Here is a 48,212-nt window from a genome sequence, read left to right as displayed (position 1 = left end):
TTCTTTCACAACCCCCCGCATCCCGACCGGCGCTCCCCCCGCACCGCGGCCGGCCCCCCCACCCGCCCCCGCGCTGCGGCCCCCGCCCCGCCGCCCGAGGCCGTGCCGCGTTCGCGACGCGTTGCCCACCGCAGCGCGAGGGTTCACCGGTCCACCCCCGAACCGGTGAACGGAAGACCGTCCTGCCGCACTCCGGGGGCGCGGGGGAGATTTCGGCGGGAAGGCGCGGGTACGCGCTCCTCATGACGCCCACCAAGCCGCCGCTCGCCTCCACCGGGCAGGCTGCGCCCCAGGCCCTGAGCCCACCCGTCCCCGCCGAGGGACCACTGCCCAAGGACCACACCCAGGCGATCCTGGAGACCACCAAACTGGTGGCCGCCCTCCTCAAGCGGTCGGGACCGCCCTTCGCCCTCGCCGGCAGCGTGGCCGCGTTCGCCCACGGTCTGCCGGCCATGTTCCAGCACGACACCGACTTCTGTGTCCGGCCCGAGGACGCCGACGCGGCCATCAAGGCCCTGGAGGAGGGCGGCATCGAGATGCGCCGCGCCCCGGAGGACTGGCTCGTCAAGGGCAGGTCCGGCGGGGAGGAGATCGACCTGATCTTCGAGCTGGAGCGTCGGCCGGTGAGCACGGAGCTCCTGGAGCGGGCCGAACTGAAAGCGGTCGACTCGGTGTGGATGCCCGTCCTCGCGCCCACGGACCTCATGGGCAGCCGGCTCGCCGCGCTCTGCGAGCACTACTGCGACTTCGGCGACCTGCTGCCCATGGCGCGGATGCTGAGGGAGCAGATCGACTGGGGCCGGTTGGAACGTGACCACGGGTCCGAACCACTGCCCGACGCGTTCCTCCACCTGCTGGAGCGACTGAGCGTCATCGAGAGCAGGAACACCCACGGATCCGGCCTGGTCGGGCCGGTACGGGAGGAGAGCACATGACGTCCCACGACATGGTGGAGTACCGCATCGAACACCTGAGGGACCGGCTGGCCCGCGAGGACATCGCGGAGCTGGGCGTGCGGGTCGAGGCACGCGGGTCCCGTGCGGTGATCTCGGGCAGCGTGACCAGCCCGGAGTGCCGGGCGGAGGTGTTGAGGCTCGCCGCGGAGGAACTGGCCGGACTGGACTGGCAGGAGGACCTCATGGTCAGTCGACCGGCGCCGCCCGGCCGGGCGGAGGAACTCTCGTGATCCGAGTGGCGGCCGTCGGGGACATCCACCTGGGCCCCGGCAGCGCCGGATTCCTGCGGCCCGCCTTCGACACCCTGGGCGACTGCGCGGACCTGCTGCTCCTGGCCGGTGACCTGACGCGACACGGCACCAGGGAGGAGGCCAGGGTGGTGGCCGGCGAGGTGGCGGGGCTGGCCGTCCCGGTCGTCGCGGTGCTCGGCAACCACGACTACCAGAGCGACCAGGAGGAAGCCGTCGCCGAGGAACTCACGGCCGCCGGGGTGCACGTCCTGGAGGGCACCGGTGTCGTCCTCGACCTGGCCGGCACGAGGGTCGGCGTGGCCGGGACCAAGGGCTTCGGCGGCGGCTTCGCCGGACGCAGCGGCAGCGACTTCGGGGAACCGGAGATGAAGGCCTTCATCCAGTACACCCGCACCTGCGCGGGAGGACTCGAAAAGGCGCTGCGGGGTCTCCAGGACGCCGGGAGCGACCTGCGCATCGCCCTCACCCACTACGCGCCCGTCCCGGACACCCTCGCCGGGGAACCCCTGGAGATCTACCCCTTCCTGGGCAGCTACCTTCTGGCGGAGGCCATGGACGGCGCCGGCGCCGACCTCGCCGTGCACGGGCACGCCCACTCGGGTACCGAGCACGGCATGACGGCCGGCGGAGTACGGGTGCGCAACGTGGCCATGCCCGTCATCGACCGGGCCTTCGCCGTCTACCACCTGTCGCCCCACGCACTCATGCCGGCCGGGTCCTCGACGCCGCCGTCCGACGGCGCCGAGTCCTGACTGCGCGCCCCTACGTGAGCCCCTGCGGCCCCACCTCGGGCCGCGGGGGCTCATCCGCGTGCTGCCGGGGCCGGTCCCCGTCGTCGGCGGGGAGGGCGGTCCCCTCCTCGCCGGCCGCGTCCCCCTCACCCGAGGGCTGCTCCGTGTCGTCGTCCGCGGCGTAGGCGCGGAGGTGGACTATCACCGTGTTGGCGACGGCCACCAGCGGGACGGCGACGACCGCACCGCCGATCCCGGCGACCAGGCCGCCCGTGGCCACGGCCAGCAGCACCGCCAGCGGGTGCAGGCGCACCGCCCGCCCCAGGATGAACGGTTGCAGGATGTGCCCCTCGATCTGCTGGACGACGAGGACCACCACCAGGGCCATGAGCGCCGTGAACACTCCCTGGGTGACCAGGGCGACGATCACGGCGAGCGCCCCCGAGGCCACGGCGCCGACGAGCGGCACGAACGAGGCCAGGAAGATCACGACGCCGATGGGGACCGCCAGGGGCACACCGAGGAAGTAGATGCCGATGCCGATGAAGAGGGCGTCGATGAGGGCCACGATCATCGTTCCGCGCACGTACGCGGTGAGCGTCCGCCAGGCCCGCGGGCCCGCGTCGGCCACACCGGGGCGGGCGGCGGCCGGGATCAGCTTGAGCGTCCACTGCCATACGCGCGGTCCGTCGTAGAGCAGGCACAGCGTGCAGAACATCGCCAGGAGCATGCCGGTGATGATCTCGACCAGGACCGTCACGCCTTGCAGACCGGTCGAGGTGATCTCGCTGGTACTGGTGCCGATCGCGTCGTTCAGCTTCTGCGCGACGTCGTTGATCTGCTGTTCGGTCACGTGGAGGGGGCTGTCGACGAGCCAACGTTTCAGTTCGGCGATGCCCTCCTGGAGACGGCCGGACAGGGTGTCGAGGTTGTCGAGCACCTGCCATACGACGAACCAGCCGACCAGACCGAGCACGAGGAACCCGCATATCGCGGTGACGGCGGTGGCGAGCCCCTGCGGCAGTCCGCTGCGGTGCAGGCGGGCGACCGTCGGCTGGAGCAGGGCGGTGACCAGCAGCGCGACGACGAAGGCGAGGGCGACCAGCCGCACCGCGCCGATGACCTGCATCACGACCCACAGGGCGGCGGCCAGGACCACGAACCGCCAGGCCGCCTCCGCGGCCACGCGGACGCCCCAGGGCACCGCACCGGCCGGGTCCGGGGCCCGCGTACGGGCCCTGCGGAGCTGGGCCGCGCGCTCGGCCTGTTCCGCGTACTCGGCCTCGTACTCGGCGTTGCGGCGCGCCAGGGCCCGCGCGCGCCGTTCGCCGACCGCGTTGGCACCGTTCTTCACGCGGTCGAGCCATGTGTGGGTTCCGGGCATCCGGACCATCCCTTCTCGTCGCTGGCCTTCTGCCCCCATTTCCCGAGATCAGCCGAACGGATTCCACGGCCGCTCCGGGCGCGGCGGGTGGCCGCCCGGAGCCCGTGGGGAGCCCTCGGCCGGGCACGATCCCCGCCGCACAACACCCCCCGGAACGGCCCCGTTTGGCCTCGGGGCGCCGGGGCAGACGTGCGTCATGTCGGACACCGCAGGGACGATGAACACGGGAACCGTCACCACCAAGGTGCCGGCGCGACTGGACCGGTTGCCCTGGTCCCGATGGCACTGGATGATCGTGATCGGGCTGGGCACCGTCTGGATCCTGGACGGTCTCGAAGTCACCGTCGTGGGCAGCATCGCCAGCCGCCTCTCCGAGGACGGCAGCGGCCTGTCCATCACCGACGCGCAGGTCACGGGTCTTGCCGCCGCCCTCTATGTGGCGGGCGCCTGCGCCGGGGCGCTGTTCTTCGGCCGCCTCACCGACCTGTTCGGCCGCAAGAAGCTCTTCCTGATCACGCTCGCGGTCTACCTGGCCGCGACCGCCCTGACGGCACTCTCCTTCTCGTCCTGGTGGTTCTTCCTCTTCCGGTTCCTGACCGGCTTCGGCATCGGCGGCGAGTACGCGGCCATCAACTCGGCGATCGACGAACTGATCCCCAGCAAGTACCGCGGTCGCGTCGACCTCATCATCAACGGCAGCTTCTGGCTCGGCGCGGTCGCCGGAGCCCTGCTGTCCGTCGTCGCCCTGAACACCGAGATCTTCGCGCCGTCGGTGGGCTGGCGACTGACGTTCGCCCTCGGCGTCGTCCTCGGCCTGGTCATCCTGCTCGTACGACGACACGTTCCGGAGAGCCCGCGCTGGATGTTCATGCACGGCCGGGTGCAGGAGGCCGAGGACCTGGTCGCCGACGTCGAGCGACAGGTGGAAGCGGAGACCGGGAAACCGCTGCCGGAGCCCGGCGAGGCCATCACCGTCACCGTGCGCCGGAGCATCGGCTTCGGCGAGATCGCGAGGACCGTGTTCCGCACGTACCCGCGCCGGGCCGTACTGGGCCTCTCCCTCTTCATCGGGCAGGCCTTCCTCTACAACGCGATCACCTTCGGCTTCGGCTCGATCCTCGTCACCTTCTTCGACGTCCCCAGCTCGGTCACCGGCTACTACTTCGCCGTCATCGCCGTCGGGAACTTCCTCGGGCCGCTGCTGCTGGGCCGGTTGTTCGACACGGTCGGCCGTCGCGTCATGATCTCCGGCACGTACATCCTGTCCGGTCTGCTGCTGTTCGGGACGGCCTGGCTGTTCGGCGCGGGCCACCTCTCCGCGGCGACCATGACCGCGTGCTGGTGCGTCGTGCTCTTCTTCGCCTCGGCCGGCGCGAGTTCGGCGTACCTGACCGTCAGCGAGATCTTCCCGATGGAAACCCGCGCGATGTCGATCGCGTTCTTCTACGCCATCGGTACCGCGGCCGGCGGCATCTCCGGCCCCCTGATCTTCGCCGGACTCACCTCCAGCGGCGTGGTGGCCGACGCCGCGCTCGCCTTCTGCATCGGAGCCGCGCTGATGGTCGCCGCGGGGCTGGTCGCCGTCTTCTACGCGGTCGCCGCGGAGGGCCGCTCCCTGGAGGACATCGCGACCCCCCTGTCGGCCCGGCCCGCGGAACCGGCACCCCGGTCGACCTGACGCGCGGGGGAGGGCTCGCGAGCGGTGCCCACACCCTCCGCGGCACGGTCGCCGTCGCCACGATCCGGCGGCGGCACCCCGCCCGCGGCCGCCACGTCCTCACCTACCCGTCCAGCGGGACCAGGACGCCGAGTTCGACCTCCTCGAAGACCCGTGACCACCGGGCCTCCTCGTCCTCTAACACGCGCGGATCGCTCCGCCGAGCCTGTTCGATCACGTCCTCCACGTAGTCCTGGCGGGCCGACTGGAGCGCTCCGCGCTCCGGTCCCGCCGCACACCGGGAACCCTGGCGGGGACGGCAGCGGTCGTGTGACGCGGGTCACTCCGTCCGGTCGATGAGTTCTTCCCGCGGCCCGGGTCAACCTTGTGACCACACCGACCCGAGACAGGACGAGCAGCCATGACCGACGCAGTGAAGGGCCCCGCCTCCTACTTCCCCTCGATCGAGAAGAAGTACGGCCGCCCGGTCGCCGAGTGGAAGGCGCTCATCGCCGCCTCGCCGCTCACCAAGCACATGGAGCTCGTCTCCTGGCTCAAGACGGAGCACGGCCTGGGCCACGGCCACGCCAACGCCCTCGTCGCGCACACCCTCGCCGAGTCCGCCGCGAAGTGAGGCGGCCCGCCCGGTTCCGCCCCGCCCCCACCGCCGACGGCATTGGAGTGGCCCTGTACCCGCCGGTGGCGTGGCTTCCGCGCATCCCGGTGCGCCTTCCTAGGGTCGGCGGGTGACGGGGGGCCGGGTCGGAACAGGTGGGTGAGTCGTGGAACGCATGACGGCACGAGCACGAGCACGAGCACGGACGCACGGGCGATCCCCGGCCGGCGCCGGCCGAACGACGTGGACGCGCACCAGTCGGCTGGCGGCCGTGACGGGCCTGCTGGCGCTGTGCGCCCTACCGACCGCGCCCGCGGGCGCGACGCAGGCCGTCGACGGCCGCTCGCCGGCCGGTCCACCGCTGTACGTGAGCGACTACGGCAACAACCGGGTCGTGACGCTCCCGGCGGACGGCGGCGACGGGACGACCGTGCCCCTCGAAGGGCTGGTGCGTCCCACCGGCATCGCCTGGGACACCGCCGGCGCCCTGTACGTCTCCGACACGGGCAACAACCGGGTGGTGACGCTGCCCCCGAACGGCGGGGAGCAGGCCACGGTGCCCACCGTCGACCTGTCGCGCCCGCTCGGCCTCGCCGTCGACGCCGCCGGGAGCGTCTACATCGCCGACAGCTTCAACGACCGCGTGGTGAAGGTGCCCGCCGGCGGCGGCCCCCAGACGACCGTCCCCACCACCGGCCTGCTGCACCCCTGGGGGCTTGCGCTGGAGCCCGACGGGGACCTGTACGTGGCGGATTTCGTCAACGACCGCGTCGTCAAGGTCGCCGCGGACGGGAGCGGTCAGACCACCGTGCCCACGGTGGGGCTGTCCCAGCCGACCGGCCTCGCCCTCAACGCGGCGGGTGACCTCTACGTCTCCGACAGCGGCAACAACCGCGTCGTGAAGGTGTCCGCGGCCGGCGGGCAGCAGAGCACGGTCCCTCTCACGGGCCTCAGCGATCCGCTGGGTCTCGCGCTCGACGGCACCGGAAACCTTTACGTCGCCGACGGTTTCAACAACCGGGTGGTGCGCGTACGGGAGACGGGCGGCGGGCAGGTCACCCTCCCGTCCACCGGCCTCAACACGCCGACCGGCCTCGCCTTCCCGCCGGCGAAGGCCCGCCCCGGCCCGGTCGACGCCGTCGACAAGGGCCTCACGAAGCTCCGCTGACCCGTTACCCACCCGGGGGCGGGTCCTGCCGCGTGTCGGGAATCCGAACCGTGACGAGGAGACCGCCGCCGGGGCGGGGGACGAGGTCGAGCGTCCCCTCGTGGGCGCGGACGACGCTCTGCACGATGGCGAGGCCGAGGCCGGCGCCGGCGTGCTCGTCGGTCCGGACGCGTTCCGTGCCCCGCCGGAAGGCCTCGGTGAGGGTCGGTACCAGGTCCGGCGGCACCGGCCGGCCCGTGTTCTCGACCCGCAGTACGCTCCCGCCGTGCCGTGCCTCGGTGTGGACCGTCACGGTGCCACCGGCGGGGAGGTTGTGGACGACGGCGTTCTGGACGAGGTTCGTCACCATCCGCAGCAGCAGCTCCGCCGAGCCACGGGTCCGGGTCGCCCCGCCGGTGACGTCGAGCGTGACCCCGCGCCGTTCGGCGAGGTGGAGCAGCGTTTCGGCGGCCTCCTCGGCGACGAGGGAGAGGTCCACGTCCTCACGGGTGAAGTTCCCCCGGTCGCTGCGGCTGAGCAGCAGGAGGGCCTCGGTCAGGTCGATCGCGCGCGTGTTGACCACCTGAAGGCGTTCGAGGACCGCGTCCCGGTCCCCGGCCGGATCCCTGCGGGCGACATCGAGCAACGTCCGCGAGATGGCCAGCGGGGTGCGCAGTTCGTGCGAGGCGTTCGCCGCGAACCGCTGCTGCTCGGCGACGTGCGACTCCACTTGTTCGAGCATGGTGTCGAACGCGTCGGCGAGCTCACGGAACTCGTCCTGACGGCCGTCCATGCGTACCCGGTGGGACAGCGATCCGCTCCCCGCGGCCCGGGCCGCGGCCGTGATCCGGGTGAGCGGCGCGAGCATCCGACCGGCCAGCACCCACCCCCCGACGAGGCCGAACACGAGCAGGAGGAGCATCGCCCCGGCCGCGGCCGGGGCGAAGGTGCGCACGAGGAGGTAGCGGTTGGGCGAGATCCCCAGGAGGCCCTGGGAGTTGTCGGGGACGTAGCGCAGCAGGAACACCCACACCACCGCCAACAGGAGGGCTCCGGCGACGGTGAGGAAACCGGCGTAGCTGAGGGTGAGCTTCCACCGGGCGCTGAGCCCCGGCCCTCTACGCACGCGCGCCGCCGGGGCGTGCGGTCTCCGGCCCGGGACCGATCCGGTAGCCGACGCCCGGCACCGTGGCGATGACCCAGGGTTCGCCGAGCCGTTTGCGCAGCGCGGAGACGGTGATGCGGACGGCGTTGGTGAAGGGGTCCGCGTGCTCGTCCCAGGCCCGTTCCAGGAGCTCCTCGCTGCTGACGACACCACCCTCGGCGGCCACGAGGACCTCCAGCACGGCGAACTGCTTGCGGGTGAGCGCCACGTGGTGTCCGTCGCGGAAGACCTCCCGGCGGAAGGGGTCCAGTCGCAGGCCCGCGATCTCGCGGACCGGAGGCCGGGCGTGCGCGCGTCTACGGTCGAGCGCCCGCAGCCGCAGCACGAGCTCCCGCAGCTCGAACGGCTTGGTGAGGTAGTCGTCGGCGCCGAGCCCGAAACCGGATGCCTTGTCGTCGATCCGGTCAGCCGCGGTGAGCATGAGGATCGGGATGCCGCTGCCGGAGGCGACGATGCGTCGGGCGACCTCGTCGCCGGAGGGCCCGGGGATGTCGCGGTCGAGGACCGCGAGGTCGTAGGAGTTGACGCCCAGCAGGGCCAGGGCGGAGTCGCCGTCGCCGGCGATGTCGGCGGCGATGGCCTCCAGACGCAGACCGTCGCGGACGGCCTCGGCCAGGTACGGCTCGTCCTCCACGATCAGTACGCGCATTCCCGAAGCCTAGGCGCACCGACCTATCGCCCACGTATGCGACGTGTGCGTCCCGCCCGCCGCCCCCGCGTCAGCCCGCCGGTACCGATGCCGACGATGCCCGCGCGGGGCGGGGCCGCTCCGCCGGCGGCTGTTCCACTGTCCGCCACCAGCGGCGCGAGGCCAACGCGGCCAGCGCGGCGCCGGCCGCGTTGACCAGTACGTCGTCCACGGAGGACACCCGGTCCAACCGCAGGACGTACTGCGCGGTTTCCACCAGCACCGAGCAGACCGCGCCGAGGGCCAGGACCCGCGGCACGGACGCCAGCGCCGCGAACCGCACCGGGGCGAAGAAGCCCAGCGCCGCGAAGACCAACAGGTTGCCCACGATCCCGAGCGGCCCCATCGTCACCAGGTCCAGCAGCGGAACGAGACTCACCCGGCCGGGGACGATCCCGGCCCCGGCGCCCGGCATCAGGATCATCCACACGAACGGCGCCGTCCCGTGGACCATGCCCACCTCGGCCAGCGACCTCCGCCAGGCCCCCGCGACGCCCGCGGCGCGCCGCCGACGAGCCAGGACCCACACCAGCAACAGGGACAGCGGTACCGAGAGCAGCGTCATGAACACGACGCCGTTGAACGTGTCGAAGCAACCGTGCCACCGTCCGGCCAGGCACATCGGGGCGGACATCATGAGCGGCCGCCGCAACAGGAACACGGCGCCCGCCACAGCGAGGACCACCGGACCGAGGAGCACGATCCCGCGCCAACGGCGCCGAGATGCTGTCAGGGATGCGTCATGGTTCATGCCCCCATGGGACACGCGGGACCGTCGCGCTGGCGTATGCGGTTCTCGATACGCCCGCGATACACGGAACGCCCCTCAGTCGCTCCCGGTCGGATCAGTCGCGCCCGGTCAGAACGACCACCGGGTGTGGCTGTAGACCCCGTCGTCCCGGCCGAAGCCGTACGCGGTGTCCGGGGCCACGGCGAACAGCACGGCGTCGCCCTTGCGGAACGCGTCCCCGATGCCGTGGAAGGTCCCCTCGGGGGAGGTGATGTGCTCACCGTACTTCGCCTCGTACGCCGCGATCACCACCTCCATCGCCGCCGGATCCGAAACCCGTACCGCCGTGCCCTCCACCACCAGGTCGAGCCCCTCGGTCAGGGAGTTGCCCCCGGTGGTCACCGCACAGTGACCGTCGTGGGCGAGGTTCCTGGCCTTCTGTTCCCCCGGGCCGGTCGAGAAGTACAGCGCTCCGTCGTGCCAGGCGGCGATGACCGGGGTGACGTGGAGCCGGCCGTCCGGCCGTACCGTGGAGAGCCAGAAGATCTCGGCGGCGGCAAGCAGCCGCAACGCCTGCGACCACTCGGCCGCGGTGACGTCCTCGGCACCGGGGCGGGGGTGGAGCGCCGAGCTGTAGCGGGCGTCCAGCTCGGTCGTGGGTTGGTCGGTGGGTCCTTGATCCGGCATGGCAGATCTCCTTCCTCCGCCCATCGTCGACCGGCCGGCCGCCGGCGGGCCGGTCGACACGCCCGCGCCCACCTCACCGACCGCCCACCTCGCCGACCGCCCGTCGCACCGGTCCGACGGCCGGTGCCGACCGACCCGCCGGTAGATTGGCCGCGTGATCGATTTTCTGCGGGACGCCCCGGTCGAAGGCAGCCTCGACGTCGTCTGGCACGCGGGTTGGCCGTCCCCCAAGCACGACCCCGCCCCGGAGATCCAGGTCCACGCGTACACCGAGCACACGGTGATCCTGCGCCAGAACAAGTCCGTCCACTACGAAGCGCCGTTCGTGTTCCTCCTCTTCGGCAACGACCGCGCCCTGCTGCTCGACACCGGCGCGTCCGCCGACCCCGCCCACTTCCCCCTGCGGGAAACCGTCGACGCGCTCGTGGCGGACTGGCTGACACGTCACCCGCGACCGGAGTACGCCCTGCTGGTCGCCCACACCCACGGGCACGGCGACCACACCGCGGCGGACGTCCGGTTCGCCGACCGGCCGCACACCACGGTCGTGGGGGCGGGCCTGGACGAGGTCACGACGTACTTCGGGCTCCGGGACTGGCCGCACCGACAGGGCGAGCTCGACCTGGGCGGTCGGATCCTCGACCTGATCCCCGGGCCCGGACACCAGGAGGCCGGGCTGGTCCTCCACGACCGGCACACCGGGCTGCTGCTGACCGGCGACACCGTCTACCCCGGTCGGCTGTACATCGAGGACCCGGCCGCCTACTCGGAAACCGTCGACCGGCTGCTGGACTTCTGCGCGACCCGCACCGTCCGCCACGTACTCGGCTGCCACATCGAGATGACGACCACGCCTGGCGAGGACTACCCGCGCGGCACCACCCACCAACCGGACGAGCCCCCGCTCCAGCTCACCACCGACCACCTGCACGCGCTGCGCCGGGCCCTCGACGAGACGGAGCAACGCCGAGGCACCCACCCGTACGACGCGTTCGTCCTGGTCTACCGGGACTGACCGGGACTGACGGGGCCCACCGGGATCGACGGGACCTACGGCGACTGACCGGACCGGCCGCCCGACCCGGCCGCTACGCGGTCCGCGTCCGGCCGGGGCTCGTCCGGCTCGTCCCCGCCCGTCCCGTCGGCCGGGTCCGCCGCGCCCGGGCCCTCGTAGGCGGTGGGGCGTTCCTCCCAGAACGTTCCGGACACCGCACGCCGGGCCAGCATCACCACGATGCCGACGAGACTCAGTCCGAGGGCGATGACCAGGGGCGGGCCGAGGCCGAACCAGGACGTCCCGCCCGCCGAGTTCGCGGGGTCCGCCATGTCGGCGACGGCCTCCACGAGCAACCAGACCAGCATGCCCGCGCCGATGACCGGCCCGGCGCCGATGAACAGGAACTCGCGGACCCCCGCGGTGAGTCGGCGCCGGTGGTACACCGCGCAGGCGATGCCGGTGAGGGCGTAGTAGAACGCGATCAGCAGGGAGAGGGCCGTCAGGGAGTCGGCGAGGGCGTTCTCGCTGATCCGGTGGATGACCAGGTACCAGACGGTGGCCGTACCGGCGACCCACCAGGTGCTGACCGCGGGGGTGCGGAACCGGCCGTGGATCCGACCGAACCGGCTGGGGAGGGCGTGCCTGCGCGCCATTGACAGCGCGGTCCGCGAGGCCGGGATGATCGTCGTCTGGGTCGAGGCGAGCGCCGACGTCGCCACGGCGAGGAGCACGATCCAGTCCCAGCCGCCGAGCACCTCGTGGGCCAAGGAGGCGAACACGGCCTCCTCGTCGTCCGCGTGCGCGCTGAGGTAGCCGGTGCCCGCGAAGGCGACGACGGCGAAGGCCACCGAGACGTACGTGGCCAACAGGACGACCGTGGACCAGATGCCGGCCCTGCCCGGGGTGGAGGAGGGGTCCGTCGTCTCCTCGGAGAGGTTGACGGCCGACTCCCAGCCCCAGTAGACGAACACGCCGAGCAGCAGCCCGCCGGTCAACGCCGTACCGCCGGCCCCGAACGGGTTGAGCCAACCGGCGGCGGGACGCACCGCGTCGAGGGAGCCGGTTCCGGAGAGGACCTTGTGGAGGGCCACGGCCGCGAAGACGAACAGGCAGACGGTCTGGAGCAGGACGAGGACGTTCTGCAGCCGGGCCGCCGCCTGGGTGTCGCGTACGCACAGCGCGGCCATCGCCACGATCAGCAGCACGGTCAGCGACTGGCGTACCAAGGTGTTCCCGGCCCAGCCGTCGAGGCCCACGGCCAGCAGGCCGAAGTTGACGGCCACGTCGGCCAGCGAGCCCACCACCAGGACGCCGGTCATCGTGATCGCCCACCCGCCGAGCCAACCGGCCGTGGGTCCCAGCGCCCGCGTCACCCAGGAGAAGGTCGTGCCGCAGTCGGGATCCGCCCGGTTCAGGTAGTAGAAAGCGGAAGCGATGAGCACCATCGGAACGAACGAAGCGAGCATCACCCCGGGGGCGTGGACGCCGACCAGGGCCACGATCGGCCCGATCACGGCGGCCAGGGAGTACGCCGGCGAGGTGGCGTTGAGCCCGATGGCGAGGGCGTCGACGAAACCGATCGCGTTCGGTCTGAGCGTGGCGGCCGGCGTCCGCGGGGTGTCTTCGACCATGGTCCCTCACTGGTGCGGTGTGAACGGGGCGTGAATGCGAAGAGGAAACCCGTGCGCCGTACGAAGGGTCAATGGTGTTGGCATAAGCGGCCCCCCGGCTCGGCCGGGCCGGCCCGCGGTCCACGCCCGCGGTCCACGCGTTCCGTGCCCCGCGCCCGGCCCGGGATCGTGCGGGCGGGCCGGTCAGCCGGACAGGCCGGCCAGTTCGCGTTCGGCACTGTCCAGCAGCATCTCCAGCGCGACCGGGTAGGCGCTGTGCGGCATCCGGGCGGCCAACAGCCCGACGGTGGCCGCGATGTTCGGGTACTCGTCCGCGGGCAGTCGGGCGTACGTCGACTCCCACCGCTCCTCGTCCGCCTCGCGGTCCTTCGCCGCCAGCGCCAACGGGCCCGCGTCGAGCGCGGCGAAGGCCAGGCACTGGTCGATGTAGGCGTGGTAGATCCGCACGGCGTCCCCGTCGGGGAACCCGGCGCCGCGCAGGCTGCCGAGGATCGCCTCGTCCGCGGCGATCTCCCGCGGTCGGCCGCTCACGCGGCTCGCGGTCAGCAACGCGGCCTGAGGATGGGCGAGGTACGCGCCGTGGATGCGGAGCCCGAGGGAGCGCAGGTCGTCGCGCCACCGCCCGGTCGGGAGCCAGCCGGCGAGCGCCCGGCCGATCAGCTCCTCGCCCATGGCCAGGGTGAGCCCGTCCATGCCGTCGAAGTACCGGTACAGGGTGCTGGGGTCCGCGCCCAGGGCGGCGCCGAGCCGCCGGGCGGAGAGCCCCGCACTGCCGTGCTCGCGCACCATCCGCAGCGCCGTCTCGACGATCAACCGCTCGGAGAGCACCGTGCCCTGCCGGGTCGGACGCCGCCGCCTGCGCGCGTCCTCCGGGACCACGTCCTTCGCCATCGCCCGCCCTCTCCTTCGAACCCGCCGGGTTCCGCGTGCCCGCGCCGGTTGCCCGGCACCGGGCCGAGCCTTATGCCAACACCATTGACCTTAGCTCGGCGCGGCGGGTTCCATCAGCCCCTGAGGCGCTCGCCTCACAGAGAAAGGACCTCGCCATGCGTGTACTGCTCGTGGGTGCCGGCGGCGTCGGCAGCGCGATCACCCGGATCGCCGCCCGCCGCGACTTCTTCGACCACTTCGTCGTCGCCGACTACGACCTGGGCCGCGCGCAGGCGGCGGTGGCGGCCCTGGGGGACGAGGAGCGGCGCTTCAGCGCCTGCCGCGTCGACGCCTCCGACGAGGCGGCGGTCGCCCGGCTCCTCTCGGAGCACGGGTGCGACGTCCTGATGAACGCGACCGACCCGCGCTTCGTGATGCCCCTGTTCAACGCCTCGCTGACGGCGGGCAGCCACTACCTCGACATGGCCATGTCCCTGTCCCGCCCGCACCCCGAACACCCGCACAGCGAGTGCGGGGTGAAACTCGGCGACGAGCAGTTCGAACGGGCCGAGGAGTGGGAGAAGTCGGGCCGGCTGGCGCTCGTCGGCATGGGTGTCGAGCCCGGACTCTCCGACGTGTTCGCCCGCTACGCGGCCGACGAACTCTTCGACGAGATCGAGGAGATCGGCATCCGCGACGGGGCCAACCTGGCCGTCGAGGGCTACGACTTCGCCCCGTCCTTCAACATCTGGACGACGATCGAGGAGTGCCTGAACCCGCCCGTGGTGTACGAGCGCGAACGCGGCTGGTTCACCACCGAGCCGTTCAGCGAGCCGGAGGTCTTCGACTTCCCCGAGGGCATCGGTCCCGTCGAGTGCGTCAACGTCGAGCACGAGGAGGTACTCCTCATCCCCCGCTGGGTGGGGGCCCGTCGGGTCACCTTCAAGTACGGCCTCGGTGACGACTTCATCGGCAAGCTCAAGACGCTCCACGCCCTGGGCCTGGACTCCACGGAACCGGTCACGGTCCGCGGCGAGGACGGCCCGGTCCGGGTCTCGCCCCGCGACGTGGTCGCCGCCTGCCTGCCCGACCCGGCCGGCCTCGGGGACCGGATGACCGGCAAGACCTGCGCCGGCACCTGGGTCAAGGGAACCAAGGACGGCCTGCCCCGCGAGGTCTACCTGTACCACGTGGTCGACAACCAGTGGTCCATGCGCGAGTACGGCTCCCAGGCCGTCGTCTGGCAGACCGCGGTCAACCCGGTGGTGGCCCTCGAACTGCTGGCCACCGGCGTGTGGTCCCGGGCGGGCGTCCTCGGCCCCGAAGCCCTGCCGCCCCTTCCCTTCCTCGACCTGCTCACCGCGTACGGCTCGCCCTGGGGCATGCGCGACCAGTCCGCCACCGCCGCCACCACCACCCCGGCGGTCCCGGGGCGGTGACCCGTCCGGTACGCGCGGCCGCCCGGTGCGGCCGCGCGTAAGGATTTCGTCATCGTCACCTTGTGGCGATGCCGTCCGGTCACCGCGTTCAATGGGGGAAACGATCAGCGGGTTCGGCAGGGGAGCGGCAGTGGAGAACGGCAAGCGGCGCGGACGGTTCCTCAGCGGACGCTTCCTCATCGGAGGCCTGGTGACGGCCCTGGTGCTGCTCGGCGCGGGCGTCTACTGGTTCCAGCCGTGGAAGCTCTGGCAGGACGACCGCGTCGACGAGGCCCTGCCGACCGCCCCGCGGTCGACGCCGTCCGCCCCGCCGGCCGGCGCCCCGGACCCGGCCGCCCCGGCGCCGCGGACCGTCGCCCGGGGGAACCTGATCAGCCACGAGCACACCACCACGGGCACCGCGCAACTCATCCGTCTCGCGGACGGTTCGCACACGCTGCGCCTGGAGGACCTCGACACGAGCAACGGTCCGGACCTGAGGGTGTGGCTGACGGACGCCCCCGTCAAGGAGGGCACGGCCGGCTGGCGCGTCTTCGACGACGGCAAGCACGTCAGCCTGGGCAAGCTCAAGGGGAACAAGGGCGACCAGAACTACGAGGTGCCGACCGACCTGAACCTGTCCGAGTACAGCAGCGTCACCATCTGGTGCGACCGCTTCGACGTGTCCTTCGGCGCCGCCGAACTGACCGCCGCCTGACGGCCCCCGACCGGTCATGGCCGCCGCGCGGGCCGGTGCGCTGTCCTCGACGGACTGATCGGGACGAGGGCGGGTTCGCTCCGGGGCGGCGGAGCCGCCGCTCCAGCGGTTGCGGACCGCCCCGGGGAACCCCAGCGTGGAGCCGGGGGAACCCCATCCCATCCGTCACGAGGAGTCGCCGTCATGGGCGGTATGCAGGACAAGCGCCAGGAGCCGGGCAAGGGCCGCGAGGAGCAGGAGCAGGATCGCACGCGCCGCCCCGAGCAGGACCCCGTCCACCCCGCCACGAGCGCGGTGAAGGCCCGGGGCAAGAGCCCCGAGGAGCTCAAGTACCCGCGCCAGGACGAGAACCCGCGCGAGCGCGACGAGGACGAGAGGCGCGACGGGGAGTCCTGACCGCCCCGCCCCGTTCCACCGTCACGACGGAACACGAAGCAGGACCCGGCCGGAGCCCGTCGGCGCCCCGGTCGGGTCCTCGTCGCTCGTACGGCGGAACCGCTACCCCGACCGCACCGACCCCGGTTCGCCGCGCTCGAAGGTCACCGGCAGGCTCCGGGGGCCGCGCAGGCCGCCCGGGCGCCACGGGATCTCCTCCGGCGGTACGGCGAGGGCGAGGCCGGGAAGCCGGCGCAGGGCCGTGCCGATCGCGATCTGCCCCTCCAGCCGTGCCAGCGGGGCGCCCAGGCAGTAGTGGATGCCGTGCCCGAACGCGAGGTGGGCGTTGTCCTGCCGGGTGATGTCCAGGCGCTCCGGGTCGGGGAAACGTGCCGGGTCGCGGTCGGCCAGGGCCGAGCCGATCAGCACGGTCGCCCCGCGCGGGATGCTCACGCCCGCGATCTCGACGTCCTCCCGGGCGAACCGGGCGATGCCGGGGCTGACCGGACCGTCGTAGCGCAGGAACTCCTCGATCGCGCCCGGCAGCAGTGCCGGATCGGAGCGCAGCAGGTCGAGCTGGTCGCGGTGCGCGAGCAACGTGGCGATGCCGCCGCCGATCAGGTTGACCGTGGTGATGTAACCGGCCGCCAGCAGCAGGAACACCATGGCGACGAGTTCGTCCTCGGTCAGCCGCTGTTCCTCGTCCCGGGCCGCGACCAGGTCGCTGAGCAGGTCGTCGGCCGGCCGGGCACGCTTGTCGCGGATGAGCTCGGTGACGTAGGCGCGCATGTGCAGCCACGCCTCGTTCACCACGGCGGGATCCGGCGGCTCCGCACCCCGCATGATCATGCGGTCGGTCCAGTGCTGGAAGTCGTGACGGTCGTCCACCGGTACGCCCAGCAGCTCGCTGATCACCGTGACCGGGAGCGGCAGCGCGAAGTCCGCGACGAGGTCGGCCCGGCCGGCCGCGACGATCGGGTCCAGCAACCGGTCGGTGACGGCCTGGATCCTCGGACGCATCCCCGCCACCCGGCGGGCGGTGAACGCCTTCGACACCAGGCGGCGCAGACGGGTGTGGTCGGGCGGATCGCTGCGGAGCATGTTGCCGAGCATCGACTCGCGCTCGGTTCCGGGCAACTGACGCAGGAGCCGGGTGTCGGCGGCGTCGCGCACGTCGCTGCTGAGGCGGGAGTCGGACAGGGCCGCCAGGCCGTCCTCGTAACGGGTGACGAGCCACGCCTCCAGGCCGCCCGCGATGACGGCGCGGCGCACGGGGCCGTCCTCGCGCAGTTGCCGGTACAGGGGGAACGGATCCGCGACGAAAGCCGGGTCGGCGTAGGGCAGAAGGACGGGCCGCTCAGTCATGGTGCCTCCCGAAGGGTGTCTTTCCGGTTCGCGGTGCGTGTCGCTCCGGCGTGCGCGTCGACCTGTTGTGTGCGTTGCCTCGGCTGCCGTGCGCGGTGTTTGCCTCGGCATTCGCGCGCCGATCAGCGCAGGGACTCCTTCGGGGGCCGCTCCCGCAGGGCCCCGTAGGCGAGGAAGTAGGCAGGGACGCGGTTCAGCCACCGGGAGTCCGTGATGAGCTCGGTCATCCGCTTGGCCCGTCGGGGATCGCCGAACGCCGTGCGGCCGGCCAGCAGCGGCTCGATGACCTGACGGTGGGCGAGGCGCTGGAGCCCCTGCGTGGCCACCGTGGTCGGCATCCGGCGCTGCTGCACGCGGCGCACGTCCCGGAGTCCCACGGCATGCTTCCGCAACGGCCCCACGAGGTGGCGGGCGGCCGCCACCGCGTCCTGCACGGCGAGGTTGATGCCGATCCCGAAGACCGGCGACATGGCGTGGGCCGCGTCACCGATGCACAGCAGTCCGGGGCGGTGCCAGCGGCGGAGCCGTTCGAGCCGGACGTCGAGCAGTTTGACCTCGTCCCAGGAGGTGAGTGAGTGGGCCCGGTCGGCGAGCCAGGGGGCGGCCTCCGCGAACCGCTCGTTGAAGCGCGCCAAGCCCTCCGCGCGCCGCCCCACATCGGTGCCCTTGGGGATGAGCGCCGCACACTGCCAATAGTCGCCGCGGTCGATGAGCGCGGTGAAGAACCGGTCTCCGACGCCCCCCACCAGCCCGCTGGGGTCGTCCTCGCGGCGGGGCAGGCGGAACCACCAGGCGTCCATGGGGCACGGGAAGCCCTCCAGCCCCAGTTCGGGCAGTGCCCTGGCCAAGGAACCCCGGCCGTCGCAGGCCACGGTGAGGTGGGCCCGGACCTCGCCGGTGGCGCCGTCCGCGGTCCGGTACCGCACGCCCGCGACCCGTCCGCCCTCCATCAGGAAGGACGTCGCCTCGGTCCTCATGCGCAGGTCGAAGGAGGGCTCCCGGCGCGCTTCGTCGGCGAGGAGGTCGAGCAGGTCCCACTGCGGCACCATCGCGATGTAGTTGTACTTGCCGGGCAGTGCCCCGATGTTCCCGACCATGACGAGCGAGCGGTCCGGTCCGATGGGCAGCTGGACGGAGGTCACGCGGCGCTGCGGCAGCCGGGCGAACCGTTCCGCGAGACCGATGTCGTCCAGCAGGGACAGGGTCGACGGGTGCACGGTGTCACCCCGGAAGTCGCGCAGGAAGTCGCCGTGCTTCTCCAGCACGGTCACCTCCACCCCCGCCCTGGCCAGCAGCAGCGCCAGCACCATGCCGGCCGGTCCGCCTCCCACCACGCAGCACGTCGTGCGCTCCACGGCAACCACTCCCTTCGCGGGGCCGGGCGGGCCCCAGAGGACATATACCTCAATCAGGGCTTCGGGACCCGTCAGGAACGCAGGGCCGGTCGGAGGCGAGCGGGCGGGCCCTGTCGCGCTTCAGGGCGTCGAGCGCACCGGAGCGGGCGTCCCCGCCCGGGTGCGGAACCCAGGCGTGCCGGGGTGGGTGGTGGGTAGGCGCCGGGCATCCCGGGCTCCCGGGGTCACCTGCGTCACGCAGGCCCCGAGGGCGTGGGGAACGGGCGTGGCCGTCGAGGTGAGGAGAACCCCATGTCCGCACACATTCCGGAGCCGGACCCGGGGCCTGGGCCGGGGCCGGTTCCACGGCCCGAAGCGTCCGGGCCGCCTGCCGCGTCGCCGTCGGTCGCGTCGTCCGTCCCGCCGTCGGTCGTGTCGCACGGCGTGCCGCCGGGCGAGACGCCGCCCGGGGAGTCGAGCACCGGCACCGGGGCGGGCCCGTACCGTCCCCTCACACGCGGCTGGGGCATGGGGCCGCTCGTGGTGATCTGCCTGCTGGCCTTTGCCTGTGCCCTCTTCTTCCTGGCCTACGCGGTGTTCCTGGACCTCTGAGCACCGGCCTCCGAGCAGCCCGTCCATAACGCGTGAATCCCCTCCGGGTCCCGGGCCGGTGTGGTCCGGGGACGGATGAAGGCCGTGCCGCGCGCCTGATCCTGTCGGACGCCGACATATGTTTCATGCGCACCCCTCAACCGCATTCCGTGACCCTGGCCGCGACCCGCGACCCGCGACCCGCGATCCGCCCCCGACCGCAACCGCCCTCCGTGACCGCGATCCGCACCCGCACCGACACCCGCACCCGCACCGACACCCGCACCGACACCCGCACCCGCGACCCCACCGACACCCGCACCCCCACCGACACTCGCGACCCCACCGACACCCGCACCCCCACCGACACCCGCACCCCCACCCCCACCCGAGACCGCACCTCGCGCCCGCTCCCCGCACCCCGTCCACCCCTTGGCCGCCGCCCCGGAACGAAAGGGCAACGCATGACTGAGCCCGGTCCTCTGACACAGCAGACCGCCCCCGCGGTGAACCGGGCGGCGAATCCGCTCCCGGGGCAACAGGCGTTCGCGCGCGCCGTGGGCCTCCTCATGGCCTCGACGCCGTGCACGGCCCGGCACGCGCGCCTGATCCTCGCGACGGCTGCCGACCTCGCGCACGTCTCCGTCGTCGACCTCGTGGCCGCGATGACCGCGATGACCGCCGACGCACCCGCCCCCGCGCCCGGACGAGTCGTGCGGGCCCTGCACCGCGCGGTGGAGGCCGCCCGCAGCCCTTCCACGTCGACGTCGACGGCGGCGCCGTCCACGGCGTCGTCGCACACCGGACCGCCGCCCAGCCGTACCCGGACCGAAGAGGTCCTCTCCCGCCTGCGGGGCTGCCAGGCCCGCCTCACGAGCACCCCGCACGACCCCGGCGCCCTGCGCGCCATGGACGACGCCGCCCACACCCTGTGCGTCCTCATGGGCCGTCCCAGCGCCCACGAGGCGGTGCTGGCGGCGGAGCGCCACCTGGCCGGAACGGCCTGACGACCGCGCGGGACCGGCCCCGAACGAGGCGCCCCACGCCGCTCTCAGAACGTCAACCGGAACAGCGCGCCCCCACCGGGGGCGGCCTCCGCCGTCAGCTCGGCCGAGTGCGCCCGCGCGATCTGCCGCGCCATGGCCAGGCCCAGCCCCGAGCCCGGCAGGGCGCGGGCCGCCCCGGCCCGGTAGAAACGGTCGAAGACGTACGGCAGGTCCTCCGCGGAGATCCCCGGCCCGTGATCGCGGACCGTCAGCTCCGCACCCCGGCCCGGGCCGCCCGCCACCAGCTCCACCTCCACGGGCAGCCCTCCCCGGCTGAACTTCGCCGCGTTGTCGAGCAGGTTCCCCAGCAGCCTGCTCAGCCGGGACGGGACACCCGGCACCACGACCGCGCCCTCGGGCACCCGTACCCGGAACGGGACGTCCGGCCAGTGCGTCCGCGCGGCCTGCGCGCAGTACTCCACCAACGCGCCCAGCCGGACCTGCTCCACCAGGGGCTGCGGCTCCTCGTCGCGGGCCAGCTCGATCAGGTCGTTCACCAGCCCCGTCACCTCCCGGAGCTGGCGCCCCAGCGCGGCGGACGCCCGCTCGCGCTGGTCCGGCGTGAGCCGCTCGCCCCGCGCCAGCAGCTCGGCGTTGGTGCGCAGCGCCGTCAACGGGGTGCGCAGCTCGTGCGAGGCGTCCGCGACCAGCCGGCGCTGGGCGGTGACCGACTGCTCCAGCTCGCCCAGCATGGTGTTGAAGCTCCCGGCCAGCCGGGTGATCTCGTCCTCCCGCCCCGGCGGCGGCAGCTCGATCCGGTGCCGCGGGTCCCGGGTCGCGGCGATCCGCTCGGCCGTCGCGGTGAGCCGGGTCACCGGGGCCAGACCCGTCCGCGACACCCAGTGGCCGAGGAACGCGGCCAGCAGCACCCCGGCCGCAGCCGTCGCCACGAGCCACCGGGCGGCCTCCTCGATGCCGTCCTCGACGGTGTCCGCACGCAGCGCGACCTGGAGCGCCCGCCCCTTCGCGTAGTCGGTCGTGAGCATCCGGGCCGGAAACCCGGACACCGTGATGTTCGTGTAGAACGGGGCCCGCCGACCGGCGGCGACCTCCCGCGCGGCCGGAGCCACGGGCAGCAGCCCCGGCACCCCCGGGTCACGGGCGGGGTCGGCCGCCACCACCTCCGCGCACGCGGGGGCCGCCAGGAAGCGGCACTCCCCGGCGAGGGTGCCCGGCGCGGCCCCCGGCTCGCGCTGCGCGGCGAGCCGCGCCGACTGGGTCAGACTGAGGTCGAGCTGCTGGTACAGCGCGGACCGGACCACGACGAACGCCGCCGCGCACACCCCGACCGCCACGAACGCCACGGCGGCGGTGACGGCCAGCGCGAGCCGGGTCCGCAGCGGACGCCGCCTGCGCCAGGCCCCGCCGAGCCGCCGACGGCCCGCGCCGCTCACGCCGCGTCCAGCCGGTAACCGACCCCGTGGACGGTGTGGACCAGCCGGGGCTCCCCGTCGGCTTCCAGCTTCCGGCGCAGGTAGCCGACGTAGACGGCCAGGGAATTGGAGTCCGGCCCGAAGTCCCGCCCCCACACCAGCTCCAGGATCGACTCGCGCGGCAGCACCTGGCCCGGGTGGCGCAGCAGGAGCTCCAGCAGGGCCGCCTCGGTACGGCTGAACTCCAGCGGCCGCCCACCCCGCCGCCCGGTCCGGGTCGCCGGGTCCAGTACGAGGTCGGCGAAGCCGAGCGGGGCGCCGCCCGCCGGCCCGGGCGCGGCCCGCCGCAGCAGCGCCCGCACCCGGGCCACCAGCTCGTCCAGGGCGAACGGCTTGACGAGGTAGTCGTCGGCCCCGGCCTCCAGCCCGTCGACCCGCTCGCTGACCGAGTCGAGCGCCGTCAGCACGAGGACGGGCGTACGGTCCCCCAGCGCACGGAGCTGCCGGCAGACGGCCAGCCCATCGAGCACGGGCATCATCACGTCGAGGACGACGGCGTCGGGCTCCCAGGCCGCCACCTGCGAGAGGGCCGCGAGGCCGTCCGCCGCGCCCCGCACCTCGTACCCCTCGACGCGGAGGCCGTCCTCGACGGCGGCCCGCACCTCGGGCTCGTCGTCGACCACGAGGATCCGCGGCCCGGGAGCCGAGCCGACGCCGGCGGCACCGCCCGCGCCGCCGGAATGACCGGCTTTGCCGACATTGCCCGTGTTGTCCGTACTGTTCATGGCGCACAGCCTGCCAAAGCCGTCTGAGAGAACCTCTTAGAACGTGCTCAAGGAAGCAATAAGGAGGATCCGAGGAAGCAGTGTCGCGGAGCTCCTCCACCCCGAGGGCTCCCATCCTCGGAGCCCATGACAGCCCCGGGAGAACCAGTGGGTGCCGTGTGTACCTCCCGGACCGGCCCCCCGAGTGCGGCCGGCGACGGTCGGGCGAGTGCATTCCCGCCGACGCGGGGAGCGGCGCGAGACCCAGCGGCCCGTTATGGGCGTCCTGGGGTCATCCCCGGGAGTGCAGGGAGCAGTGATACGCATTCGACATCGACATCCGTCGAGTTGCTCCCGATGTGCCCGACCAACCGGGAGATGGCTTCGATGGGCACCCCGTGGTCGGGGAGCAGGGGCATGCAGTAAAGGCCATCTTGTGTTCAAATGCCGGAATCTCTGAAAGTGCTGCAAAAGGACGGTGGGGCCGGATATCGTCCCAGCTCAGAAAGCCTGCTCCCCGCACCCGCGGGGATGACCCCAGAAGAAGGCAGCGCGCGCGGCGATGACGGAACTGCTCCCCGTACCCGCGGGGATGACCCCCAGTCAGTGCCTGCTGTGCCGCGCGCACGCGTGCTGCTCCCCGCACCCGCGGGGATGACCCCCACCCGGCCGCGCGGAGGACTTCGAGCTCCTGCTGCTCCCCGCACCCGCGGGGATGACCCCATGTCGACTCCTCCTCAGGCGGTTGCTGCGCGCTGCTCCCCGCACCCGCGGGGATGACCCCCGGGGCGAGGTCGACGCGGACGAGTTCGAGCACTGCTCCCCGCACCCGCGGGGATGACCCCGAGGGGTTCACGCCCTGGACGTAGTCGTACCGCTGCTCCCCGCACCCGCGGGGATGACCCTATCGACATGCCGACGTTGTCCACGAGGGTGGACTGCTCCCCGCACCCGCGGGGATGACCCCCTGACGGTCGCCGGCAACATCAACACGACCGGCTGCTCCCCGCACCCGCGGGGATGACCCCGATCCGGAGCCCGGATCAGTACCGCGGTCCCGCTGCTCCCCGCACCCGCGGGGATGACCCCTGCCCCTAATTCAACGGCAGTTGGGCGCATCTCTGCTCCCCGCACCCGCGGGGATGACCCCTCGTACCCCCCTTCCCCGGGGTGGACGCCTTCCGGCTCCCGCACCCGCGGGGATGACCCCGCCCTGTCCTGGACGGGGCGCGTGTGTCGTAAGGAGATCCGGCCCGTCATCACCGACGGTGCCGAGGCGATGGACGGGATCTTCGGCCGGGTTCACGAAGTCGATGTCGAGGCGGCCTAGGAGCGTCCGAACAGGGGGCGTGGCTCCCTGATTGGCTCCCTTGGGGCGGGCGCCGGCGTGGTGGGGGGCCACTGAACAGGGGTCGGCCGCTGTGGATCGTCGGGTCGGCTCTTAGAACGTTCTTAGGGCGCACCGGGAGTGTGCGGCCATGACCACACCACACACACCCGCGGCACTCTCCGTCGTGATCGGTGCGGGCGGCACCGGCGGGCACATCTATCCCGGCCTCGCGCTCGCCGAGGCACTGCGTGCGGCCGTGCCGGGCGCCGTGGTCTCGTTCATCGGGACCGAGCGGGGCCTGGAGACCGAGCTGATCCCCGGCGCCGGATACCGCCTGCACACCGTCGACATGATCCCCTTCGACCCGGCCCTGGGCGCCAAGCGCTACCTGCTGCCCGCCGCCCTGCTGCGCTCCGCGCACCAGGCCCGCTCCGTGATCCGAGCCCAGGGCGCCCAGGTCGCCGTGGGCATGGGCGGCTACCCCAGCGCGCCCGCCGTCCTCGGAGCCCGCCTCGCCGGCCTGCCGGCCGTGATCCACGAGTCCAACGCCGTCCCCGGCCGCGCCAACCAGTTCGCGGCCCGGCTCACCCCGCACATCGCGGTCGCCTTCGACCGCAGCCGCGGTCACCTCACCGGCGGTTCCCGGGCGCTCACCACCGGGATGCCGATCTCCGCGGCCCTGTCCGGCCTCGCCGAACTCCCCGCAGCGGACCGGACGGCGCTGCGCGCCGACGCCCGGCGCGCGCTCGGGGTCCCCGCAGGACGGCGGCTCGTCGTCTTCAACGGCGGGAGCCTGGGCGCCGTCCGCCTCACCCGCGCGGCGACCGCCCTCGCCGGGCTGTGGCAGTACCGGGACGACGTGCAACTCCTGGTCAAGACCGGCCCGGCGGCGCTCCCCGACACGGTGGCCGACCTCGCGGCCTCCGGCGGGCAGCGCATCGCCCGGGCCGTGCCGTACCTGGACCGCATGGACCTGGTCTACGCGGCTGCCGACCTCGTGGTGTGCCGCGCCGGTTCGGCGACCGTCGCCGAACTGGCGGCCACCGGCGTCCCCGCCGTCCTCGTGCCCTACCCGCACGCCCCCGGCGACCACCAGACCCACAACGCGCGGGTCCTGACAGACGCGGGCGCGGGACTCCTGCTGCCCGACACCGAGACCACCGCCGAACGCCTCGCCGGCCTCATCGGGCCGCTGCTGGCCGACCCGGCCCGGCTGACGTCGATGGCCGGCGCCGCCGACCCCGGCCCGCACGCGCGGGCCGCCGAACTGCTGGCCGCGGAAGTCCTCCGCGTCGCCGGCTTCATCCCCACCCCTCACCTGGAGCGCGTATGAACCAGAACAGCTGGACCGGCCGCACCGTCCTCGTCACCGGAGCCGAGGGCTTCATCGGATCGACGCTGGTCGACCTGCTGGTGGCCCGGGGCGCGCGCGTGCGGGCCTTCGTCCACTACAAGCCGTACGCCGAGAAGGGCCACCTGGCGCGCTACCTCGCCGACCCGGACGGCCCCGTGGAGATGTGGGCCGGTGACGTCCGGGACGCCGGCCGGGTCAGCGACGCCGTCGCCGGCTGCGACACGGTCTTCCACCTGGCCGCGCTGATCGGCATCCCGTACAGCTACGCCTCACCGGGCGCCTACGTGCAGACCAACGTCACCGGCACCCAGAACGTGGCCGAGGCCTGCCGCCGCCACGACGTGCGCCGGCTCGTGCACACCTCGACCAGCGAGGTCTACGGGACGGCGCTGACCGCCCCGATCTCCGAGAGCCACCCGCTGCAGCCGCAGTCGCCGTACTCCGCGTCGAAGATCGGCGCCGACATGATGGCGCTCTCCTTCCACCACGCCTTCGAACTGCCGGTGACGGTGGTGCGCCCCTTCAACACGTACGGACCACGCCAGTCGGCGCGCGCCGTCATCCCGACGATCCTCGCCCAACTCCACGCGGGATCCCGCGAGATACGCCTCGGCTCGCTCACCCCGACCCGGGACTTCACGTACGTCACGGACACGGCCGAGGGCTTCCTCGCGGTGGCCGAGTGCGATCGGGCCCTGGGCGAGGCCGTCAACCTCGGCACCGGCGAGGAGATCTCCGTGGGCGACCTGGCCCGGGCCCTGATCAAAGCCTCCGGCCGGGACGCCGAGGTGGTGGTCGACCCGGCCCGACTGCGCCCGTCGGGCAGCGAGGTCCAGCGCCTCCTGTCGGACAACCGTCGGGCCCGCGACTGGGCCGGCTGGCGCCCCCGGGTCGGCCTGGAGGAGGGCCTGCGCCACACCTCGGACTGGATCGCGGCGAACCCCTCCCTCTTCGCGCCGGGCCGGTACGCGGTGTAGGTCCGCCATCGAACGGGGCTCCGTCGAAAGCCCGTTGACGGCAGGACGGGAGGGCGGGCCACGCTACGGGCGCCCAGGGTGCTGACAGGCTCGGGGTACGGCCGACGGTCGCGTCGACCCGGCTCCACCGGGAGCGGGGTACGTCCGATGACGGGCGCCGTCGGCCACCCGCCGCCCGGTCCGGGTCGTTGCTCCCCTCGGAGCAGTCCGGGTCTTCCCGGGCCGATTCCCGCAACTGCCTTCAGGCCTCGGTCGGGGCGTCCGTGCCCAGGGGCCGGAGTCGGGTGCGCAGGAGGCAGAACTCGTTGCCCTCCGGGTCGATCAGGACGTGCCAGTTCTCGGTGCCGGTCTGGCCGACGTCGGCGGGCCTGGCGCCGAGCGCCAGCAGTCGCTCCAACTCGGCTTCCTGGTCACGGTCGGTGGGGTTGACGTCGATGTGCAGGGGGAGCTTCCCGCGCCGCGGATCGCTGCTGGGGCTGAGGATCAGGGTGGGCTGCGGTCCGCCGAAACCGATGCCGGGCGGCCCGATCTCGATGCTTCCGTCGTCCTCCCGGTTCAGTTCGACGTAACCGAGGACCTCGCCCCAGAACGCGGCGAGCCGTTCGGGATCGGCGGCGTCGATGACCAACTCACTGATGCGGCATGCCATGCCCGCCAGTGTAGGTCGACGGTCCCGGGAACGACCGTCGCCGCACGCCGGGGAGCGGAGCGACGCGCGCGGTGAAGAAATTCGCTGTCCGGATGCCGGACCCGGGTGATAGACAGTCGCAGTGCAAAAGACCTTGGAATTTTCCGATCTACTGCGGCTCATAGACGAGCGATCGGCCGCGTTCCGCGTCGCGATCGCCGCCGCGCCCGACCTCGACGTCCAGGTGCCGAGTTGCCCCGAATGGACGCTGTTCGACCTGGCGGAGCACATCGGCGAGGGCCGTCGCGCCTGGGCCGCCACCGTCGCCGCGGGACCCGCCGCCACCGGCAAGGCGGAGGCCGAGGGGGACACGGCCGCGCCCCGCGAGCGCGAGGCCCTGCTCGCCTGGTTGGCCGAGTCGACACGACAGCTCGTGGACGCGCTGGCGGAAGCCGGCCCGGATCGCGGTTGCTGGACCTGGTGGGCGGCGTCGCAGTCCCCGCAGACCTGTGGTGCCGTCGCCCGGCACCAGTTGCAGCAACTCGCGGTGCACACCTACGACGCCCAGCTCGCCATCGGTGACCCCCTGCCGCTGCCGGAGGAGATCGCCGTCGACGGCATCGAGGAGTTCCTCGTCACCTGCTGCGCGACGACCGGCGCCTGGCCGCACGAGCCCGCCACCGTCGACTACCACGCCACCGAAGGCCGTTCCTGGCGCGTTCGGCTCTCCGCGGACGGCGCACGGATCGACCGCCTCCCCGTGCCCGCCCCCGGTGCCGGTGCCGCGCACCCGGACGGGGTGTACGTCTCCGCCCGGGCCACGGCCGGTGAGTTGGTCCTGGGCGTGTACGGTCGCATCCCGATGGACTCCCTGAAGCTCGACGGCGACCGACACGTGTTCGACCAGCTGGAGGAGTGGGCGCCGGAGGTGTAGGTCACGGCGCCGCGGCGGCCGGGGCACCGTCCGGGCCGCCGCGGAACGACCCGCGGCCGACGGGGGACCGGACCCGTACGCCGGGGACGGACCGTATGGCGGGGGCCCTACGACGGATCCCCCCCACGGCCACCACGGGAAGTGACGGCCACGGCCACGACTACGGCCACGACTACGGCCACGTCCACGTCCACGACTACGGTCGCGGAGCCGGCGGGCGGGCCCACACCGTCCCGCGGGCCTCGTATTCGAGCATCGCCTCGATGCCCGTCGCCGCGTCGGCGCCCAACTCCCGGCGTACGAGCCACAGGGCGAGTTCCAGGCCCGAGGTGATGCCGCCCGCCGTGACCAGGTCGCCGTCGTCCACCACGCGCGCCTGCTTCACCAGTCCGCCCTGCCGCTCCAGGTCGGGGCGGGCCTTGTGGTGGGTGGTGCAGGGACGGTTCCTGGTGAGTCCGGCGGCGGACAGCAGCATGACTCCCGTGCAGAGCCCGCTGATGGTGAGGCCGGGCCGGGCCGCCGAGGCCAGGCTCCGCGGGAGCGTGCCCTTGGCGATCTCGGCCGGGACGCCGGGGCCGTCCCGACGGGCGTAACCGCCGCCGGGCACCACGATGATGTCCGCCGAACGGGGATCCCAGGCGTGCTCGACCTGGACCCGCGTTCCGTACGCGGCCCGGACGGTCCCCGGGCCGGAGACCGACACGTAGCGGACGTCGACCTCGCGGTCCGTGAAGAACCGGGCGGCCGCGAAGACCTCGTAGGGGGCGGCGAAGTCGAGCTCCTCCACCCCGTCGAACATCACGACGCGCACGCGCAGCGGGCCACCGGCCACGGCTGCGGATCGCGGTGCGGCTGCCGCCGCGGCCGGTCCGGTGCCCGCGCCGACCGCGGCGGCCGTGGCACCGATCGCGGTCGAGGCTCGGAGCAGGTCCCTGCGGTTCATTCGTCGTCCGTTCCGATCGCCGTTCCCCCGGCCCGTGCGGCCTCGGGGGAGCGGGCGGGCGCGGTGCGTCCCGCCCTGCGGTCAGAAGTCGGGCCGCGGACCGGGGGAGTTCCCCGCGCCTGCCGTGTCGTGCGCCACAGCGGGTCAATACACCTAGGACCTGTCGTCGAACTCCCGTCCGCCTCGCGCCGCCCCGGCGTTCGGACGTCCGGTCAGTCGTCCAGGGCGCCCAACACCTCACCCAGGTCTACGAACTTGAAGCCCGTGGCGGTGCGCGGACCGTCCTCGGGGCTGTCGTGACCGTCCTGGACGACGAGCAGGCCGCGGGGGAACGCGCGGCCGAGGGGCTGGTTCAGGGCCGCGGCGCCGTCGCACTCCTCCGAGCCGTCGAGGTCGCGGGAGCGGGCGGTGACGCGTACGCCGCCCTCGTACTCGTGCCCGTCCTCGCGCTCACGGTCGTAGAAGGCGAAGGTGTCGTCGCCCTGGCTCGACACCATGAGGAGGCCGTCACCGTCCCCCTCGTCGACGATGGTCAGCCCCTCCACGTCCGCGGACAGCCGGCGCCCACCGAAGCCGGGGTCGGCGCCCGGCGCGCACTCCTCGGTCTCCTCGTCGTACACGGCCGGCACACCGTACTCGCGGACGCGGTCGACCAGCACCGGCGCCGACGTCAGATCGGCACGCATCCGCCAGATGCCGACGTCCTCCTGGCCCGCGTACAGGGTGCCGTTCGCCGGGTCGACGACCATGCCCTCGACCTGCGGCCGCTCGCCCGGTTCGGCGCAGGGGCTCCAGGAACCGCCGTTCGGCAGCCGGAAGGAGGAGGGCAGGTCCAGGGTGCGCACCAGCCGGTACCCGACCGTGCCGCCGGGGGAGGCCGTCAGTTCCAGGAGGGCGACGCGGGTCTCGTGTCGGCGGCTGACCAGGGCGTGGACGCGGCCGGTGGCTCGGTCCGTCCAGGTCGCCAGGCCGTACGCGGTCCGTTGGTCGTTGATGTCGTCCTGCGACGTGGAGAAGACGGGAGGAACGGCCGGCGCGGTGACGTCGGTCAGCGGGCCACCGGGCCGGTCGCGGTCGATGCGGTAGAAGCGGAGCCGGTCGTTTCCGCGGTCCGTGACGACGGCGAGATCCGCCCGCCCCGTGGACAGGCGCATCCGGTGGACCAGGTCGACGTTGTTGAACCGCCCCGGTGCGTCGTCGGGGCCCGGTCCGTTCGGCGCGGGCAGCGCCTGCACCTGGCGCGCCCCGAGGTCGTAGGCGCGCAGTCCGCCCTCCTTGGCCGTGGCGATGACGAGACTGCGGTCGGGGTCGGCGTTGTTGCGCCAGATGGCGGGGTCGTCCGCGTTGGCGTTGCCGCCCTCCGCGTCGTCGAACAACGTGGCGGTCTCCGCCACCGGCGTGACGGCGGGCAACGGGTGCTTCCCGCGCCCGTGCGCCGCGGCGGGGGCGGCCCCGGTGAGACCGGCGAGGACGGCGAACGCCGCGGTCAGGGCGAGCGCCGCCGCGACGGGACGAGCAGGGCGTCCGTGGCGAGTGCGGCGCGGGCGGTCGAAGCGGTGAAGTTCCACCAGGCGTCTCCAGTGGTCGGTCGGACACGTGCGGGGCAATGGCGGCTGAAGACTTGAGCCCCCGCGTTACGGACTCGCCGTCACCGGGCGACGCACAACCGAGCACGACATGAACATGACGTGCCTCTGGTGAACAGGGCGTGCCCCTGCCTCCCCGGACCGCCCCCGCACGGCTCGCTCACCGTCTCCGCACCGCGCCCCGCGCCGCCCGTGCGCCTGACCGTGCGCCGGAAACCACGGCTGCTCCCGTGCCGCCGTGGTTTCCGTCCGCCGGTTCTCAGTACGTGTGGCCCACGTGGGCGAGGGCCTGCTTCAGCAGAACCCCGTGTCCGCCGGGCATCTCGCTCTGCACCGCTTCGGAGGCCGCCTCCTGGGGACTGAACCAGACGAGGTCCAGCGCGTCCTGGCGGGGGCGGCAGTCGCCGGTCACCGGGACGATGTAGGCGAGGGACACCGCGTGCTGGCGCGGGTCGTGGTACGAGGTGACGCCGACGGTGGGGAAGTACTCGGCAACGGTGAAGGGCTGGAGGGAGGAGGGGATCCGGGGCAGGGCGACCGGGCCGAGATCCTTCTCCAAATGCCTCAGCAGCGCGTCACGCACCCGCTCGTGGTGCAGGACGCGGCCGGACACCAGGGTCCGGCTGACCGTCCCGGCAGGACCCATGCGCAGCAGCAGCCCGATGCTGGTCACTTCGCCGCTGTCGTCCACTCGTACGGGCACGGCCTCCACGTACAGGATGGGCATCCGGGTCCGGGCTGTTTCCAGTTCGTCGGAGGTCAGCCAGCCGGGTGTGGTTTCGGTCGTGTCAGACATTGCTTGAGCATACGTTCCTGGTGGAGCGCCCGCAGTAATCGGGGCCGGTTCGCGCAAGGCCGTTCGAGTGCGGGCGGCCGCTGTCGCGTTCGGTTCTGACGGGGAGAAACCCGTACGCGGTACCCGTCGGTCCCGAACGGACCGGCGTACGGTGGCGGTCGACGCGGCGCGGTCTCAGCGCACCGGGTTCCTCGCCATCACCAGCAGGCCGGAGCGGGCCAGCGCCAGCAGCGCCGCGCCGCCCTCCTGCGGACCGGCGCCGGCCGCCGAGGCCGCCTGCTCCCCGGTGCGGGTGCCGTCACACTTCCGCAGCAGTTCCCTGGTGCCGGAGTCGAGCCGGAACGCCCGGACCGGCTCCTGCCACGTCCGTTGGAGGGCCACCGAGACGGGAACGGAGGGGACCGTACCGGGTGCGCCGGGCGCGGTCACGTCGTGGTCGAGGTCGATGACGACGACGGTCGCCGGCACCACCGGCACCCCGCGCTCGACCGCCTCGGCGTCGAGCGCGGCGACCTGCTGCCGCCCGGTCTCGTACCAGTGGCGTGCCGCCTGCACCGCCACCTCGTCCAGGCCGAGCCGGTACCGCTCCAGTTCGAAGCGGCCGAACGCCAGCAGGCCCGACGGGAGCCGTCCCTCCGCGAATTCCAGGAACGCCGTCGCGGAACGCACCGCTCCGACGGGGTCGTCCGGGTGGGCGGGCCGGACGGTGCCGCTGACGTACTCCAGCAGTACCGCCCGGTGCCGGGCGAGGACCTCCGTGACGGTTCCGGGCAGGGCGAGTGCGATCACCACCCGGTGCTTCTCGGCGACGTCCCCGGCGACCCTGGCGTACGCGGCGTCCGGAACACGGCTGATCAGCGCCAGGTCCTCCGCGCTGAGGCCGTACCGGCGGCGCAGCCCCTCGGGGTCCGCCCGCAGCTCGGCCACGGTGAGCGGGGCGCCGGTCAGCAGGGCCGCCAGTACGTCGACGACGGTCATCGCCCGGCCGCCCGTCCGGCGGGCCGTCCGGCAGCTTGTCCGGTCGTCCGACGCGGCGCCCCGAACCGGGCCGTCCGTCGGGCGCGGTCGATCTCGGCGGTGAGTTCCGAGAAGTCGTCGGGGAAGTCCTGGTCCCGTTCCACCAGGGTGGCCTTGAGATCGGTCCGGCCGGCGAGTTCGGCGAGGAGCTGCCACACCTGTTCCGGCACGGGTGCGCTGTGGGTGTCCCGTGCCGTGCCGTCCACACTTTCGATGCCACCCGCGAGGTGCACCTGCACCACCCGCTCCAGCGGGATCGTGTCGAGGAACTCCCCGACGTCGTAATGGTGGTTGCGGGAGTTGATGTCGAGGTTCGTCAGGTCGAGGAGCAGCCCGCAGTCGCAGTGCTCCATCAGCTCCGTGAGGAACTCGGCCTCGGTCAGCGGGTGCGGCAGGTCGAGGTGGTAGGTGATGTTCTCCAGGATCAACGGCACGCCCACGGCGGCCTGCACCCCCTGTGCGCGGCGGGCGAAGTCACGGGCGACACCCCGACTGCGCGGCAGGGGCGTCAGGGTGCCCACGGAGACCCCGCCGGCGCGGGTGAAGCAGATGTGGTCGCTGAACCACGGGGCGTCGATCTCCTCGACGAGGGCGGCCAGTGCCTGGACGTAATGCGGATCTGGCTCCTCCGGCGACCCCAGCGACAACTCCAGCCCGTGCGGGACGAGGGGACGCCCGCGCCGCAGTTCGCCCAGGGACTCGCGCACGTCGGGCGGAGCGAAGAGGTAGTGCTCGGTGATCACTTCGAGCCAGTCGATGGCCTCGCCGGCGGCGGCGACATCCGAGGCGAGCTCCTTTCGGTATCCGAGTCCGGAACCGAGACGGGGCAGGTGTGCGGGCATGGTGACTCCTCAGGCGTGGCGGCGGTCTGCCGGTGCTCCTGAACCGAGGCTAGGCAGCCGGGCCCGCCGGATCCGTCCTGCGAACGGTGGAGCGGGGGGACGGACGGCGCGACCGGGCGGCGACCGGCGGGGGACGGACTGGCCGAGGGACCGGAGATCGGAGCCCGGGGGAGACAGGTTCGTCCGCCCTCCCGCTTCGCCCTCCCCGGTTCGTCCCCCCGGGTCGTCCCATGGGAGGACAGTCGCCCGCCCCCGGGGTTCCTAGCGTGGTGGACGCCGCTGCCGGTGGGCCACCGGGTCCCCGGGCAGCGGTGGGGTTCCGGACGACAGCGTGCCGGGCCCGGAGCCGGAACGAAGGACACCCATTCCGATCGGAGCACACCATGACCACCAAGACCGCAGGAGCCCGTCCCACCACCGCGACGGCGTTCGGGTTCGCCCTGCTCCCGGCTGCGGCCGGAGCACCCTCCCAGGCCTGCCAGCAGAGCTGCGTGGACTGCCTGACCGTTGTTCCGGCCGAGACCCCGGCCCGCTCGGCGACCACCCGGCCGCGCCGTTGAGCGAGCCCGCCCCCGGAGGGCGGTGGGACCCCGCGTCCCGCCGCCCTCCCACCTTGCCCGTCGCCGTTCCCGCACGCCCCGCACCTGACGTCGTCCACCCGCTCGTCCACCCGCTCGTCCAGCCGGACGACGAGGTCGCGGCGGCGCCCTGAATACCGTCGAGAACAGCCACCGGCACCGAGGACCCGAGGAGCCACGTCGTGATCACCGCACCGCCGTTCCGCCCGACGAAGGCCGGCGCCGCCCGCGCGCGCACCACGGATCCGGCCCCCACCCCCGCCGCTGCCGTCCTGGATCCCGTACCGGCCGTGGAGGCTCGCGGCCTGACCAAGACGTACGGCGACATCGCCGCCGTCCGCGGTGTCGACCTGCGGGTGCACGCCGGTGAGATCTTCGGCTTCCTCGGACCCAACGGGGCCGGCAAGTCCACGACCATCGGCATGCTGTGCACGCTCATCGAGCCCACGGGCGGCAGCGCCACCGTCGCCGGTCACGACGTCGTCCGTGAGAGGGCGGTGACCCGCCGACAGATCGGCCTGGTGTTCCAGGAGTCCACCCTCGACTCGCAACTCACCGTGGAACGCAACCTCCGCTTCCACGCCCAGATGTACGGGGTCCCGCGCACGGCCATCGGCCCGCGCGTCGACCGGGTGTTGGGCCTGGTGGGCCTGACCGACCGGCGCGGCAGCAAGGTCAAGACGCTCTCCGGCGGCATGCAGCGGCGTCTGGAGATCGCCCGCGGACTGCTCCACGCGCCGCGCGTGCTGTTCCTCGACGAACCCACCGTCGGCCTCGACCCGCAGACGCGCCGCCACCTGTGGACCTGCATCCGCGACCTGCGGCGCACCGAGGGCGTCACGATCTTCATGACCACGCACTACCTGGACGAGGCCGAGGTCTGCGACCGCGTCGCGATCATGGACCACGGGCGGATCGCCGCCCTGGGCACCCCGGCGGAACTGAAGGCCGAACGCGGCGCGGACCGGGTGCGGTTCACCACGCCCGACACCGCTGCGGCACTGGCCGCGCTCGAAGAGCGCTTCGGGTTGCGCGGGCACGCCCTGGACGACGGCGCCGTGGTGGTCCTGGTCCCGGACGGGCCGAGCTTCCTGCCCGGACTCGCCTGCGGGCTGGGTGTCCCGGTCAGCTCGATGGAGGTCTCCCGCCCCTCGCTCGACGACGTGTTCCTCGCCTGGACCGATCGCGGCGGACAGCCGGAGGACGGCTCCGCCCCCGATGCCCGCTCCGGGCCGCGCCGGCCCCCCGGGGCCGCCCGGGCGGCACAGGCCGAGCGCAGCCGGAGGACGCGATGACCGCCGTCGGGCTCGTCGGCGCCCCCCTCACGCTCGCCGCACCCGGACTGGGCCTGCGCGGACACCTGCGCACGGTCCGTGTCGTATGGCACCGCGACATGCTCCGCCTGGTCGCCGAACCGGTCCGGGTCGCGACGGCCCTGCTCCAGCCGATGCTGTTCCTCTTCGCCCTGGGCGCCGGCCTGGGATCGCTGACCCGGCCCGTGTACGGGATGCCGTACCAGACCTTCCTCTACCCCGGTGCCCTCGCCATGCCGGTGGTCTTCGCGTCGATCGGGGCGGCCGCTTCCATCGTGTGGGACCGGGAGTTCGGCTTCCTGCGCGAGATGCTGGTGGCGCCGGTCAGTCGAACGGCCATCGTCACCGGCAAATGTCTGGGCGGGGCGACCACCGCCCTGATCCAGGGCACGATCGTGCTGGCCCTCGCCGGAGCGGTCGGTGTGCCGTACAGCCCGAAGCTGATGCTGACGCTGCTGGGCGAGATGGCCCTGCTCGGCTTCACGTTCTCCTGCCTCGGAGTGCTCGTCGCCGCCCGCATGCGCTCCGTCCAATCCTTCATGGCGTTCACTCAGATGGTGGTGCAACCCCTGTTCTTCCTGTCCGGCGCGCTCTTCCCGCTGTCGCGCCTGCCCGGCTGGTTGTCCGTCGTCACCCGCTTCGACCCGCTCGCGTACGGGGTGGACCCGCTGCGCAGGGCGGTGTTCGCCGCCGCGGGCGCGACGGCCGCCGCTCCAGGGGTCACCTGGGGCAGCTACCGGGTGCCGGTCTGGATGGAACTCCTGCTCGTCCTTTCCGCGGGTCTGCTCATGCTGTGGGCGGCGGCCCGCCTGTTCCGACGCGGCTGACCTCCCCACTCCGTCCGCGCCCCCCCTCGCGGTCGACGGCCGCTGCGGCTGCCGTCGACCGTCGGTTCGGGCGGCCCTTGTCGATGGCCGCTGCTGCTGGGGTGCGCTGCCGATCGCCGCTGCTGCTGAGGCGCGCTGCCGATCGCCGTTGTCGGCGGGCGGTGCGCCGCGACCGGGACCGACCCGGATACGGACCGAACGGACGACGGCCGGCCCGGCCCCCGAGGGCTCCACTCGAAGGGGGCAACAGCCCCGGCACACACCGGTCTTCGGGCCCGACCGCGGAGGTCTCACCATGTCCACGCTCCCCACCACCCGCCTCGCCGCCGTGCCACCGCTCGCCGGCCTCCGACCGCGCCGCCACGGCCTGCCGCCCGACGGCGGTGAACGGACCGTCGACGCCGTCGAGGCCGAGGCCCGGGGCCTGCGCTGCGCGCACCTCCTCGGGCTCCACGCGGACATGCTCTGCTTCGGCGGCGATCCCACCGTGTTCGCCTGCACCCTGCGCCACACCGACGGCAGCGTCGCCGGCCGCGGGCTGGGCGCCGGAAGCACGGAAACCGCGCGGGCCGGTGCGCTGCTGGAGGCGCTGGAGCGCCACACCGCCGGACGACGGAGACTGGGCCGGCGCGCCGACGTGTCGACCGGCGGCGTCGCGCACGGCCCGGACGTCGCAGCGGTCGGCGGCACCGGAATGGGCTGCACCGACACGGAGGCGCTCCTGCACGCCGTGAACGAGGCCGTGGAACGGATGGCGGTGGCCCGTTTCCTGGCCGATGCCGTCCCGTACGGCCCGTACGCGGGTCTCGCGCCGGTGCCGGTGCTGGACCTGTCGACGCTCCCTCCCGGCCTGGCCGACGTCGTGCACCGGACGGGGAACCGGATCGGTGCCGCGGTGGGCATCGTCCCGATCGACGCCCCGGTACCCGTCTTCCTGGCGTACGCCAGGACCGCCCCGGGTCGGTTGCCGCGCCTCGGGATCGGCACCTCCCTGTCGCCGGCGTTCGCCGTGCGCCGGGCCTGCCGGGAACTGCTGGAGGACACGGTGCCGGTGGGCACGGCCTGGGGGCGCCATCCGACGGTCGTCTCGGCCGACGCCGCGCACATGACCACCGTGCGCGCCGGCGCCCTTCCGCCCTGGTCGGCCGTCCTGCCCGGCGGCGGGCGGGCCGGATCGGGCCGGGCCGGTTCGAAGGGCGAGCGGTGGGAATCGGTGCCCTTCGTCCCCGCCGGCGCACCCGGCTCCCCGGCCGCACACCTGCGGCGCATCGTGGACCTGCTCGCCGAGCAGGGCATGTCGCTGCGCGTCGCGACGCTCACCGACCTTCCCGCCGGGCTGGAACTCGCCCACACCCTGCTCGTCGCACCGCGCACCCCCGGCCGGCCGGGGGCGCGGCGCACTCAGCCGCCCCCGGTCGCGGCGGTACCGGCCTCCCGCCGCGTGCGCGCCGGTCGGAAGGCGGCCGGGTGAGGTCCCCCCCCCCGCGTGTACCCCCCGCCTGTGCTTCTGCCCCCCACGGTTTTCCGCGGGGGGCAGAAGCACAGGCGGGGCCGTTGCTCCGTCAGCCGCCCGCCGGGGAGGCGGAGCCCAGGCGGCGGACCTCCGCGGTGACCACGTCCACGATCTGCTCCGCCTGCGCGTCGGTGAGGACCAGCGGCGGAGTCAGCTTGATCATGCCCGCGGCGTGCGGGATCAGCACACCGGCCTCGGCGGCCCGGCCGGGGATGGCCCGCGCCCGTTCCACCACGGCGGGATCGCCGCCGAAGTCCACGGCGATCATCAGGCCGCAGCCGCGCACCTCCCGCACCCAGGGCAACTGCTCCAGGGGCCGCAGGGCTTCGAGCATCCGGGAGCCCGTCTCGGCGGCTCGCCCGGCGAGCCCCTCGCGTTCGATGACGTCCAGGTTGGCCAGGGCGACGGCCGCGCCGGTGGCGTGCCCGCTCGCGGTGAAGCCGTGCCGCAGGGGGAACCCGTCCAGCATGTCGAGGACCCCGCGCCCGACCAGTACGGCGCCCATCGGCAGGTATCCGCTGGTCAGGGCCTTCGCGGTCACGACGATGTCGGGCTGGATCCCGAACCGGGGTGAGGCGAACCAGTCACCGGTCCGGCCGTACCCGGTGGCCACCTCGTCGGCGATCAGCAGGATGCCGTGCGCGTCCAGCACCCGACGGACCTCCGCCCAATAGCCGGGCGGCGGGACGACGCAGCCCGCGACCCCCATGACGGGTTCGCCGATGAACGCGCTGATCAGCCCGGGTCCCACCCGTTCGATCGCCCGTTCCAGCTCGCAGATCAGCATCGGGACCGCGTCCGGGCCCAGTGCGCGGGGGTCCGGCCGGGTCAGCCGTACGGTGTGCCGTGACGGCGGGCCGAGCCCCTGGTGCAGGTCCGCCCGGACGGTGACGGCCAGCGCCCCCGCCGTGGCGCCGTGGTAGGAGCCCTCCAGGGCCAGGACGAACGGCCGCTGCTGACCGCTGTGGTGGAAGTGCGCGAGCCGCGCGAGCTTCAGCGCCGTTTCGACGCCCTCGCTGCCCGAGCCGGTGTAACTGATCCGGCTGCCGGCCGCGGGGGACAGGGCCGCCAGCCGGCGGGCCAGCAGCAGCGCCGGTTCGTTGACCGGACCCGCGTGCAGCGGGTACGCGGACAGCTCGCGCATCTGGGCCGCGGCCGCCTCGGCCAACTCCTCCCGACCGTAGCCGACGGCGCACTGCCCGAGGCCCGCGAGCGTGTCGATCAGCGCCCGCCCCGCGCTGTCCCACAGCACCGCGCCCTTGCCCCGCACCAGGCACAGCCGGGCGGCGGGGGAGCTGCCGACGATCGCGTTGGGCAGGAGGACCGGGTACCCGGTGTCGTGGACCGGGGCCGGGGCGGTCACGACCCGCCTCCGACGGGGGAGCGGTGGGTCGGAGGTCCGCCGCGGTGGGTCGGAGCTCGGGGAGTACGGTCCGGCAGCATGGGTGCCTCCTGGCGTGGCGTGGTGCGGAACGCCTTCACCGTAGGCACCCGCCCCACGGGCCCAGGTCATGCGTTCGAGGGATCCGACGGACGACGTGAACCGGCGGACGACCCGAACCGGGGCCGGTCCGCACCGCCGAGCCGCCCGCGCCCGGGGCCCGGAACCGTCCGCTCAGGCGGATCCGGCGGGACCCGGGATGTGGACCTCCGCCCCGAGCCCCCACGGGTCCGCGACGACGACCAGTCCCGCCGCCGCCAGGGTGCCCAACGTCTCGGCGCCCGCGTCCCGGGAGACGTCCGCAGCCTCGATGACCTCCTCACCGGTCCTGCTGCCGTCACACAACCGCATCAGCAGGGCCGTGCCCGCCCCCACGCGGTACGTCAGGACCGGCGCGTCCCACGTGCGGTGCAGCAACACCACCGTGCGGCCGGCGGGGACCTCCGCCGGCGCCCCCGCAGCGGTCACGTCGTGGTCGAACACCTCGACGCGCACCGTGGCCGGAGCCATCGGGTACCCCCGGAGAACCCGCTCCGGAGCCCGTTGCAGGGCGGCCGCCTCCCGCAGGGCGATCTCGTCCCAGCGCCGTGCGGCGGAAGCCGCCACCCGGTCCTGCAGGAGTTCGTACTGGCAGAGCTCCAGCCGGGCGAAGTCCAACAGGTCGGCCGGGAACCGTCCGACCGCGGAGGCGAGGAACAGGCGGCCCTCCCGGGCCGCGTCCAACGGATGGTCGCCGTCCGCCGTCCGTACCGTGCCGGACAGGTAGGCCTCCAGGGCGGCCTCGTGGTGCCGCTCCGCCTCCCGGACCGTCTGCGGCAGCGCCACCCCCAGCACGACGCGCGCCTTCGCGCTCACCTCGCGCGCCATCGCCTCGTACGCCGCCTGCGGTACGCCCGCGAGGATCCCGACCTCCTGCTGGGACAGGCCGTACCGGGCGGCCAGCCGGTCCGGGTGCCGCCGCAACTCCGGGCACAGTCGGCCGGGGGCGGCCAGCAGCGCCGCGAACGCGGCCTGCACGCTCATACCGCCGCCCCCGCCCGCGTCCCCGGCGTGCCGGAGCGTAGTTCCGCGCCCGTGTGGGGGCGTACCCGCGGCCGGGGCCCGGACGCGGGTACGCGTGCTGGTCCCAAACGCGGGCCCTCGACCGGACCGCGACCGGCGGGTCCCCGTCGAACGGGGCCGACCGTCCGGCCGGCGCCGGACGCGGCGCCCCCGAAACCGTGGGGGAACAGGAGGTGTTCGGTCATGGCTGCCGCCTTTCGGGGAATTCGGCGTGGGACGCCGCCGTACGCGCTGCCCTACGGGCCCGTACGGCCCGGGCCCGCGGCCACGGACCAGCTCAGCACGCCGCCGTCCGGCCCGGTGTCCTGCGAACGGTCGACCCGACGGACCCCCGGGGGACGCCGCCGCGGCCGTACGCGCGCGGGGTCGCTCCCCGGTCGGGACCTGGGAACCGGGGAGCGCGCGAGGTGTCGTCCCGCGACGGACCGTCCGGAGGACAAACGCCCCCGGGGCGCCTCCCTAGCGTGGATTCCGGCGTCCCACCGGACGCCGGCCCTCCTCCGAAGGAGCCCGCGATGAACGCCTCCGCCCACACCCCCAGCCGGTCGCCCGCACCGACCGCCGCGCTCCCCCTCACCCTCGAACTGCGCCCCGGCCGCCGCTCCCACGGCGGCGACAAGCGGCTCTGCTACAGCCCCAGCTGCGGCTGCGCCGCCAAGAACAGCGCCGAGGGCCCGCGTCGCACGGCCTGAACCAGGAAGCCCGCCGGGCCGCTCCGCATCGTGCGCGGAGCGGCCCGGGCACGGCGCGTCCCCCACCGAAGGGCAGTACCCCGTGAGCCAGAACCTCCTGCACCGCATCCTCGACTACGAGAACCGTGCCGACCCGTACCCGCTCTACGAGCGGCTGCGCCCCACCCCCGTCTACCAGGAGGCCGACGGCCCGTACGTGATCAGTTCCTTCCGGGACATCCAGGCCCTGCTCCACGACCCCCGGATCAGCTCGGAATCCCGCAACCTCGCCACCACGGCCACCGACCCGCTGGCCGAGGCCGAGGGCGGATCCGCGAACGCCCCAGAGGACCCGGCGGGAGCCGGATCCGGTCAACTCCCGCCCAGCTTCCTGCGGCTGGATCCGCCCGAGCACGACCGGCTGCGCCGCGCCACCATGCGGCAGTTCGGTCCGCCGCACACACCGCACCGGGTGCACGACATGCGCCCCGAGTTGGAGGCCTCGGTCGACGACCTCATCGACCGGATCGACGCGCAGGGGGACCCGGGGCACATCGACGTGGTGAGCCAGTTCGCGTACCCGTTCCCCGTGACCGTGATCTGCCGTCTGCTGGGTGTCCCCCGCGAGGACGAGGCGCGCTTCCACACCTGGGCGGACACCATCGCCGCGAGTCTGGACCCCGATCCGGACGACCCCGACCCCGCGCGGCGTCAGCACGCCTCCCGTGACGCGCGGCTCGCGCTCGGCGGTTACCTCGCCGAGCTCATCGACGAACGACGCCACAAGCCCGGCGACGACATGCTCTCGCGACTCGCCGCCGCCACCGGCCCCGACGGCCCCCTGAGCACCATCGAACTCCTCACCACCGCCGCCCTGTTGCTCATCGCCGGACACGAGACGACGGTCAACCTCATCGCCAACGGGACGCTCACCCTGCTCCGCCACCCGGAGGCCCTCGACCGGCTGCGCGAGAACCCCGGATACGCGGCGCCCCTGGTCGAGGAACTGCTGCGCTACGAGCCGCCGGTCCAGCTGCTCCCGCAGCGCACCCCGCTCACCGACATCGAGGTCCGCGGCACCACCATCCCCCGCGGCGCGTCGATCTGGCTCGTCCTCGCCGCGGGAAACCGCGACCCGGAGCGCTTCGACCGGCCTGAGCGCTTCGATCCCGACCGCGCGGACCTGACCCACCTGGGCCTGGGCAGCGGGATCCACAGCTGCTTCGGCGCCCCCCTGGCCCGACTGGAGGCGCAGATCGCGCTGACCCGTCTCGCCACGCGCCTGGAGAGCCCCCGCCTGCTCGCCGATCCGCCGCCCTACCGCCGCAACGCCGTACTGCGGGGCCCGCGCCGGCTCGACATCGCCTGCGACGGCGTCCGCCCCCGCCCCTGACACCGCCGGCCGGTCGTGGGACCGGCCGGTCCCTTCCGCCCGGGCCGTCCGATCGACGAGGGGTTCATCCTGCCCGAGGTCCTCCTGGGGGAACCCGTCGGGCCGGGTCCCTTCCTATGGTCGAAGGAGTCCGCAGGAGAGCAGGCCCGACCCACGCGCAGGGCCACCGGATCCGCGGACGGCGTCGCCCGCCACCGGCGGAAACCGCCCGCACCCCGCCGACCGGGATGCGCGCAGCCGTCACCACCGGCGCGGACGCCACGACCCCACCCCGCCCAGGAGCGTCCGTGCCATGTGCACCTTCCGCAGCACCCTCCGCAGCCTGATCACCGCCCTCGCCGGACCCTCCCGGGACCTGCGCACCGCCGCCGCGGGCAAGGGCGCACTCGCCTTCCGCGACTTCCGGCTGTTCCTCCTCTCCCAGTCCGTGGCCGGTACCGGCACCTGGGTGCAGCGCACCGCGCAGGACTGGCTGGTGCTGCAGCTCACCGGAAGCGTCGCCGCGGTCGGACTGGTCGTGACCGTGCAGTGCCTGCCGGCCCTGCTGTGCGGCCTGTGGGGCGGCTCGGTCGCCGACCGATACCGTCGGCGCCCCCTGATGCTCATGTGCAACGCGTTCAGCGCGACGCTGGCGCTCGCCATGACCGTGCTGGTACTGACCGGAACCGCCCGGATGTGGTCGGTCTGCGTCCTGGCCGGGCTGCTCGGCCTGGTATCGGCCCTGGAGGGCCCCACGCGTCAGGCCTTCATCCCCCAGCTCGTCGCCCAGGACGCCCGCCGGAGCGCCACGGGCCTGTCCGCGGCCGGTTTCCAGCTCGCCCGGATCGTCGGCCCCGCCCTCGCCGGACTCGTCATCGCCTGCCTGGGCATCGGCTGGACGTTCCTGTTCTGCGCGGGCCTGACGGTCCTGTGCGCGGCCACCCTGCTCGCCGTCCGGTCCTCCGGGAGCCGCGGGGGCGCCCCGGCCGGCGGTCGCTCCCTGCCCGCGTCGGCGCGTCGCGACGCCACGGCGTCGCCCGCGCGCGACGGGGCCGTCGCCGCGGTCGGGAGCCGGGCGCCGGGAGGCATCCGTGAGGTGGCCGCCCACCCGAAGCTGCGTTGCATCCTCATGCTGAGCGGACTCATGGGTCTGGTGGGGCTGAACTTCGCCGTCCTGCTCCCGGCGCTGGCAACCACCGGCTTCGGCGCCGCACCGCAGTCCTTCGGCCTGCTGAGCACGATGTTGGCGGTCGGCGCCCTCGGCGGCGCCCTGCTCGCCTCACGGCTGCGCGCCTGTCCGATCAGGGTCCTGGCGGTGAGCGCCCTGGCGCTGGCGGCCCTCCAGACGGCCGCCGGATTCGCCCCGTCCCTGCAGGCGTTCGGCATCGTCCTGGTGCCCCTGGGAGCGGCTGCCCTGTGCTTCACCACGACGGCGAGCACGGCCCTCCAGCTGGGCGCCGGCCCCGCCCTCCAGGGCCGGGCGGCCGGGCTGGGCATGCTGTTCACCCTCGGGTCGGCGGCCATCGGCGCCCCCCTGACCGGCGTCCTCGCGCAGGCGCTGGGCCCGCGGACGGCGTTCTGGCTGGCCGGCGCGGGCTGCGCCGGGCTCGCGGTCACGGCCTTCGTCGCCGCCGCCCGTCACCGCGCGACGCCCCTGTTCCCGGCCGCGACCACGCCGGTCCCGGTGTCGGCGTTCACGCGTTCCGCCCGCCGGCCCGCATGGTCCCACCGAGCCGTCGCCGAGGCCTGACCCGCCGCACGCAGCTGAAGCGACGTCCCACCCGCCCACCGCGCCGTTCCTCCCGTCCGACCGGGGGAACGGTGCGGCCGTCCCCCTTCGGGTCCTGACGGTCAGGGCCCGGCAGGCCCCGGAAGGGCCGGTCCGGCGTGCTCAGGGGGCCGGAGGATGGGTGGCCAGCCAGTGCCGTGCGATCTGCTCGCGCGTGGCGACCCATGCCCCGCCGCGCCGCGCGACGTGCTGGAGGAAGCCGTCGAGCGCCCGGATGCGACCGGGCCTGCCGATGATCCGACAGTGCATGCCGACGCTCATCATGCGCGGGCGGTCGGCGCCCTCCGCGTGCAGCGCGTCGAAGGTGTCGATGAGGTAGGCGAGCATGTCGTCGGCGGTGGTGAAGCCGTGGACGATCAGGAACTTGAAGTCGTTCGCGTCGAGGCTGTACGGCACCACGAGCTGCTCGCGCCCGGCCGCCTCCACGTAGAAGGGCAGGTCGTCCGAGTAGTCGTCGGAGTCGTAGAGGAACCCGCCCTCCTCGACGACGAGCCGCCGCGTGTGCGGGCTCGTCCGGCCGGTGTACCAGCCGACGGGCCGGCGGCCCACGAGCCGCTCGATCGTCGCGACCGAGTGTGCGATGTCGGCGCGCTCGACGGCCTCAGGCACATGGCGGTAGTCGATCCAGCGCCGGCCGTGGCTCGCGACCTCCCAGCCGGCGGCGGCCATCGCCCGCGCGGCGTCCGGGTTGCGTTCCAGCGCCTGCGCCACGGCGTGGACGGTGAGCGGCACGCCGTGCGCGACGAGCGTGCGGTGGACGCGCCAGAATCCGGCGCGGGAGCCGTAGGCGAACAGCGACTCGACGTTCAGATCGCGCCCGCCGACGACGGGCGGCGAGCCCACGAGTTCGTGGAGGAAGCCCTCGGAGGTGGGATCGCCCTCCAGGACGTTCCGCTCTCCGCCCTCCTCGTAGTTGAGGACCAGGCTGACGGCGACGCGGGCGCCACCGGGCCAGGCCGCGTGCGGCGGCTCGGCGCCGTAGCCGACGAGGTCGCGGGGATGCTCGGACACGGGCGGCAACTTACCGTCGCCCCCGAGCCGGCGGGAGGGGCCACGCCGCTGCCCGGGGCGTACCGGTCGTCGTGGCTCCCGGCCCACGGGGCGGCCTCAGGCCCGCGGGGCGGCCTCAGGCCCGCGCGGAGGGGCCGGCGAGTGCGGCGAGCTCGGCGTTCGCCCTGGCGGTGACATGGGCGAGCGCGCGGGCGGCGATCTCGCGTTCGGCCGCCGGGAGGTCGCCGTACAGTCGCTCGGTCAGTCCGGCGACGGCGTCGGTGAAGCCCCGGTGGAGGCCTTCGCCCCGGTCCGTGAGGGCCGGTCGGACGCCGGTGAGCAGCCCGCAGGTGACGAGTTCGTCGAGCAGGGCGTGCGCCCGCGACGCGTCGACCTTGAGCGTCGAGGTCACGTGCTCGACGACAGCCGCCCGGTCGAGCCCGTCGGCGACGGCCTTGAGCGCCACGGACTGGTGGAAGGTCAGGCCGCGGGAGGCGAGCAGTTCGTCCCGCACGGCGGCTATCGCGTGGTAGGTGATGCCGATGATCCGGCCGTTGAGGAGGGGAGCGGTGGTCGTGCCGGGTCCGGTGGTCATGACGGCGATCTCCTTGTGAGCGGGGCGTGGCGGAGCTCGATCCTCAACCGGAGAGGTCTCCGGTTGGTTCGACGCAACTCTAAGCGGAGAACCCTCCGTTTTTCAAGGGTTAACCGGAGAGCTCTCCGCTCCGTCCGTTACGCTCCTCCACATGACCGCCCCCACCGAACGCGCCGACGCCGCCCGCAACCGCCTGCGCATCCTCGACGCCACCCGGCACCTGCTCGCGACGGACGGCTCCGCCGACCTGTCCCTCGACGCCGTGGCCAAGGAGGCCGGCGTCGGGGTCGGTACCGTCTACCGGCGCTTCCACAACCGGGCGGGGCTGGTCTACGCGCTCATCGAGGACAACGAGACCGGCTTCCAGGAGGCGTTCGCGCGGTACTGCGGGGGCGACGCCGCCCCGTCGGCCGCCGACCGCCTGCGCGCCTTCCTGCACGGCCTGGTCGAACTCGTCGACGCGAACCGGGAGCTGCTGCTGCTGGCCGAGGCGAGCGCGCCGGCGGGCCGCTACCGCAGCGCCCCGTTCCGTCGCCACCACGAGCAGATCGCGGGCATGGTCGGGGAACTCGCTCCCGCGGTGGACGCCGCCTACCTGGCCGACCTGCTCCTCATGGCCTACACGCCCGGCCTCTTCGACTTCCAGCGCACCGAGCGCGGCTGGGAGGCGGACCGCGTCAAGCGCGGCCTCGACGTGCTGATCGCGGGCATCGGCGCCGTCGGAGGTGCCGACCAGGGTCCCGACCTCGACCGGTGAGGTCGCCGCCGGGCCGCCGCGCGCCGTCCTCCCGGCCGGCCCGGGAGGACGGGTGGTCCGCCGTCCCGGGCCGTTGACCGGGCCGGATCAGCAGCCGATGGTGCCCCTGCGCAGGGCGTGACCACCCGTGTTGCTGTCGTCGGACCAGTAGACGGGCTTGGTTCCGGCGACGCATTCGGCGGCCGGGGCGATGGCGAAGCCCTCGTTGTTGAGGTTCGGCATGCCGGTGGGACGGTCGTGGACGGCGACGGTGGCGAAGGCGCCGGAGGCGTCGACCCGCAGGGCGCTGTGTCGGCCGGAGCAGGTGTCGTCGCAGACGGCCCACAGGCGCGAGGCCTGCGGCTCCCACTGCAGTTCCATCACCCCGGACATGCCGCTGTTGAGGGCCGCGACACGGGTGTGGCCCCCCGACTCGGCGAGGACGTAGCCGTAGATCATGCCGGTGCCCTCGACGCCGACGAAGAACACGCCGCCGGTGTGGGCGCCGTAGCGGGCGGGATCGTACGCCGCCCCGGTCGAGGCGTCCTTGAAGCCGGCGCCGGTCAGCTGGTCGTCCGGGACCCAGGTGACCGCTTCGAGGTCGAGGTTGGACCCGACGGGCGGCAGGTCGGACGTCAGGTTCCACTCCCGGGTGGCGGTCAGGGTGCCGGTCGAACCGCTCACGTCGTAGCGCAGGACGGACAGTCGGCTGGTGCCGGAGGAGTCGCCGTTGCGCTCGGAGGCGACGTACACCCCGCCGGCGGCTCCCGCGCCGGTGACGGTGACGCCCTCGGCGTCCGGCGTCCCGGAGCCGCCGGGGAACCGCAGGGACTTGCCGGAGGACCAGCCGCCGGTGGTGTCGGGGGTCCAGCCGCCGGACCCGTTCGGGACCAGGCGCCACAGCTTCCCGGAGTTCTGGGCGCCCCACATCACGGCGCCGTCCTGCTGGAGTCCGCTCAGGTCCTGACCGAACACGCCGGAGGCGTCGGCCGTCGCCACCGAGGAACCGCCGGGCCAGGCCACCGGGGTGGGGCCGCCGCCGGTGCCGCAGGAGTTGGCGGCGCCGAGGGTGAGGGAGGCGGCCTTGAACGCTCCGGTGCCGTCGGGGCAGCGCGACCACGACGGGTCCGAGTGCTTGCTCCAGGTGAAGCCGTCGACGAGCGTGCTGCCGTCCGGCAGGTACAGCCGCGCCTTGTCGGACGAGCCGAGACCGAAGGAGGAGTGGACGTCGAAGGAACGGAACGCCCCGGGGGCCAGGGTGGTACCGGAGGCGATCTTGTACTTCGAGCTGTTGCCGTCGTCCTTGAGGATCCAGCCCGAGACGTCGACAGCGGCGGCGCCCTTGTTGTACAGCTCGATCGAGTCGTCGACGTCGCCCGTCGTCACCACCTCGTTGATGCGGATGTCGTCGGCGGGCGCGGCCTGGGCGGGGGCGGCCGTCAGGGTGGCGGCCAGCGCCGGGGCGACGGCGAGCCAGAGGGCGAGGGTGCGGCGCCGGCGGGGTGCGCGCGATGCGGTCACGGTGTACTTCCCGGGGATCGTGGAGCTCGTTCGTGAGCTCAGGACCGCCCGAGGTTCGCGGCCCGGACCGAACAACCGCCCCACGCGACATGGGCGGACCGTGAACGGCGACGGAACGCGTCGTGCGGCGGCGCCACCCGGCCCACCCGTCCACGGCCACTCCCGGCCCGTCCCCGCGGGGAAACCCCGGAGACGGGGGTGGTGGGGGCGGATAGGTTGCCCCTTCATGATCGATCGAAGGGGTGGCGATGAGTCAATTGTTCCTGCTGGGCGACGACTGCCTGTGGAACCCGTCCAACGGGGCCGCCCGCCTGTTCCAACGGCACGTCGCCCTGTTCGAGGCGGAGCTCGATCTGCCTTCCGGCATCGGTGAGTTGGCGAACGACGAAAGCGAGATCACCCCGGAACTCCTGGAGGTCTTCGTCAACGCCCTGCTGGCGCGGCACCGCAGGACGGGCCACGCCATCGCGCTCGCCCTCTCGGAGGGATTCACCGCGACCGTGCTGGTCCTCGCGGAGCGTGCCGGGATACGGGTGAACTGGGCGCTCCTCGCCGCCGGGTGCGAGCCCCCGTTCCAGGACGTCCAGGTTTCCGCCGGTACGGGATTGTCCGTCCCGGTGTACGGCGTGGCCTGGGCGGACGGCCTGCGGGCGAGGGCGCGGGAACTCGGAGGGCGCATGCCCCGCTGACGCCCGCCGAGTCGACCCGCGCCGTGCGCCCGAACGTGCGCCCGCGCGCCTCCGCACGCCCCCGCGGGAGGGATGGTCGCCGGGCGCGACCCCCCTGACGATGAACTGCCGTCGCGGGGCGGGCCGGCCGGACCCGCCGGGTGGGTGGCCCGGGCCCGCGGGGCCCCCCCCCCCCGCAAACCCCCGCGCCCCCGCGGCGACAAAAGGGCCCCCC

The 48,212-nt window shown here is 73.6% G+C and carries 46 protein-coding genes and 1 CRISPR repeat array; of the genes, 24 read left to right on the top strand and 22 right to left on the bottom strand.

The annotated features are described in order from the left end of the window. The first annotated feature begins 242 nt into the window (after window positions 1-242). The 3 genes from ACFVS6_RS32340 to ACFVS6_RS32330 are packed head-to-tail and all read left to right on the top strand — an operon-like array spanning window position 243 to window position 1,959. Window positions 243-935 (top strand): nucleotidyltransferase family protein, encoded by a 693-nt coding sequence (locus ACFVS6_RS32340; RefSeq protein WP_389709484.1) that lies wholly within the window; start codon window positions 243-245, stop codon window positions 933-935. Further along, window positions 932-1,186: a hypothetical protein gene (locus tag ACFVS6_RS32335; protein WP_389709482.1), complete on the top strand. Its 255-nt coding sequence runs from the start codon at window positions 932-934 to the stop codon at window positions 1,184-1,186. Before ACFVS6_RS32340 ends, ACFVS6_RS32335 begins: the two co-directional genes overlap by 4 nt. Next, a complete protein-coding gene (locus ACFVS6_RS32330; RefSeq protein WP_389709480.1) occupies window positions 1,183-1,959 on the top strand; it encodes a metallophosphoesterase in 777 nt (258 codons plus the stop codon). Before ACFVS6_RS32335 ends, ACFVS6_RS32330 begins: the two co-directional genes overlap by 4 nt. A 10-nt stretch (window positions 1,960-1,969) precedes the next feature. On the opposite strand, the gene ACFVS6_RS32325 is transcribed toward ACFVS6_RS32330, so the two are convergent. Further along, window positions 1,970-3,331 (bottom strand): AI-2E family transporter, encoded by a 1,362-nt coding sequence (locus ACFVS6_RS32325; protein ID WP_389709478.1) that lies wholly within the window; start codon window positions 3,329-3,331, stop codon window positions 1,970-1,972. Between the two features lie 187 nt (window positions 3,332-3,518). On the opposite strand from ACFVS6_RS32325, the gene ACFVS6_RS32320 reads away from it, so the two are divergent. The 3 genes from ACFVS6_RS32320 to ACFVS6_RS32310 all read left to right on the top strand — a co-directional run bounded on the left by ACFVS6_RS32320 (window position 3,519) and on the right by ACFVS6_RS32310 (window position 6,763). Next, entirely contained in the window at window positions 3,519-5,000 is a 1,482-nt protein-coding gene (locus ACFVS6_RS32320; protein WP_389709476.1) for an MFS transporter, read from the top strand. Between the two features lie 400 nt (window positions 5,001-5,400). Beyond that, complete coding sequence (locus ACFVS6_RS32315) at window positions 5,401-5,613, top strand: DUF4287 domain-containing protein (protein ID WP_389709474.1); 213 nt, start codon at window positions 5,401-5,403, stop codon at window positions 5,611-5,613. A 253-nt stretch (window positions 5,614-5,866) separates the two neighbouring features. Next, window positions 5,867-6,763, top strand: coding sequence for an SMP-30/gluconolactonase/LRE family protein (locus ACFVS6_RS32310; RefSeq protein WP_389709472.1), 897 nt, complete (start codon window positions 5,867-5,869; stop codon window positions 6,761-6,763). Between the two features lie 4 nt (window positions 6,764-6,767). On the opposite strand, the gene ACFVS6_RS32305 is transcribed toward ACFVS6_RS32310, so the two are convergent. The 4 genes from ACFVS6_RS32305 to ACFVS6_RS32290 form a co-directional block, all read right to left on the bottom strand. After that, entirely contained in the window at window positions 6,768-7,868 is a 1,101-nt protein-coding gene (locus ACFVS6_RS32305; RefSeq protein WP_389709470.1) for a sensor histidine kinase, read from the bottom strand. Next, a complete protein-coding gene (locus ACFVS6_RS32300) occupies window positions 7,861-8,556 on the bottom strand; it encodes a response regulator transcription factor (protein ID WP_389709468.1) in 696 nt (231 codons plus the stop codon). Before ACFVS6_RS32300 ends, ACFVS6_RS32305 begins: the two co-directional genes overlap by 8 nt. A 70-nt stretch (window positions 8,557-8,626) precedes the next feature. Continuing rightward, on the bottom strand, window positions 8,627-9,346 hold the full coding sequence (locus tag ACFVS6_RS32295) for a VanZ family protein (protein ID WP_389709466.1): 720 nt from the start codon (window positions 9,344-9,346) through the stop codon (window positions 8,627-8,629). 108 nt (window positions 9,347-9,454) lie between these two features. Further along, the gene (locus ACFVS6_RS32290; protein ID WP_389709463.1) at window positions 9,455-10,012 is read right to left on the bottom strand and encodes a pyridoxamine 5'-phosphate oxidase family protein; all 558 of its coding nucleotides are present in this window, start codon (window positions 10,010-10,012) and stop codon (window positions 9,455-9,457) included. 154 nt (window positions 10,013-10,166) lie between these two features. Here ACFVS6_RS32290 and ACFVS6_RS32285 point away from each other — a divergent pair, with 154 nt between their 5' ends. Continuing rightward, window positions 10,167-11,027, top strand: coding sequence for an MBL fold metallo-hydrolase (locus tag ACFVS6_RS32285; protein ID WP_389709461.1), 861 nt, complete (start codon window positions 10,167-10,169; stop codon window positions 11,025-11,027). Window positions 11,028-11,062: 35 nt separating this feature from the next. On the opposite strand, the gene ACFVS6_RS32280 is transcribed toward ACFVS6_RS32285, so the two are convergent. Both ACFVS6_RS32280 and ACFVS6_RS32275 read right to left on the bottom strand, forming a co-directional pair. Next, window positions 11,063-12,640: an APC family permease gene (locus ACFVS6_RS32280; protein WP_389709459.1), complete on the bottom strand. Its 1,578-nt coding sequence runs from the start codon at window positions 12,638-12,640 to the stop codon at window positions 11,063-11,065. A gap of 183 nt (window positions 12,641-12,823) precedes the next feature. Next, window positions 12,824-13,531, bottom strand: a complete 708-nt coding sequence (locus tag ACFVS6_RS32275) for a TetR/AcrR family transcriptional regulator (protein ID WP_389709457.1) — start codon at window positions 13,529-13,531, stop codon at window positions 12,824-12,826. Between the two features lie 155 nt (window positions 13,532-13,686). Between ACFVS6_RS32275 and ACFVS6_RS32270 the strand changes: the two genes are divergently transcribed. The 3 genes from ACFVS6_RS32270 (at window position 13,687) to ACFVS6_RS32260 (ending at window position 16,042) form a co-directional block, all read left to right on the top strand. Then, entirely contained in the window at window positions 13,687-14,949 is a 1,263-nt protein-coding gene (locus tag ACFVS6_RS32270) for a saccharopine dehydrogenase family protein (RefSeq protein ID WP_389709455.1), read from the top strand. Between the two features lie 130 nt (window positions 14,950-15,079). Next, the gene (locus tag ACFVS6_RS32265) at window positions 15,080-15,646 is read left to right on the top strand and encodes a DM13 domain-containing protein (RefSeq protein ID WP_389709454.1); all 567 of its coding nucleotides are present in this window, start codon (window positions 15,080-15,082) and stop codon (window positions 15,644-15,646) included. Between the two features lie 183 nt (window positions 15,647-15,829). Next, window positions 15,830-16,042 carry a hypothetical protein gene (locus ACFVS6_RS32260; protein ID WP_389709452.1) on the top strand — a complete coding sequence of 71 codons (213 nt, stop codon included), beginning with the start codon at window positions 15,830-15,832 and terminating at the stop codon, window positions 16,040-16,042. A gap of 102 nt (window positions 16,043-16,144) precedes the next feature. Here the strand turns inward: ACFVS6_RS32260 and ACFVS6_RS32255 are convergent, their stop codons facing one another. After that, window positions 16,145-17,386 (bottom strand): cytochrome P450, encoded by a 1,242-nt coding sequence (locus tag ACFVS6_RS32255; protein WP_389709450.1) that lies wholly within the window; start codon window positions 17,384-17,386, stop codon window positions 16,145-16,147. Window positions 17,387-17,508: 122 nt separating this feature from the next. Next, window positions 17,509-18,741 carry an FAD-dependent oxidoreductase gene (locus tag ACFVS6_RS32250; RefSeq protein WP_389709449.1) on the bottom strand — a complete coding sequence of 411 codons (1,233 nt, stop codon included), beginning with the start codon at window positions 18,739-18,741 and terminating at the stop codon, window positions 17,509-17,511. 411 nt (window positions 18,742-19,152) lie between these two features. On the opposite strand from ACFVS6_RS32250, the gene ACFVS6_RS32245 reads away from it, so the two are divergent. Both ACFVS6_RS32245 and ACFVS6_RS32240 read left to right on the top strand, forming a co-directional pair. Then, window positions 19,153-19,332, top strand: a complete 180-nt coding sequence (locus ACFVS6_RS32245) for a DUF6480 family protein (RefSeq protein WP_389709447.1) — start codon at window positions 19,153-19,155, stop codon at window positions 19,330-19,332. A gap of 212 nt (window positions 19,333-19,544) precedes the next feature. Then, on the top strand, window positions 19,545-20,318 hold the full coding sequence (locus ACFVS6_RS32240) for a DUF5133 domain-containing protein (RefSeq protein ID WP_389709445.1): 774 nt from the start codon (window positions 19,545-19,547) through the stop codon (window positions 20,316-20,318). Window positions 20,319-20,362: 44 nt separating this feature from the next. Here the strand turns inward: ACFVS6_RS32240 and ACFVS6_RS32235 are convergent, their stop codons facing one another. Next, a complete protein-coding gene (locus tag ACFVS6_RS32235) occupies window positions 20,363-21,751 on the bottom strand; it encodes a sensor histidine kinase (RefSeq protein ID WP_389709443.1) in 1,389 nt (462 codons plus the stop codon). Then, window positions 21,748-22,515 (bottom strand): response regulator transcription factor, encoded by a 768-nt coding sequence (locus tag ACFVS6_RS32230; protein ID WP_389709441.1) that lies wholly within the window; start codon window positions 22,513-22,515, stop codon window positions 21,748-21,750. The genes ACFVS6_RS32235 and ACFVS6_RS32230 overlap by 4 nt, the downstream gene beginning before the upstream one ends. Before the next feature lie 489 nt (window positions 22,516-23,004). Beyond that, a CRISPR array of direct repeats spans window positions 23,005-23,704; the repeat unit is 23 nt; unit sequence CCCGCACCCGCGGGGATGACCCC. Window positions 23,705-23,972: 268 nt separating this feature from the next. Here ACFVS6_RS32230 and ACFVS6_RS32225 point away from each other — a divergent pair. Both ACFVS6_RS32225 and ACFVS6_RS32220 read left to right on the top strand, forming a co-directional pair. Then, window positions 23,973-25,157, top strand: a complete 1,185-nt coding sequence (locus ACFVS6_RS32225) for a glycosyltransferase (protein ID WP_389709439.1) — start codon at window positions 23,973-23,975, stop codon at window positions 25,155-25,157. Next, window positions 25,154-26,155, top strand: a complete 1,002-nt coding sequence (locus tag ACFVS6_RS32220) for an SDR family NAD(P)-dependent oxidoreductase (protein WP_389709437.1) — start codon at window positions 25,154-25,156, stop codon at window positions 26,153-26,155. The genes ACFVS6_RS32225 and ACFVS6_RS32220 overlap by 4 nt, the downstream gene beginning before the upstream one ends. 241 nt (window positions 26,156-26,396) lie before the next feature. On the opposite strand, the gene ACFVS6_RS32215 is transcribed toward ACFVS6_RS32220, so the two are convergent. Then, the gene (locus ACFVS6_RS32215; protein WP_389709435.1) at window positions 26,397-26,804 is read right to left on the bottom strand and encodes a VOC family protein; all 408 of its coding nucleotides are present in this window, start codon (window positions 26,802-26,804) and stop codon (window positions 26,397-26,399) included. 121 nt (window positions 26,805-26,925) lie between these two features. Between ACFVS6_RS32215 and ACFVS6_RS32210 the strand changes: the two genes are divergently transcribed. Beyond that, window positions 26,926-27,717, top strand: coding sequence for a maleylpyruvate isomerase family mycothiol-dependent enzyme (locus ACFVS6_RS32210; protein WP_389709433.1), 792 nt, complete (start codon window positions 26,926-26,928; stop codon window positions 27,715-27,717). Window positions 27,718-27,913: 196 nt separating this feature from the next. On the opposite strand, the gene ACFVS6_RS32205 is transcribed toward ACFVS6_RS32210, so the two are convergent. From ACFVS6_RS32205 to ACFVS6_RS32185, 5 genes are all read right to left on the bottom strand, one after another. Beyond that, window positions 27,914-28,660, bottom strand: a complete 747-nt coding sequence (locus ACFVS6_RS32205; protein ID WP_389709431.1) for a DJ-1/PfpI family protein — start codon at window positions 28,658-28,660, stop codon at window positions 27,914-27,916. Between the two features lie 212 nt (window positions 28,661-28,872). Further along, window positions 28,873-30,228, bottom strand: coding sequence for a phytase (locus ACFVS6_RS32200; RefSeq protein ID WP_389709429.1), 1,356 nt, complete (start codon window positions 30,226-30,228; stop codon window positions 28,873-28,875). Between the two features lie 277 nt (window positions 30,229-30,505). Continuing rightward, a complete protein-coding gene (locus ACFVS6_RS32195; RefSeq protein WP_389709427.1) occupies window positions 30,506-31,042 on the bottom strand; it encodes an NUDIX hydrolase family protein in 537 nt (178 codons plus the stop codon). 174 nt (window positions 31,043-31,216) lie between these two features. Further along, the gene (locus tag ACFVS6_RS32190; protein ID WP_389709425.1) at window positions 31,217-32,020 is read right to left on the bottom strand and encodes a hypothetical protein; all 804 of its coding nucleotides are present in this window, start codon (window positions 32,018-32,020) and stop codon (window positions 31,217-31,219) included. Then, window positions 32,017-32,901, bottom strand: coding sequence for a DUF692 family multinuclear iron-containing protein (locus tag ACFVS6_RS32185; protein ID WP_389709423.1), 885 nt, complete (start codon window positions 32,899-32,901; stop codon window positions 32,017-32,019). Before ACFVS6_RS32185 ends, ACFVS6_RS32190 begins: the two co-directional genes overlap by 4 nt. Before the next feature lie 383 nt (window positions 32,902-33,284). Here ACFVS6_RS32185 and ACFVS6_RS32180 point away from each other — a divergent pair, with 383 nt between their 5' ends. The 4 genes from ACFVS6_RS32180 (at window position 33,285) to ACFVS6_RS32165 (ending at window position 37,090) form a co-directional block, all read left to right on the top strand. Further along, window positions 33,285-33,461, top strand: a complete 177-nt coding sequence (locus tag ACFVS6_RS32180; RefSeq protein ID WP_389709421.1) for a hypothetical protein — start codon at window positions 33,285-33,287, stop codon at window positions 33,459-33,461. A 200-nt stretch (window positions 33,462-33,661) separates the two neighbouring features. Beyond that, window positions 33,662-34,774 (top strand): ATP-binding cassette domain-containing protein, encoded by a 1,113-nt coding sequence (locus tag ACFVS6_RS32175; RefSeq protein WP_389709419.1) that lies wholly within the window; start codon window positions 33,662-33,664, stop codon window positions 34,772-34,774. After that, a complete protein-coding gene (locus ACFVS6_RS32170; protein ID WP_389709417.1) occupies window positions 34,771-35,619 on the top strand; it encodes an ABC transporter permease in 849 nt (282 codons plus the stop codon). The genes ACFVS6_RS32175 and ACFVS6_RS32170 overlap by 4 nt, the downstream gene beginning before the upstream one ends. A gap of 295 nt (window positions 35,620-35,914) precedes the next feature. Beyond that, window positions 35,915-37,090 (top strand): YcaO-like family protein, encoded by a 1,176-nt coding sequence (locus tag ACFVS6_RS32165; protein WP_389709415.1) that lies wholly within the window; start codon window positions 35,915-35,917, stop codon window positions 37,088-37,090. A 91-nt stretch (window positions 37,091-37,181) separates the two neighbouring features. Here ACFVS6_RS32165 and ACFVS6_RS32160 read toward each other — a convergent pair whose 3' ends face one another. Further along, on the bottom strand, window positions 37,182-38,495 hold the full coding sequence (locus ACFVS6_RS32160; protein WP_389709413.1) for an aspartate aminotransferase family protein: 1,314 nt from the start codon (window positions 38,493-38,495) through the stop codon (window positions 37,182-37,184). A 252-nt stretch (window positions 38,496-38,747) separates the two neighbouring features. After that, complete coding sequence (locus ACFVS6_RS32155; protein ID WP_389709412.1) at window positions 38,748-39,596, bottom strand: hypothetical protein; 849 nt, start codon at window positions 39,594-39,596, stop codon at window positions 38,748-38,750. 554 nt (window positions 39,597-40,150) lie between these two features. Here ACFVS6_RS32155 and ACFVS6_RS32150 point away from each other — a divergent pair. From ACFVS6_RS32150 to ACFVS6_RS32140, 3 genes are all read left to right on the top strand, one after another. Then, entirely contained in the window at window positions 40,151-40,327 is a 177-nt protein-coding gene (locus ACFVS6_RS32150; protein WP_389709410.1) for a hypothetical protein, read from the top strand. Window positions 40,328-40,409: 82 nt separating this feature from the next. After that, the gene (locus tag ACFVS6_RS32145) at window positions 40,410-41,699 is read left to right on the top strand and encodes a cytochrome P450 (protein WP_389709408.1); all 1,290 of its coding nucleotides are present in this window, start codon (window positions 40,410-40,412) and stop codon (window positions 41,697-41,699) included. A gap of 292 nt (window positions 41,700-41,991) precedes the next feature. Next, window positions 41,992-43,428: an MFS transporter gene (locus ACFVS6_RS32140; RefSeq protein WP_389709406.1), complete on the top strand. Its 1,437-nt coding sequence runs from the start codon at window positions 41,992-41,994 to the stop codon at window positions 43,426-43,428. 141 nt (window positions 43,429-43,569) lie between these two features. On the opposite strand, the gene puuE is transcribed toward ACFVS6_RS32140, so the two are convergent. Next, window positions 43,570-44,478 (bottom strand): allantoinase PuuE, encoded by a 909-nt coding sequence (gene puuE / locus ACFVS6_RS32135; RefSeq protein WP_389709404.1) that lies wholly within the window; start codon window positions 44,476-44,478, stop codon window positions 43,570-43,572. Window positions 44,479-44,593: 115 nt separating this feature from the next. After that, window positions 44,594-45,052, bottom strand: a complete 459-nt coding sequence (locus tag ACFVS6_RS32130) for a hypothetical protein (RefSeq protein ID WP_389709402.1) — start codon at window positions 45,050-45,052, stop codon at window positions 44,594-44,596. A gap of 151 nt (window positions 45,053-45,203) precedes the next feature. On the opposite strand from ACFVS6_RS32130, the gene ACFVS6_RS32125 reads away from it, so the two are divergent. Continuing rightward, window positions 45,204-45,809 (top strand): TetR/AcrR family transcriptional regulator, encoded by a 606-nt coding sequence (locus tag ACFVS6_RS32125; protein ID WP_389709400.1) that lies wholly within the window; start codon window positions 45,204-45,206, stop codon window positions 45,807-45,809. An 87-nt stretch (window positions 45,810-45,896) separates the two neighbouring features. On the opposite strand, the gene ACFVS6_RS32120 is transcribed toward ACFVS6_RS32125, so the two are convergent. Further along, entirely contained in the window at window positions 45,897-47,309 is a 1,413-nt protein-coding gene (locus ACFVS6_RS32120; RefSeq protein ID WP_389709398.1) for a lamin tail domain-containing protein, read from the bottom strand. Window positions 47,310-47,557: 248 nt separating this feature from the next. Between ACFVS6_RS32120 and ACFVS6_RS32115 the strand changes: the two genes are divergently transcribed. Further along, entirely contained in the window at window positions 47,558-47,998 is a 441-nt protein-coding gene (locus ACFVS6_RS32115) for a DUF6086 family protein (protein WP_389709396.1), read from the top strand. The last annotated feature ends 214 nt before the right edge of the window (window positions 47,999-48,212 follow it).

The organism is Streptomyces sp. NPDC057939, assembly GCF_042887545.1.
In the GTDB taxonomy this organism is placed as follows: Bacteria; Actinomycetota; Actinomycetes; order Streptomycetales; family Streptomycetaceae; genus Streptomyces.
Note: the sequence above shows the minus strand (reverse complement) of the source record. Positions and strands in the feature narration are given on the sequence as shown.

What these genes read in the sequence shown, in the direction of transcription:
- ACFVS6_RS32225 (WP_389709439.1), top strand. Translation starts at nt 23,973, where the DNA reads ATGACCACACCACACACACCCGCGGCACTCTCCGTCGTGATCGGTGCG.
- ACFVS6_RS32205 (WP_389709431.1), bottom strand. Translation starts at nt 28,660, where the DNA reads ATGAACCGCAGGGACCTGCTCCGAGCCTCGACCGCGATCGGTGCCACG.
- ACFVS6_RS32230 (WP_389709441.1), bottom strand. Translation starts at nt 22,515, where the DNA reads ATGAACAGTACGGACAACACGGGCAATGTCGGCAAAGCCGGTCATTCC.
- ACFVS6_RS32315 (WP_389709474.1), top strand. Translation starts at nt 5,401, where the DNA reads ATGACCGACGCAGTGAAGGGCCCCGCCTCCTACTTCCCCTCGATCGAG.
- ACFVS6_RS32195 (WP_389709427.1), bottom strand. Translation starts at nt 31,042, where the DNA reads ATGTCTGACACGACCGAAACCACACCCGGCTGGCTGACCTCCGACGAA.
- ACFVS6_RS32300 (WP_389709468.1), bottom strand. Translation starts at nt 8,556, where the DNA reads ATGCGCGTACTGATCGTGGAGGACGAGCCGTACCTGGCCGAGGCCGTC.
- ACFVS6_RS32290 (WP_389709463.1), bottom strand. Translation starts at nt 10,012, where the DNA reads ATGCCGGATCAAGGACCCACCGACCAACCCACGACCGAGCTGGACGCC.
- ACFVS6_RS32170 (WP_389709417.1), top strand. Translation starts at nt 34,771, where the DNA reads ATGACCGCCGTCGGGCTCGTCGGCGCCCCCCTCACGCTCGCCGCACCC.
- ACFVS6_RS32180 (WP_389709421.1), top strand. Translation starts at nt 33,285, where the DNA reads ATGACCACCAAGACCGCAGGAGCCCGTCCCACCACCGCGACGGCGTTC.
- ACFVS6_RS32270 (WP_389709455.1), top strand. Translation starts at nt 13,687, where the DNA reads ATGCGTGTACTGCTCGTGGGTGCCGGCGGCGTCGGCAGCGCGATCACC.
- ACFVS6_RS32155 (WP_389709412.1), bottom strand. Translation starts at nt 39,596, where the DNA reads ATGAGCGTGCAGGCCGCGTTCGCGGCGCTGCTGGCCGCCCCCGGCCGA.
- ACFVS6_RS32220 (WP_389709437.1), top strand. Translation starts at nt 25,154, where the DNA reads ATGAACCAGAACAGCTGGACCGGCCGCACCGTCCTCGTCACCGGAGCC.
- ACFVS6_RS32295 (WP_389709466.1), bottom strand. Translation starts at nt 9,346, where the DNA reads ATGAACCATGACGCATCCCTGACAGCATCTCGGCGCCGTTGGCGCGGG.
- ACFVS6_RS32325 (WP_389709478.1), bottom strand. Translation starts at nt 3,331, where the DNA reads ATGGTCCGGATGCCCGGAACCCACACATGGCTCGACCGCGTGAAGAAC.
- ACFVS6_RS32185 (WP_389709423.1), bottom strand. Translation starts at nt 32,901, where the DNA reads ATGCCCGCACACCTGCCCCGTCTCGGTTCCGGACTCGGATACCGAAAG.
- ACFVS6_RS32260 (WP_389709452.1), top strand. Translation starts at nt 15,830, where the DNA reads ATGGGCGGTATGCAGGACAAGCGCCAGGAGCCGGGCAAGGGCCGCGAG.
- ACFVS6_RS32125 (WP_389709400.1), top strand. Translation starts at nt 45,204, where the DNA reads ATGACCGCCCCCACCGAACGCGCCGACGCCGCCCGCAACCGCCTGCGC.
- ACFVS6_RS32215 (WP_389709435.1), bottom strand. Translation starts at nt 26,804, where the DNA reads ATGGCATGCCGCATCAGTGAGTTGGTCATCGACGCCGCCGATCCCGAA.
- ACFVS6_RS32280 (WP_389709459.1), bottom strand. Translation starts at nt 12,640, where the DNA reads ATGGTCGAAGACACCCCGCGGACGCCGGCCGCCACGCTCAGACCGAAC.
- ACFVS6_RS32130 (WP_389709402.1), bottom strand. Translation starts at nt 45,052, where the DNA reads ATGACCACCGGACCCGGCACGACCACCGCTCCCCTCCTCAACGGCCGG.
- ACFVS6_RS32335 (WP_389709482.1), top strand. Translation starts at nt 932, where the DNA reads ATGACGTCCCACGACATGGTGGAGTACCGCATCGAACACCTGAGGGAC.
- ACFVS6_RS32150 (WP_389709410.1), top strand. Translation starts at nt 40,151, where the DNA reads ATGAACGCCTCCGCCCACACCCCCAGCCGGTCGCCCGCACCGACCGCC.
- ACFVS6_RS32255 (WP_389709450.1), bottom strand. Translation starts at nt 17,386, where the DNA reads ATGACTGAGCGGCCCGTCCTTCTGCCCTACGCCGACCCGGCTTTCGTC.
- ACFVS6_RS32275 (WP_389709457.1), bottom strand. Translation starts at nt 13,531, where the DNA reads ATGGCGAAGGACGTGGTCCCGGAGGACGCGCGCAGGCGGCGGCGTCCG.
- ACFVS6_RS32140 (WP_389709406.1), top strand. Translation starts at nt 41,992, where the DNA reads ATGTGCACCTTCCGCAGCACCCTCCGCAGCCTGATCACCGCCCTCGCC.
- ACFVS6_RS32115 (WP_389709396.1), top strand. Translation starts at nt 47,558, where the DNA reads ATGAGTCAATTGTTCCTGCTGGGCGACGACTGCCTGTGGAACCCGTCC.
- ACFVS6_RS32340 (WP_389709484.1), top strand. Translation starts at nt 243, where the DNA reads ATGACGCCCACCAAGCCGCCGCTCGCCTCCACCGGGCAGGCTGCGCCC.
- ACFVS6_RS32165 (WP_389709415.1), top strand. Translation starts at nt 35,915, where the DNA reads ATGTCCACGCTCCCCACCACCCGCCTCGCCGCCGTGCCACCGCTCGCC.
- ACFVS6_RS32320 (WP_389709476.1), top strand. Translation starts at nt 3,519, where the DNA reads ATGTCGGACACCGCAGGGACGATGAACACGGGAACCGTCACCACCAAG.
- ACFVS6_RS32190 (WP_389709425.1), bottom strand. Translation starts at nt 32,020, where the DNA reads ATGACCGTCGTCGACGTACTGGCGGCCCTGCTGACCGGCGCCCCGCTC.